Source organism: Pseudomonas sp. CFBP 13711 (genome assembly GCF_014842265.1).
In the GTDB taxonomy this organism is placed as follows: domain Bacteria; phylum Pseudomonadota; class Gammaproteobacteria; order Pseudomonadales; family Pseudomonadaceae; genus Aquipseudomonas.
This window is the reverse complement of record NZ_JACYVI010000004.1, coordinates 1-57671: the sequence shown is the minus strand read 5'-3', so window position 1 is coordinate 57671 and position 57671 is coordinate 1. Positions and strand designations below refer to the sequence as shown.

At 58.9% G+C, this 57671-nt stretch carries 50 protein-coding genes and 2 pseudogenes (1 of these 52 running past the window's edge); 29 read left to right on the top strand and 23 right to left on the bottom strand.

All coding sequences use genetic code 11. From position 1 onward, the window contains the following. Positions 1-427, top strand: partial view of a LysR substrate-binding domain-containing protein gene (locus IFT47_RS09385; RefSeq protein WP_192172898.1) — the end only. 461 nt of this gene lie to the left of the window's left edge; 427 of the gene's 888 nt are visible here — the last part of the coding sequence; its start codon lies off the left edge, out of view; the stop codon is at positions 425-427. A 774-nt stretch (positions 428-1201) separates the two neighbouring features. Here the strand turns inward: IFT47_RS09385 and gloA are convergent. Then, a complete protein-coding gene (gloA, locus tag IFT47_RS09380) occupies positions 1202-1597 on the bottom strand; it encodes a lactoylglutathione lyase (protein ID WP_192172899.1) in 396 nt (131 codons plus the stop codon). 202 nt (positions 1598-1799) lie between these two features. Here gloA and IFT47_RS09375 point away from each other — a divergent pair, with 202 nt between their 5' ends. Further along, positions 1800-2660, top strand: a complete 861-nt coding sequence (locus IFT47_RS09375; RefSeq protein ID WP_192172900.1) for a LysR family transcriptional regulator — start codon at positions 1800-1802, stop codon at positions 2658-2660. A gap of 96 nt (positions 2661-2756) precedes the next feature. Here IFT47_RS09375 and IFT47_RS09370 read toward each other — a convergent pair whose 3' ends face one another. Both IFT47_RS09370 and IFT47_RS09365 read right to left on the bottom strand, forming a co-directional pair. Then, positions 2757-3248 (bottom strand): phosphate-starvation-inducible PsiE family protein, encoded by a 492-nt coding sequence (locus IFT47_RS09370; protein WP_197983862.1) that lies wholly within the window; start codon positions 3246-3248, stop codon positions 2757-2759. Positions 3249-3457: 209 nt separating this feature from the next. After that, positions 3458-3613: a hypothetical protein gene (locus IFT47_RS09365; RefSeq protein WP_192172902.1), complete on the bottom strand. Its 156-nt coding sequence runs from the start codon at positions 3611-3613 to the stop codon at positions 3458-3460. A gap of 283 nt (positions 3614-3896) precedes the next feature. On the opposite strand from IFT47_RS09365, the gene IFT47_RS09360 reads away from it, so the two are divergent. Next, positions 3897-4880, top strand: coding sequence for an LLM class oxidoreductase (locus IFT47_RS09360; protein ID WP_192172903.1), 984 nt, complete (start codon positions 3897-3899; stop codon positions 4878-4880). Between the two features lie 625 nt (positions 4881-5505). Here IFT47_RS09360 and IFT47_RS09355 read toward each other — a convergent pair. From IFT47_RS09355 to IFT47_RS09335, 5 genes are all read right to left on the bottom strand, one after another. Beyond that, entirely contained in the window at positions 5506-8253 is a 2748-nt protein-coding gene (locus IFT47_RS09355; RefSeq protein ID WP_407073234.1) for an ATP-dependent Clp protease ATP-binding subunit, read from the bottom strand. A 278-nt stretch (positions 8254-8531) separates the two neighbouring features. Then, positions 8532-9071 (bottom strand): DsbA family protein, encoded by a 540-nt coding sequence (locus tag IFT47_RS09350; RefSeq protein WP_065991699.1) that lies wholly within the window; start codon positions 9069-9071, stop codon positions 8532-8534. A gap of 8 nt (positions 9072-9079) precedes the next feature. Beyond that, positions 9080-9625, bottom strand: a complete 546-nt coding sequence (locus tag IFT47_RS09345) for a redoxin domain-containing protein (protein WP_192172905.1) — start codon at positions 9623-9625, stop codon at positions 9080-9082. 365 nt (positions 9626-9990) lie between these two features. Further along, the gene (locus IFT47_RS09340; RefSeq protein WP_062383845.1) at positions 9991-10293 is read right to left on the bottom strand and encodes a putative quinol monooxygenase; all 303 of its coding nucleotides are present in this window, start codon (positions 10291-10293) and stop codon (positions 9991-9993) included. A gap of 264 nt (positions 10294-10557) precedes the next feature. Beyond that, positions 10558-12768, bottom strand: coding sequence for an EAL domain-containing protein (locus tag IFT47_RS09335; RefSeq protein ID WP_192172906.1), 2211 nt, complete (start codon positions 12766-12768; stop codon positions 10558-10560). 821 nt (positions 12769-13589) lie between these two features. Between IFT47_RS09335 and IFT47_RS09330 the strand changes: the two genes are divergently transcribed. After that, positions 13590-14690, top strand: coding sequence for a low temperature requirement protein A (locus tag IFT47_RS09330; protein ID WP_065991695.1), 1101 nt, complete (start codon positions 13590-13592; stop codon positions 14688-14690). 453 nt (positions 14691-15143) lie between these two features. On the opposite strand, the gene IFT47_RS09325 is transcribed toward IFT47_RS09330, so the two are convergent. The 4 genes and pseudogenes from IFT47_RS09325 to IFT47_RS09310 form a co-directional block, all read right to left on the bottom strand. Beyond that, complete coding sequence (locus tag IFT47_RS09325) at positions 15144-16283, bottom strand: glutathione-independent formaldehyde dehydrogenase (RefSeq protein WP_192172907.1); 1140 nt, start codon at positions 16281-16283, stop codon at positions 15144-15146. A 224-nt stretch (positions 16284-16507) separates the two neighbouring features. Continuing rightward, positions 16508-17346: pseudogene (locus IFT47_RS27950) on the bottom strand (alcohol dehydrogenase catalytic domain-containing protein); the annotation flags it as partial. 647 nt (positions 17347-17993) lie between these two features. Then, positions 17994-18764 (bottom strand): alpha/beta hydrolase family protein, encoded by a 771-nt coding sequence (locus IFT47_RS09315; protein WP_192172908.1) that lies wholly within the window; start codon positions 18762-18764, stop codon positions 17994-17996. Next, positions 18748-19857, bottom strand: coding sequence for a DUF3182 family protein (locus IFT47_RS09310; protein ID WP_192172909.1), 1110 nt, complete (start codon positions 19855-19857; stop codon positions 18748-18750). Before IFT47_RS09310 ends, IFT47_RS09315 begins: the two co-directional genes overlap by 17 nt. 331 nt (positions 19858-20188) lie before the next feature. On the opposite strand from IFT47_RS09310, the gene IFT47_RS09305 reads away from it, so the two are divergent. Both IFT47_RS09305 and IFT47_RS09300 read left to right on the top strand, forming a co-directional pair. Further along, positions 20189-21109 carry a hypothetical protein gene (locus tag IFT47_RS09305; protein ID WP_192172910.1) on the top strand — a complete coding sequence of 307 codons (921 nt, stop codon included), beginning with the start codon at positions 20189-20191 and terminating at the stop codon, positions 21107-21109. Positions 21110-21283: 174 nt separating this feature from the next. Next, positions 21284-21886, top strand: a complete 603-nt coding sequence (locus IFT47_RS09300) for a hypothetical protein (RefSeq protein WP_192172911.1) — start codon at positions 21284-21286, stop codon at positions 21884-21886. A 636-nt stretch (positions 21887-22522) separates the two neighbouring features. Here the strand turns inward: IFT47_RS09300 and IFT47_RS09295 are convergent. Continuing rightward, entirely contained in the window at positions 22523-23413 is an 891-nt protein-coding gene (locus tag IFT47_RS09295) for a TIR domain-containing protein (protein ID WP_192172912.1), read from the bottom strand. A 359-nt stretch (positions 23414-23772) separates the two neighbouring features. Between IFT47_RS09295 and IFT47_RS09290 the strand changes: the two genes are divergently transcribed. Next, positions 23773-24285 carry a GNAT family N-acetyltransferase gene (locus tag IFT47_RS09290; protein ID WP_192172913.1) on the top strand — a complete coding sequence of 171 codons (513 nt, stop codon included), beginning with the start codon at positions 23773-23775 and terminating at the stop codon, positions 24283-24285. 50 nt (positions 24286-24335) lie between these two features. On the opposite strand, the gene IFT47_RS09285 is transcribed toward IFT47_RS09290, so the two are convergent. Then, positions 24336-24803, bottom strand: a complete 468-nt coding sequence (locus tag IFT47_RS09285; RefSeq protein WP_122622240.1) for a TlpA family protein disulfide reductase — start codon at positions 24801-24803, stop codon at positions 24336-24338. A gap of 135 nt (positions 24804-24938) precedes the next feature. On the opposite strand from IFT47_RS09285, the gene arsC reads away from it, so the two are divergent. From arsC to IFT47_RS09205, 16 genes are all read left to right on the top strand, one after another. After that, positions 24939-25292, top strand: a complete 354-nt coding sequence (arsC, locus tag IFT47_RS09280) for an arsenate reductase (glutaredoxin) (protein ID WP_192172914.1) — start codon at positions 24939-24941, stop codon at positions 25290-25292. After that, positions 25289-25894 carry an NAD(P)H:quinone oxidoreductase gene (wrbA, locus tag IFT47_RS09275; RefSeq protein ID WP_192172915.1) on the top strand — a complete coding sequence of 202 codons (606 nt, stop codon included), beginning with the start codon at positions 25289-25291 and terminating at the stop codon, positions 25892-25894. The genes arsC and wrbA overlap by 4 nt, the downstream gene beginning before the upstream one ends. Positions 25895-26040: 146 nt before the next feature. Further along, positions 26041-26712, top strand: coding sequence for a DNA-3-methyladenine glycosylase I (locus tag IFT47_RS09270; RefSeq protein ID WP_192172916.1), 672 nt, complete (start codon positions 26041-26043; stop codon positions 26710-26712). Positions 26713-26802: 90 nt separating this feature from the next. Further along, a complete protein-coding gene (locus IFT47_RS09265) occupies positions 26803-27486 on the top strand; it encodes an FCD domain-containing protein (protein ID WP_192172917.1) in 684 nt (227 codons plus the stop codon). Between the two features lie 569 nt (positions 27487-28055). Continuing rightward, complete coding sequence (locus IFT47_RS09260) at positions 28056-29006, top strand: 4-hydroxyproline epimerase (RefSeq protein ID WP_192172918.1); 951 nt, start codon at positions 28056-28058, stop codon at positions 29004-29006. Next, entirely contained in the window at positions 29003-30139 is a 1137-nt protein-coding gene (locus tag IFT47_RS09255) for an NAD(P)/FAD-dependent oxidoreductase (RefSeq protein WP_342345374.1), read from the top strand. The genes IFT47_RS09260 and IFT47_RS09255 overlap by 4 nt, the downstream gene beginning before the upstream one ends. Next, positions 30132-30368, top strand: coding sequence for a (2Fe-2S)-binding protein (locus tag IFT47_RS09250; protein ID WP_065992824.1), 237 nt, complete (start codon positions 30132-30134; stop codon positions 30366-30368). The genes IFT47_RS09255 and IFT47_RS09250 overlap by 8 nt, the downstream gene beginning before the upstream one ends. Further along, positions 30365-31645: an NAD(P)/FAD-dependent oxidoreductase gene (locus tag IFT47_RS09245; RefSeq protein ID WP_192172919.1), complete on the top strand. Its 1281-nt coding sequence runs from the start codon at positions 30365-30367 to the stop codon at positions 31643-31645. Before IFT47_RS09250 ends, IFT47_RS09245 begins: the two co-directional genes overlap by 4 nt. A 281-nt stretch (positions 31646-31926) precedes the next feature. Continuing rightward, a complete protein-coding gene (locus IFT47_RS09240; RefSeq protein ID WP_192172920.1) occupies positions 31927-32679 on the top strand; it encodes an AraC family transcriptional regulator in 753 nt (250 codons plus the stop codon). A 492-nt stretch (positions 32680-33171) separates the two neighbouring features. Next, positions 33172-33984 carry an ABC transporter substrate-binding protein gene (locus IFT47_RS09235; protein WP_192172921.1) on the top strand — a complete coding sequence of 271 codons (813 nt, stop codon included), beginning with the start codon at positions 33172-33174 and terminating at the stop codon, positions 33982-33984. 229 nt (positions 33985-34213) lie between these two features. After that, positions 34214-35986, top strand: a complete 1773-nt coding sequence (gene lhpI / locus IFT47_RS09230; protein ID WP_192172922.1) for a cis-3-hydroxy-L-proline dehydratase — start codon at positions 34214-34216, stop codon at positions 35984-35986. Next, positions 35979-36644: an amino acid ABC transporter permease gene (locus IFT47_RS09225; protein WP_192172923.1), complete on the top strand. Its 666-nt coding sequence runs from the start codon at positions 35979-35981 to the stop codon at positions 36642-36644. Before lhpI ends, IFT47_RS09225 begins: the two co-directional genes overlap by 8 nt. 10 nt (positions 36645-36654) lie before the next feature. Continuing rightward, on the top strand, positions 36655-37305 hold the full coding sequence (locus IFT47_RS09220; protein ID WP_108120509.1) for an amino acid ABC transporter permease: 651 nt from the start codon (positions 36655-36657) through the stop codon (positions 37303-37305). Then, positions 37298-38020, top strand: coding sequence for an amino acid ABC transporter ATP-binding protein (locus IFT47_RS09215; protein WP_065992809.1), 723 nt, complete (start codon positions 37298-37300; stop codon positions 38018-38020). The genes IFT47_RS09220 and IFT47_RS09215 overlap by 8 nt, the downstream gene beginning before the upstream one ends. 224 nt (positions 38021-38244) lie before the next feature. Next, the gene (locus IFT47_RS09210; RefSeq protein WP_192172924.1) at positions 38245-39282 is read left to right on the top strand and encodes a trans-3-hydroxy-L-proline dehydratase; all 1038 of its coding nucleotides are present in this window, start codon (positions 38245-38247) and stop codon (positions 39280-39282) included. Between the two features lie 252 nt (positions 39283-39534). Next, positions 39535-40452, top strand: a complete 918-nt coding sequence (locus IFT47_RS09205) for a dihydrodipicolinate synthase family protein (protein WP_192172925.1) — start codon at positions 39535-39537, stop codon at positions 40450-40452. 214 nt (positions 40453-40666) lie between these two features. On the opposite strand, the gene ttcA is transcribed toward IFT47_RS09205, so the two are convergent. Beyond that, positions 40667-41491 (bottom strand): tRNA 2-thiocytidine(32) synthetase TtcA, encoded by an 825-nt coding sequence (gene ttcA, locus IFT47_RS09200; protein WP_192172926.1) that lies wholly within the window; start codon positions 41489-41491, stop codon positions 40667-40669. 316 nt (positions 41492-41807) lie between these two features. Here ttcA and IFT47_RS09195 point away from each other — a divergent pair, with 316 nt between their 5' ends. Together IFT47_RS09195 and IFT47_RS09190 are read left to right on the top strand one after the other, a co-directional pair. Continuing rightward, complete coding sequence (locus tag IFT47_RS09195; protein ID WP_192172927.1) at positions 41808-42410, top strand: Yip1 family protein; 603 nt, start codon at positions 41808-41810, stop codon at positions 42408-42410. A gap of 83 nt (positions 42411-42493) precedes the next feature. Further along, positions 42494-42988, top strand: coding sequence for a SprT family zinc-dependent metalloprotease (locus tag IFT47_RS09190; RefSeq protein WP_192172928.1), 495 nt, complete (start codon positions 42494-42496; stop codon positions 42986-42988). 328 nt (positions 42989-43316) lie between these two features. Here IFT47_RS09190 and IFT47_RS09185 read toward each other — a convergent pair whose 3' ends face one another. The 5 genes from IFT47_RS09185 to IFT47_RS09165 all read right to left on the bottom strand — a co-directional run bounded on the left by IFT47_RS09185 (position 43317) and on the right by IFT47_RS09165 (position 48842). Beyond that, positions 43317-44498 (bottom strand): CaiB/BaiF CoA transferase family protein, encoded by a 1182-nt coding sequence (locus IFT47_RS09185; protein WP_192172929.1) that lies wholly within the window; start codon positions 44496-44498, stop codon positions 43317-43319. Between the two features lie 121 nt (positions 44499-44619). Next, entirely contained in the window at positions 44620-45957 is a 1338-nt protein-coding gene (locus IFT47_RS09180; RefSeq protein WP_192172930.1) for a dicarboxylate/amino acid:cation symporter, read from the bottom strand. 299 nt (positions 45958-46256) lie between these two features. Further along, positions 46257-47600, bottom strand: a complete 1344-nt coding sequence (locus tag IFT47_RS09175) for an ATP-binding protein (protein ID WP_192172931.1) — start codon at positions 47598-47600, stop codon at positions 46257-46259. After that, the gene (locus IFT47_RS09170) at positions 47597-48274 is read right to left on the bottom strand and encodes a response regulator transcription factor (RefSeq protein ID WP_133777011.1); all 678 of its coding nucleotides are present in this window, start codon (positions 48272-48274) and stop codon (positions 47597-47599) included. Before IFT47_RS09170 ends, IFT47_RS09175 begins: the two co-directional genes overlap by 4 nt. 139 nt (positions 48275-48413) lie before the next feature. Next, positions 48414-48842 carry a hypothetical protein gene (locus IFT47_RS09165; protein ID WP_192172932.1) on the bottom strand — a complete coding sequence of 143 codons (429 nt, stop codon included), beginning with the start codon at positions 48840-48842 and terminating at the stop codon, positions 48414-48416. Positions 48843-49567: 725 nt separating this feature from the next. Here IFT47_RS09165 and IFT47_RS09160 point away from each other — a divergent pair. Further along, complete coding sequence (locus tag IFT47_RS09160) at positions 49568-50293, top strand: 4'-phosphopantetheinyl transferase family protein (protein WP_197983905.1); 726 nt, start codon at positions 49568-49570, stop codon at positions 50291-50293. Here the strand turns inward: IFT47_RS09160 and fhuF are convergent. From fhuF to IFT47_RS09145, 3 genes are read right to left on the bottom strand one after another with little or no spacing between them, the layout of a single operon-like run. Next, positions 50244-51017 (bottom strand): siderophore-iron reductase FhuF, encoded by a 774-nt coding sequence (gene fhuF / locus IFT47_RS09155; protein WP_192172933.1) that lies wholly within the window; start codon positions 51015-51017, stop codon positions 50244-50246. The genes IFT47_RS09160 and fhuF overlap by 50 nt on opposite strands. Next, a complete protein-coding gene (locus tag IFT47_RS09150; RefSeq protein WP_192172934.1) occupies positions 50975-52615 on the bottom strand; it encodes an ATP-binding protein in 1641 nt (546 codons plus the stop codon). Before IFT47_RS09150 ends, fhuF begins: the two co-directional genes overlap by 43 nt. A gap of 3 nt (positions 52616-52618) precedes the next feature. Beyond that, positions 52619-53356: a response regulator gene (locus IFT47_RS09145; protein ID WP_192172935.1), complete on the bottom strand. Its 738-nt coding sequence runs from the start codon at positions 53354-53356 to the stop codon at positions 52619-52621. A gap of 630 nt (positions 53357-53986) precedes the next feature. Here IFT47_RS09145 and IFT47_RS09140 point away from each other — a divergent pair. The 3 genes and pseudogenes from IFT47_RS09140 to IFT47_RS09130 form a co-directional block, all read left to right on the top strand. Continuing rightward, complete coding sequence (locus IFT47_RS09140) at positions 53987-56902, top strand: ribonucleoside-diphosphate reductase subunit alpha (RefSeq protein ID WP_192172936.1); 2916 nt, start codon at positions 53987-53989, stop codon at positions 56900-56902. A 113-nt stretch (positions 56903-57015) separates the two neighbouring features. After that, positions 57016-57186 (top strand): YhfG family protein, encoded by a 171-nt coding sequence (locus IFT47_RS09135; RefSeq protein ID WP_192172937.1) that lies wholly within the window; start codon positions 57016-57018, stop codon positions 57184-57186. Continuing rightward, positions 57186-57590, top strand: a pseudogene (locus IFT47_RS09130) (Fic/DOC family protein); the annotation flags it as partial. The gene IFT47_RS09135 and the pseudogene IFT47_RS09130, both read left to right, overlap by 1 nt. Positions 57591-57671: the final 81 nt, after the last annotated feature.

The following is a 57671-nucleotide window of genomic DNA, read 5'->3' as shown; positions in this document are numbered from 1 at the left end:
CGCGCAAAGAGTTGCTGCCTCTCGACGTCTGATATGCGCCGCCCCCCAGTATTGGGAAAAACAGGGCATGCCTATCTCTCCAAAAGAACTGGCCATGCTGGACGGGCTGATCGTTGGTAAGGATTCCAGCTGGGCCATGTCCCGGGGAGGCATCAAAAAAACCTGCAAAATACGCAAACGGTTTTCATCCAGTCTTGGGGAAGTGGTTCGCCAGATGGTGATAGATGGACATGGAATAGCGCTGCTCATGGACTGGCATGTACGAGATGATCTTGATTCAGGCGCTCTGGTGGAGGCATTGTCCGACTGGGCCATTGAGCCGCCGGTGGGAATTTATGCGGTCTACCCTTCAAGAGAAAACATTGCTCCGACTGTCCTGAGCTTTGTTGCTCATCTCAAAGAGTGGGTCGCGGCCCACCCCGTTTGAAGAAAGCGACAGTGCCGCCACGATAAATCCTGCCGGATGGAGTAAGAAGACCAGATGGACCCTCGCCCTCACTGTTCTGATTACGCTCGTCGGTATATGCCTAGCACTCATCGCTAGCAAAAAAACACCCAACCTCAATGGCACCTCTTTCGCACAGGGCCATTGTCGCTCATTACACTGCAACGCCATTGTTTGACATGCGCAAACGTGGTTCCTCCCGTTGGACACACTGCTCTCGCCACGTCCTTGATCGGCGTATGGATCATCGAGATAGCGATGAATACACCCAGCCGAAATCGCGCAACCAAAGCTATCAAGAACATGCAATTGTCAGTGGCGCGCAGAGAAAACAACTTCGTTGTCATCGGCCCGTACAAAAACGGGAGGGACGCAGTGCGCGTCGTAAGAGACCTGAATGACAGTTATAGCATTAGAGGTTGGATTATGAAGGGTAATTGATTTCTGACACTGACAAATTTGGGGATCAGAGATACGCGCGTGCATCAGAACATACAGGAGTTTCCGAACGACCCAGTGCATCCTGATTATTTGAGCCCATACGCCGCCATTTTAATGCGGCGTTTTCGGCGAAGTTGATATTTTTATCGGCAGTCAGGGTGCTGTTTTAAAGCGGTAGGATTCGTTACCGGCTTGAAGATGTGGCAGTGGAGGATCAGTTTATTCAATGATGCACCTAAAACTTCAAGCCTCATGCAAATGAGGTGTTGAGTGGATATATGGTAATGATCCTTATCGCGCGATCGCGGCGCTCGCTCAGTCGAATTGCGTACCTTTTTGAATCAGCTCAACCTTATATCCATTGGGGTCCTCAATGAACGCGATGACCGTACGCCCATGTTTCATAACACCTGCTGGTCGCGGAACGCGATATCCCATGATCGCAGCACGGCTGCATAATGCGTCTGCATCTTCAACCTCGATAGCGACATGCCCGTAAGCATCACCAAGCTCATAGCTGTTTTGTCCCCAATTATGCGTCAGCTCCAGGGCGACCGCATCGGTCTCCGGACCATAACCAAGGAAAGCCAGTGTGAACTCGCCCTCTGGGTAGTCTTTGCGTCTTAAGAGGCTCATGCCAAGCAGCCTCGTGTAGAAGTGAATGGATTTGTCCAGGTTCACTACACGCAACATGGTATGCAGTATGCGCATCTACTTCTCCGCGGCAGCGTCGGCCATTGCATAGCCAACATCTCTAAAAATACTTTCATCGTAAGCCCGATTTCAGCTCTGGTGCTCAGCCAATAGCCAGTCTGTTTAAGGCTGGATGCATTTGACGGGACAATGTTAAGCTGCAAAGCCAATCACTAAAAGTGATCAGAAGTGAGCCAGGCCATCACAAAAGGAGATTCTCTTGAAACTTTCGCAGCTGGGCTTTTTTTGCGCTGTCGTCGACCACGGCACGATAGCCGCAGCAGCCGCATCGCTGCATTGTGTACCGTCGAACATCACGGCCAGACTGCGAGAGCTCGAAATTCAACTCGGCGTCGTTTTGTTCAATCGCGAAAATAACCGATTGCTGGTCACTCCCGAGGGCAGGTTGGTATACCGAAAAGCCAAACAGCTCATTGACCTGGCAGCTGAAACGCGCTCGTTGTTCTCAAACGATTCCATGCAGGGAGTGCTTCGCGTCGGAGCGCTAGATGTAGCGCTGGCCAATCATCTACCGGAGCGCCTCGTACGTTATCGCCTTGAGGCGCCGGGGGTAGAACTTCACATTCGCCCGGAGCACTCGCTATTCCTTGAGCGACTTTTGATGGATGGCGAGCTTGATTTGATTCTTACTGACGGCCCGATCCAGCATCCTTTGCTGGATAGCCGACTAGCGTTTCGTGAGCGCTTGATCAGAGTAGTGCCCAAAGCTCTTTCCTCGCCCACTCCCCAAGATTTGTCGGGGCTCGAACTATATGTATTCGGTCGCACGTGTCACTACAGACAACAGGTCGATAACTGGTTGGAAAGCAGCGGTATCCAGCCTCGGGCTATTCTGGAAATCGAATCGTATCCGAGTATCTTCGCCTGTATCGCGCAAGGGATAGGTTTCGCCTGCATACCAGAGAGTTACGTGGATCGTTTTGCCAGTCAGGCGCACACGTTTCAGGCTGACCAGGTGCCCAGTCTGGATTCAAGCGATATCTATTTCGTCTGGAGAAAGAACCAGCAATCACCCCTGATCAGAAACTTCATCGAGGTCATCGACAGTCTGGGTGTTTAATTGCAACCACGTCTAAACGATTCGAACTCGTCAAACCCCGACGGCGTCTCTTGGTGGGACGTGGTGGTAATCCCCAACGAAATAGGGCTGGGCCTTTTATTCCTCAGGCAATCTGCCGCGTTTTGTGAACAACCAATAGATGATCCCCAAGACCAGCGTTGCAAACCCCAATGCAGCGATAGTGGCGGCGGGCGTTGAAGCGGAATCAAGAATCACGAATTTGCGACTCAGGGCCAGGAGCGAGATAAGAATCACTGTTCGCAGCTGCACGATGCTCCCGTGCCTGAACGCCGGACGAATGATGGAGTGCTTGAACTCCAAGGCGATCAATACAGTGAAGATCGAACCGAACAGTAACTGGAAATCGCCGTGATCCAAGGGATCAATCGCGCCGCCTACCACCAGCGGCAGCACTCGTCTATAGAGCTGGAACAAAGCAATGACGATGACGCACGAGATCATCACGCCAAGCGCCAGCACGATGATCTGCTCGAATCGCTCATAGGCGTTCATCAGTGACCACTGGACACGAAGGCTTTTCAACGTCGATCTCGGAGGCAGTGGGGCTGAGGGGGCCGGATTCTTCATTAGGTTTTTGCTCCAGCACGTGTGGTTTCAGCTGTCGGCATGGCTCGCCTGTAGCCGCTGATCCAGCGCGCCAGATAGTTGAGTGAAGCAGAGTTTCGGGGGTACGGCCGAATCATTCCCAGTGCTCTCGATGCGCTACCCGCATCGGAGTCTGCCCGACCGCCTCGGCAACAGTGAACCCAGGCTGTTGACGTGAGCTGGTCTGGGTTCTAGTTGCTGATAATGGAGATCTTGTCGTTGCGCTCGATGATTGCGAGCGTGATCTGTTCAACCCGCTCAATCCCCTGCGCCAGTATCGCCGCCAGCGATCGCGGCTGATTCATCGACGCGTAGCAATCATCGTCACAACCCGCATGGCGATTCATTGCAAACCCGCCTACGCTTGTTGGATGACCCCACGCCTTTACTCAGTTGAGGCAAAGGCTGGGGCAATCAGATTCCCTTCTGACTGTCCGCTTGCCGCGATCTGGACCTGCCCGCGTGTATCACCAGCCACTGGCTCCTTAATACGTCCCGCCCGACCAACATTTACCGCACAACGGGTAAACGTTTTACGCACTCCCCCACCTGTCGTTCTCAAGCGACCGATGCCGCAGCACCTCTGGAAATGAGGCCGCTGTTCACGTTCTCCCATTGAGGAAAATCAGTATGTATCGGCCGAGCACCATTACTTATCAGCAGCATCGAGGGTTCAGCCGGACCTTCACTCAGGGTCATTTGAGCCTTGGATTGTTTTTCCCTTTGGAGGCTTTCGATGGGGACATGCCCAGCATGCTCAACCAGGTCGCTTTGGCCAAACGAGCGGAGGCGTTGGGTTTCTGCGCGCTCTGGTTTCGTGATGTGCCTCTTCGGGATCCCGGTTTCGGCGATGTTGGCCAACTGTTCGACCCTTGGGTTTATCTGGGCTACATGGCCGCGCATACGTCTGAGATTGCGCTTGGCACTGCGTCCATTGCCATACCGTTGCGCCATCCGCTGCATACCGCCAAGGCATCTGCCAGCGTCGATCAACTGAGCGCAGGTCGCTTGATTCTGGGGGTGGCTTCCGGCGATCGTCCGGTGGAGTTTTTAGCTTTCGGCGTCGATCCCGAAAGGCGTGGAGAGCTCTTTCGGGAGCACTACGAGGTTATTAGGAAAGCCCACAGCACCAGCTTCGAACCCATCCGCTGGAGCGGTGGTGAGATGCAGGGCGCTGACTTGATTCCCAAACCCACAACCCAATCCATTCCAATGCTGGTGACTGGAAACAGTCGCCAGTCGCTGGACTGGATCGCGCGCGAAAGCCTCGGATGGATCAACTATCCACGCATACCGAACATGCAGCGGCTGATCGTTGAAGACTGGCGACGTGAGGTCATGAAGCAATGTGGCGCCGTCTATAAGCCCTTCGCTCAGTCGCTTTATATCGACCTCGACGAGACTCCATCCACGCCGCCCACCCGCATTCATTTAGGGTTCAAACTGGGACGCTACCATCTGCGGTTTTTGCTGGAGTCGCTTGAGGAGATCGGGGTGGACCACGTTATCCTGAATCTCAAATACGGAAAGCGCCCTGCTGAGGATGTCATTGAGGAGCTGGGTACTCACATTGTTCCGGAATTCGCAGTACAGCCGCGTCCTGAAGTGGACTGATACACGCAACCATCGCCACGCCCGGTCGATGTGATCTACGGCTGGGTGACCATGAGTTGCTTTCACCCGAAAGCGAAGCCTGCCAGGCTGGCGCTGTTCCAGCGCCATGGATAGCACCACGGTAGCCGTCATGTTGGCGTTGACTTCGGTACTGATGACTCTGAGTTTGAGCGCTTGGCAATGGCACAAACGCAAATTCGCCGCCCTGTGCCATCAATGGAGGGATGCAGTGCGTCGCTGTGGCTGCTTTTAGCGAAGCGCGACGCCATATACACAACGCCTTGACCGCCATCAGCGACAGCACGCCGGAGGTGATGAGCGTCCAGTTTCTGGCCATCACTTGCAGATCCAGCGTCATGTCGACGCCGAGAAAGAACAGCGCCAGCAGCAGGCCACGAAACGATTCTATGGCGGCCTCCAACTGGGGGCGGACACGTCAGGACCGGTAATGCAGAGAGGAAGATAAGTGGTCAGTCCCGAAAAAAGCTTCAGCATCAGGCACCTCCTGAGCCTGCATCAAGAACGCATCTTCGTCTGCCGGGCTCGTCCAGGCATCCGAGGATCCAGTGCTTCATTGCACGACGTCATCAACAGTCCTGCTACCCAATGACGGGAGCACGTTGAGCTAAGTCCCTGTCCCCGCGATAGACACGCGATCATCAGGCTGGTCGGGCGGACTCATGTTTGCCGAGGCGTTTGGCGCATCCAGCTTATTGAAGAGCACTTCGTTACGCGCTTTGTCGTAACCCAGCTCAACGCTGTCGCCGGCCTGTAGCTTGCCAGCGAGCATTTCCTTCGCAAGCCACGTTTCGACGGTCTGGCGAATCCGACGTTTCAACTCGCGCGCGCCAAACTCGGGCTGATAACCAACATCCGCCAGATGATCAATGAGGGTGTCAGCCACTTTCACCGTGATGTTCTGGGCAGCCGCAGTTCGAATGACCCGATCAAGCTGAATGCCTACAATCGATCTGATGTTGTCACGGGTAAGGGCATGGAACACGATGATGTCATCAATACGGTTCAGGAATTCGGGACGAAAATGCCCTTTCAAGACTCCCATTAATTCATCACGTAACGCTTTATCCGTAAGGCGTTCATCTTCCGGGCGCTCAAGATTCTCCATGATAACGGGTGAGCCCAGATTGCTGGTGGCGATGATGATCGTATTGCTGAAGTCGACAATACGTCCCTTGCCGTCCGTGAGACGACCATCGTCGAACACCTGCAGCAATACGTTGCTCACATCGGGATGCGCCTTCTCGATCTCGTCGAGCAGAATCACACTGTAGGGCTTGCGGCGGACACGCTCTGTCAACTGACCACCTTCTTCGTATCCCACATAACCGGGTGGCGCACCGATCAACCGGGCAACCGCATGACGCTCCATGTACTCCGACATATCGATGCGAATGATCGATTGATCGTCGCCAAACACCGTCTCTGCCAACGCTTTGGCCAATTCGGTTTTGCCCACGCCGGTTGGACCAAGAAAGAGAAACGTGGCAATAGGTCTGTTGGCCTGTCCAAGGCCGGCGCGGGACAAACGAACCGCATCGCTGACCGCAAGCACGGCGTCTTCCTGCCCGACCAGCCGATCACGCAAAGTGTCTTCCATGTTCAGCAGCTTCTGACGCTCTTCCTGGGTGAGTTCGGTTACCGGAATACCGGTCAGACGGGAGAGTACTTCGGCAATCGACTCAAGGGTTTCGGAACCCGTCTTGCGCTCCCAGGCTTCTGTCTCCTCTCCCAACTGGGCTTGTTTTTGACCGATGCGCTCTTGGAAGCCTTTGGATTCATCAAAGCGTTTTCGCGACGATGAATAGTCCTGTTCGCGTTTGAGCTGGGTGATTTCTGCTTCCAGCTCCTGAATGCCAGCGGGCCTTGACGAGGCGCTGATGCGCACGCGGGCCGCAGCCTGGTCGATCAGGTCAATGGCCTTGTCCGGCAGAAAGCGCGAGGTAATGTAACGATCCGACAGCTCCGCCGCTGCCACGAATGCTTCGTCGGCGAACGTCACCTGATGGTGCGCCTCAAGCTTATCGCGCAGCCCACGCAGGATAATGATGGTCTGTTCTACAGTGGGCTCGGATATCAGGACGGGCTGAAAACGTCTTTCGAGCGCCGCATCCTTTTCGATGTGCTTTTGGTACTCATTGAGCGTCGTCGCACCGATCAGACTGAGCTCCCCGCGTGCCAGTGCGGGTTTCAATACGTTGGCAATGTCCAAGCCGCCCTCTTCACCTCCCTGCCCCGCGCCAACGATCGTATGCAGCTCATCGATGAACAGAATCAGCTCCGAGCTCTTTGCAGCCACTTCATCGAGCAGTTGCTTGGCGCGCTCCTCAAATTCACCACGGTATTTGGAGCCCGCGACCATTGAGTTCAGATTGACTTCAACTAGCCGTCTGCCACGCAGAATTTCCGGGACATCGCCCTTTACTATGCGCTGTGCAAGCCCCTCAACGATGGCTGTCTTGCCAACCCCGGGTTCGCCGATCAGGACCGGATTGTTCTTCCTCCGGCGGGCCAGCACCTCAATGGTGTTTTCGATTTCCAGCGCGCGGCCCAATACGGGATCCAGCTTGCCCTCACGAGCCAATGACGTCAGGTCGCGACCGAACTTGTCGAGTGTCGGTGTTCCCGTGGGGGTCTCGACTCTCCCGTCCTCAGCCCCCTTACCCACCACTTTGACCACCTTCTGCCGCAAAGCTTCAGGGGTCACGCCGTATTTTTTGAGCAGCGTTCCGGCAATGCTTTCGGGCACCGAGGAAAGCCCGATCAACAGATGCTCGGGGCCAACATACGAGTGCCCTAAATCACGAGATGCCTGGAACGCAAAATTGAACACTTTCTTCAGTCGAGGCGAGATGCTCATCTGATCCACCGGAGCCTGCGCCTCCGCTGCGCCCCTTTGAGCGTGTTGATCGATGTAGCCTTTGATGTCGTCCGCAGAAAGCTTCAATTCTTTGAGCAACGCTGTGCCTACGTCGGTATCGGCAAGCACATACAACAGATGCTCAGTATCGAGCTCGCTGCGGTTGAACTCATGGGCTTTATCTCCAGCGCGTTGCAGGATTTCCAGCGTCTGGGAGCTGAATGCATCAGTTGCATCGACAGATTCGCGAGGCACATGCGCAGAGAGCCTTAAGTCATCCCCCCCCTGTTCCGCCGCTCCGCCAATGCTGTCGAAAAAGCGGGACACGCCACCGCCCAGCAAAGAGTCGAAGGGGTTCAACATGCTTTGATGGCGTAAAAGTTGACGGTAATCGTGGTCGCAAACTGACATGGTTCTGGCCTGACCATTTTGCGACACGGTCACTCGCGCGACAGCGGGTCTGGCGTTACATATTTCACAGAGAGTAGCCATGATGAGTTGTCTCCAAAAATGGATAACACGGACTCATACAGATGGATCTACGTGCCCTCAACGATGCTCAGGAAACAGGGGCATGAGACCAGCAATACGCTGAGCTTGGTCGCCAAGACGATGAGGTGGGAGGGAATGGCAGCCTTGGGAAACGATGCCACCCGTTCAACATAGTCGCGATCTCATGAAAGCGCGCCACGGCTACTTGATTACCGACGAACGACGACCAGACATTTCGTGTAAATAAACAGCCTGTCGTTAGCTATCAACCCAGGCGCTAGCTAGCGATTGAGTCCACGCATCGAGGAAAGCTCAATCGCCTGACTCATCTCGGTGACCTCGGGAGGCCCGTCATAGCGAAGCCCGTCGATGTAGAACGCGGGCGTGCCGTTTACCCCGCTACGTACGCCGCCATTGAAATCGGATTGTATTTTGGGCAGATAGATATCGGTTTGCATGGCAACAACGAGTTCATCGCTGGAAAGGCCGTGTCTCAGTGCGATGGCGCCATACAGCGGCACGCCCAATCGATCCTGATTTTCATACAACTCGTCGTGGGCCTCCCAGAAGAATCCTCGACTCCCGGCATATTCAGCGGTGACAGCTGCACCCAGCGCATGCGGGTGAGCAGTGGTTAGTGGAAAGTTGCGGAAAACAAGCAACAGATCCTCGCCAAAATGCTGCTGCAGCTTCTTGACGACCCAGTACGCCAAACCGCAATAGGGGCATTCGTAGTCGCCATATTCCACCAGTGTGACCTTGGCATGCGCCCTTCCCTGGCGATGGTCGTTTGCAGTTACCGGGACTTTGAGAGTGGCCATGTGATCACCTACTGGTTTTTGGAGGGCGTGCTGTGTGGGGAATCCGCCAGAGCATCCAGCGCATCCAGAATGCCGTCCGCTCCAGGATTGATTGCCATCGGTGAAACGTAACTCCAGGCGACCACCCCCTCCTTGTCAATCACGAACAACGCCCGCTTACAAACTCCAAGGTGGGATTCGTACGCGCCATACTGTCGCGCCACCGCTCCTTTGGGCTCGAAATCGGCAAGCAGGCTGAAGTGAAAACCACGGTCTTTGACGAAGGCCTGATGACACCAAGCGCTGTCCACGGAAATACCCAGCAGCGTCGCGCCGTACTCTCTGAATGTGGGGAGCACCTGGTTGTACAAGGTCAGTTGGTCGCCACACACCGAGCTCCAGTCAGCGGGATAGAACGCCAATATTACGGGACTTCCCTTTAGCTCGTGCAGGGACAGCCGCTGATCGGGGGTCGCGTACAGGGAGAAATCGGGGGCGACAGTGCCGGCTGGAAGTGGTTCTTGAACCGGGCCGTCGGTCGTTTCTTTTGCATCATCCAATGCTGAAGTGTTCATTGCTTGAGCCCTGATAGATGGGGGTGGGTTCTGCTCAGCCGGATACAACTCGCCCGGCGGGATAACTCCATCCACCGTCAAGGGATTCAGAGTGGCGAAGAGGCCTCGATACAAGCCTGAGTGTCTTCGGCTGCGAGGGTTATGGTCCGCATCAACGAGCACGAGGCGATCCGCCGTGCTTTCTCGGAATGGGGTTGAGGCCAGGTTGGCAGCACAACGGCTGATTTGATCTGACGCACCAATGACTATAGTCGCTGTTGGCACCTCCCCCGCGAAAAGAGACCCGCGGTAACGTCCAGACTCAGCCGCGTCCCTGACGCGGCAAACGGCGGCAGGGACGGGTTGGAATGCCTCGTCGGGCTTGCCTAGCCGGGCAGCTTTGCCGCAAGGACGTCAACCTTCTCGATTGACGGCGGTTCGGCAAACAGCTCGGCAGCCTTTGCCATAAGCGCGGCGGCGACCTTGCCCGAAAGATGAGCCTGTCGGCCTGCTTCATCCGGGAAGGCGTCAAAGATGCCAAAGGTGGAAGGTCCCAAGCGGATGGCGAACCAGGCCGTGGTGGCTGGCTCCTCCGCCACGATTGCAAGACCACTCACTAAAAAGCTCTCAACCTCTTTCTCTTTCCCGGGTTTTGCTTCGAGACGAACGAACAACGCTACGTTGACCATGACGTGTGTCCTCTTGTTATGACCAGGTCATCATGCGCCATGCTTTCCAGTAAGCCCAACGGGATATTTGCCGACTTGGCAGCAAGCTCCAGCGTCGTGGGGATGGGAGATAGCGTCGAGTCATTCCGCCGGCAGAGCAAACGGCCAGAAGCAGACGCCGGACTGCCTCGCACCCGTCATTAGCTGCACCCAGCCCATTTACTCGACAGCGGCGCCCTTTCCCTCAGCATCCGATGTTCGAGACGCTGACAACCGAACGGCCGGTCAGCGATGAAACTCTGGATGGCTCAGGAACTCTTCGAGGGCGGCAAACGGCATCGGTCTGGCGAAGTGATAACCCTGAAAAATATCGCAGCGACTGCCTTTCAGGAATTCCATTTGGGACGCCGTTTCAACGCCTTCGGCGACTACAATGAGGCTGAGGTGGTGGGCCATGGAAATAATGCCCTGGGTGATCGCCGCATCGTGATGATCGGTAGCGATTTCCCGGATGAACGAACGGTCGATCTTGATTTTGTCGATCGGCAAACGCTTGAGGTAGCTGAGGCTGGAAAAACCGGTGCCGAAGTCATCGAGTGCAATCCGCACCCCCAATGCCTTGAGCCGGTGCAACGTCTCGATCGCCTGTTCAGCGTTGTGCAACAGCAGCGACTCGGTGATCTCCAGCTCCAGTTGTTCACCTCGCAGACCATGTTTGTCCAGCGTGGCCTGGACATACTGCACGAAATGGCCACGCTGAAAATGCATCGGTGAGATATTGACGGCCATCGAGATGCCCGTGATGCCCTGCTCGTCCAGCAGGCGCAACTGAGCGCAGGCCGTATCGAGCACCCAAAGGCTAAGCGCGATGATCTGACCGCTGTCCTCGGCCACCGGTACAAATACCGCTGGGGGGATAAATCCCTTTTCCGGATGCTCCCAGCGCAGCAACGCTTCGATCCCGACCACACGCCCGGTGCGTGCGTCGATCTGCGGTTGATAATGCAGCTGTAACGACTGAGTCTCGATAGCCTTTTGCAGGTCATTGCGCAGCGTGGCGTGCTCGCAAACTCGCTGATTCAGGTCGCTGGTGTACCACTGAAAGTTGTTACGCCCTTGTTGTTTGGCTTTGTACATAGCCATGTCAGCCTGCTGGATCAACTGCATCGGCTGCTCAAGGTGACCATCGCTCAGAGTGATGCCGACACTTGCGCTTACGTGCAGGTCGATGCCCTGGATGCAGTAGGGTCTGGCAATGCTGGCCATCAATCGCTCGGCCACCGGCACGACGTCTTCATCACGCAGCAGGTCCGGCAACAGAACGATGAATTCGTCACCGCCCATGCGCACGATCGTATCCCCGGGCCTAACCTGCTCGGCCATGCGTCGCGCTACCTCGACCAGCACCTGATCGCCAAAGTAGTGGCCGATCGAATCATTGATGGATTTGAAACCATCCAAATCTATGCACATCACCGCCAACAGCCGCTTACGCCGACGACTGAGGTGACAATCCAGAATAAGCTGGTCTTCAAGCGACACACGGTTAAGCAAGCCGGTCAGTTGGTCATGGCTGGCGTTGAAACTCAACTGGCGCTCGAAATGCTTCTGATCGCTGATGTCACGGGCAATGCCAAACACACCAACGATCTCGCCGTTGACCATGATGGGCAGGTTCGAAATGTCCATGGTCAACAGTTTTTCATTCTCGTCTCGAAGCCGTGCCTCGAAGCGTTGAGGGGCTCCGGCGCGCGCTGCGGAAAAATGCCGACTGACCCGCATCAGGTCTTCCTCAGGCACCAGACGGGAAAAGTGATGGCCAATGAACTGGGTTGCAGTCTGCGGCTTAAGCTTCAGGCCTGCGGGATTCACACTCTGGATGTTGCCGAGCAGATCGAGCGCGAACACCGGGTTGGGGTTATAGGTGAACAGTGAACGAAAGCGTTGCTCGCTCTCCTCCAGACGCTGACCGTCACGCTCATGGCGGATTGCGATGACTGCCAGTTGGGCCGCGCACGCAAGTTGTTGAATCTGTACTTCGTCTGGCGTATGGGTGCGATTCTGATACAGGGCAAATGTGCCCAGAACGCTGCCTTCATGGGAGAGCAAAGGAACCGACCAGCACGAATGCAAGTTATGCCCAAGCGCCAGGCTGCGGAAACGCTCCCAATTCGGATCTTGAGCGATGTCTTCAGTGACCACCATTTCGCGCCGGAAAGCTGCCGTGCCGCAGGTGCCTTCCGTTGGACCGATCGCCATTCCATGAATCGCCTCACTGTATTTGGCCGGCAGGCCGGGCGCTGCGCCGCTGAGCAAGTGCTTACCCTCGGCGTCAGTGAGGAGAATGGAACAGAACGTATCGGGGCTTAGGGCGTTTTGCATCTGGCAAATAGCGGAAAGTATTTCGTCCAGATGCTGGTCGCTTGCGATCATGCCGAGAATGTCACGTTGCGACTCGGGGAACGTATTGCTGTGAAAATCGGGACGAGTATTCATGGTGGTTCCTGAAGACTCTCGAGGTCGTCCGCTCTACAAAGAGCCAGAAATAATGGGCGGCCGATCAGTGTCCACTAGTGCGTCGGTCGCGCACTGTAGGCAGCGGCGCCCCGCTGAAGAAAGGCTCAGAGGTGACATAAAAAGCAGTGTCAGATTGACGCCGTTTGGCGGTGAACGGACCACGACCATTCGGCCGATGTGATCGCCCTCTACCCGAACGATCATCATGAAGCGCACTATCGAATGAACAAGGCAGAGGTGCGCGAATTTCCTCACCTTGGCCCAGGGTTTTTACCTGATCGTCACACGTTCGAGACGTGGCTCTGGTCAATTTCTGGGTGCCGTAACGGGCAGCGATTGTCCTTCAGAATGCAGAAGTACCCTCGACTTAGGTAGCTAAACAGCTGCAAAAACCATCGACTGAAAAAAGTCGCCTAAAACTGCAGCGAGAAAAGTGCGCGAACTGCTGGTGGTATCGGATGCCGAAAATTCGTTCTACGGCTACGGTAGGTGCCAAACACGACTATAGTCACTGGTGAGTCAAGGGGCATCCAACCGTTCTGCTACACACTTGGCCCTCAATCCAATACCGCGAAGACACGGAGGATTACCTCATGCTTCTTCCCGCGAAACTTGAACGTCTGGCTGCCTAAAACACTCAGGCTCAGGCTGAGATTAGGGCCCGTTTCTTTTGTGAATCCACTGATAGTGGATTGAGTGATCCCGCCGGGCACGTTGTATCCCGCTAAGCATGCCCTAATCACCCATCTATCAAGGTTCAGGCAATGGACTCTTCTAGATGCACGCGGAGCCAGCAGCGAATGAAATCTTTAAAGTATTATGAACAAAATCGACACGCCACCTGGTTAGAGTTGTTTTTTGACCTGATTTTTGTCGTGACTATTGGCAAGGTGACTCATACGCTCGGGCATCTACATCAAGGCCACTTTGAACCTGAGCAGATATGGAGTTTCTTACTGCTTTTCGTTCCATTATGGTGGATCTGGTCAAGCCACACTATTTACTCCAACAGGTTTGACACGGACAGTAATCTTCACCGTCTGTCAACATTATTTATAATGCTGTTGCTCATTGTGCTGTCCGCACGGATTGGGGAAGAACTGGAAGTATACTACCCGCTTGTTATCGTCTGCTATGTGGGTATACGTGCCATCATCAGCATCATGTACATCTCGACCATCAATACGGTCGACGGCCGTAGCGAATACGCCTCCAGGCTTGGCTTCGCCCTTTTGGTAAGCTCAGCGATCAGTCTTTCATCCCTTATTTTTGACCCTCCGATTCGATACATTGTAGCTTACATTGGAATTTTTCTTGATATTCTGCTTCCTGTTTTCCCCTGGAGCAAACTAAAACCCCTGCCAGCGCATACAGACCATTTGGTTGAACGACTAGGCTTGCTTACCCTTATCTTATTGGGCGAGTCAGTGATCAGCCTTGCTGGAGGGTTATCTGACATTCAATGGAATCCTTATAATGTAATGGCGGCAATTACCGGATTTGTCATGACATGTAGTATATGGTGGATCTATTTTGATAGCTTTTACCTGCTGAGCAGAAATGAAAGCAGCATGAGTGGGCATTCCTTGATCTACTCGCACCTTTTCCTGTTTTTAGGGCTGGCCCTACTCGCTAACTTGATCAGACATGCGATCTTGAACGACATTGCGATACACGATTTTCAAATTATGTCAGTCATCGGCATGGTCTTATTTTTCGTAGGCAAGCAATATGGCTACTTCATAGCCGTACCTAAGATCAGGAAATACATACTTCAAAACACGTTGATCGTATTTTCTTTAGGTGGCTCATTTATATGGCTGCCTCGTGTCGAATACATATTGATCGGTCTAACGTTAACCATGATCAGTTATGTTTTGCTGAATTTCAGGTATCGTTGAGTGATTCTTGTTGACCAGAGATTTGGGAGAGTTCCGCGACACCCCGCAGAGGGGATTGAACTTCCAAGCGGCTAAACTGATGTCTTTGGCGCGTTGTTCAATCCCTACTCCTGAACCCAGTTCACCCGCTGGCGATCGATTCCGTTGCCAGAAAGCGTTCTACCACACAGACCGAGCCTATTCGAACGAATCTAATCGGTTGCATCAGGGGACCACTGCCTGCCGAAAAGCTAGCGGCGATGAGCCCCGCCACCGTACCACCGAGATGCGCCATGAGGACAATCTGCACCGGCTCATCGAATAAATTTATCCAATGAGCGGTACCCGCAAAGGATCGTGAGTGGCAGCTGTATAGATTTCTGGGCCCGCAAGCAATAGGCGGCAATGCGGTGCGCATCATCTGACATCTCCACAATGCCGCTAAATTGTCGGCTCAAGCCATGAGGATGGCCATCACGCTGCCGGCTTCAGAATGACCTTAGTCCAACCCTCATCCCGCGCATCAAAATGCTTGTACGCATCAGGCCCTTCAGCCAGTTTCAGGCTGTGGGAAATGATTTGCGAAGGTTTGGCGCGGTCATGGTGAATAAGCTCCGCGAGCCGACGATTATAGGCCTTCACATTGGCTTGCCCGGTGCGAATCTGCTGACCCTTGAACCAGAACGCACCGAAGTCGAACGCCATCTTCCCTTCTTTGGCGAGTTCATTCTGTGCACCTGGATCCTGAGGCACGAACACCCCGACGACGCCAATACCACCAGTGGCCTTGGTCGAAGCCACCAAGTTGTTCATGGTCAGATGATTGGCTTCATGACCGTGTTTGTCACAGCATTGATACCCAACACATTCACAGCCCCGATCAGTACCTTTGCCGTGAGTCAGGTTGAGAATCTGGTCGACCGCTTCCCTTTCCAGCGAGTTGATCGGCGTGGCACCAATCTGCGCCGCCAGCTTCAATCGATCCGGATGATTATCGACTACGAACACCTGCGAAGCGCCTTTGATCATCGCGGCATGTGCAGCCATGAGTCCCACCGGCCCCGCGCCGTAAATAGCAATGCTTTCGCCCGGCATCAGGCCGGCCAGCTCCGTTGCATGCCAACCGGTAGGAAAAATGTCCGACAGCATCACGTAGTCGTTTTCTTTTTCCTGCGCATCTTCTGGCAGAACCAGACAGTTGAAGTCGGCATAGGGCACCCGGAGCAGCTCAGCCTGGCCGCCCTGATAAGAGCCCATGTCGGCAAAACCATAAGCAGCACCGGCAGTGCCGGGATTGGCCGTGAGGCAAAAACCGGTCAGTCCTTTTTCGCAGTTCTCGCAGAATCCGCAGCCGATGTTAAAAGGCAGGCAGACACGATCACCCACCTTGACGCGATCTACGCCGACACCGACCTCAATGACTTCTCCGAGATTCTCGTGACCAAAGACTCGACCGGTTTCCATGGAGGTGCGGCCCTCGTACATATGCAAGTCGGAGCCGCAGATATTGGTGGTGGTAACGCGCACTACTGCGTCGGTAGGCTTTTCGATCTTGGCGTCGGGGACGTTTTGCACGCTGACGTCGCGTGGCCCGTTGTACACGATGGCTTTCATTATATTCTCCCGTTCAAACTGAATTGGATTCGTCTGCTACGAGATATCTGGCTGGTCGGTACCTGCGTTCGATCAAAGATTCGGGTGACTACCGGACCGGCGGCGATCCGGACCACCGGCGATCACAAGCACTGCATCTACAGCTCCACGTTAAGTCAGAGCCTTCCATTTATACGATATATATAATGTGCAGTGCACCCACCCTGCGAAACGTTTTGCGATAGCCGCACGCGATCGTAGACGGAGTCAAACGAACGGGTAGCGTGGGACTCCATGCCTACCGCATCAATGCATTTCTCCAGCCCTTTACCGCCCGTAAGCTCGGCTAAGCGGTCTAGCACACTTTCTTCATCAAAATTTATTGCGATGGCGCCACCGGCCATGGCCATTGCAAGGCGCTCGGGCACATTGTCGATGCACACCACCTGCTTAGCTCCGAGGATCACCGCGCTGCGCACCGTGAACTGGCCTACAGGGCCTGCACCCCAGATAGCCACGGTGTCGGTTGGTTGAATATCGCATTGCACGGCGGCCTGCCAGCCGGTGGGGAAAATATCTCCGAGGAAAAGTACTTGTTCATCGGTAAGGCCGTCCGGGATTAGAACCGGCGTGAAGTCCGCATAAGGCACGCGCACGTATTCGGCTTGGCCACCAGGATAGCCGCCGGTCAGATGGGTATATCCGAACAACCAGCAGTGGTGTGGCCGAAGGCCTTAGCGGCGAGGTCCTTATTTCGGTTGCTGCGCTCGCATACAGAAAAATTACCCCGGCGGCATTGATCGCATTCACCGCAGCAAATCGTAAAGGGCACGACCACGCGATCGCCAATCTTTAGCTTCTTGTTGGCAGACCCCACCTCGACCACTTCGCCCATGAACTCGTGGCCCATGATATCTCCATGCTTCATGCCGGGCATGAAACCGCCATAAAGATGCAGGTCCGAGCCGCAAATGGCGCATGACGTGACTTTGATAATTGCGTCACGTGGGTCCTCTATCGCAGGGTCAGGTAAATGGTCATCACATCGGATGTCTTTCTTTCCATGCCAGCGTAACGCTTTCATAGTAGCCCTCCTATGGGGCCGTGCAGCAATTAAGAGATAACCTCATTGCACGAGCCGTCCCCGCATAAAAATAGTCGTAACAGTTGCAAGTTCCAGTTGTATACGTGGTGATCTCCCAAAAACGTGACAAACGGCTGCGTGATTACTTTAGTTATTTCTCATCGTAATTAATAAGCGGAGTGCTTAGCTTCTTAATGGAATATGTGCAGCACATGCTGGCACATTATGCCGAGCCAATAACGGCTACGACACAATCTACTTTGCCCAAGTGGTTATCCCGGGCACGCATCCGCACCTAAACATAAGTACCCGTTATGCGTAACGCATCAACGGCTTAGTCCCTCGTTAGCCTTGGCCAGGGCGGCCGCTGAGATATTTGGGGCGGGCTTGGGCTTTTTGCGGCCAGCACACAGCAGGCCACCGGGCCATCATCGGCGGCATTAGGCATCACCTGGGACACCACCGCAACAATCTTCCAGCCCTTTGCCCAGGGTTCACGTCCTTGACCAAAAACACTTCCATGGGTGAAAGGGCCGTGATTGACTTCTTGCATACCTTTGGCGAGAGCCAATGCCACCCACGTTCTACACATCACGTTTAGAGTGTGCTGCCCGGCAAACGTATCGGCCGTCCATGGCCAATACCGCCTAAGAATACCGAGGCGAGTGATGGGGGTAATTAATCAGTCGGTCACCCACTACCATTTCTCCAACCCACGCGGTGAGGATCGAGCTATAGGCTTTTTGAGCGGCATCGGTGCTCAGCGCGTGGTCGGCGCCGTCGATGATGCGATGAGTTAACGAATGCGCGTTAACGAAGGCTGAGCGAAAGTTCATCAGGGTGGCGTGCGGCACGTAGTCATCTTGGTCGGATTCAACCAGCAACACATCTCCCGCAAACTCTGAACATGCGGCCAGCGCGCGGTTATCCGTGGGCGTCAGACTGGTGCGACGGTAGCGTGCCAAGCCCTCGCGATCGAGGGCATGCTTGGGCACGTTCCACTCGGCGTCCCAATACAGAGCAGGCACTCGCAACGCCAACCAGCGGATAGCACGCAGTCGCGTTAGCAGCGTGGCCAGATAACCTCCATAGCTGCTGCCAATCACGGCAATGGCGGCAGTGTCCACCAAAGGATGGCTGGCAAGGCGATCATAGGCCGCAAGCAGGTCGTTGAGGTTCTGCTCTCGCGTGACGCTCTGGCGCTGATTGAAGGTTTTTTCGTGGCCTCGCAAGTCGAATGTCAGGCACACGCAACCCAAACCGGTGATATTTCTAGCCCTCGCCAGGTCGCGTTCCTGACTGCCGCCCCAGCCATGTACAAAAAGGATGCCCGGCACGTGCGCGCTGGGGGTCAGAACGGTACCGGAAATGCTGACATCATCGACCTGAATGTCGATCGGTTCACTTTGAATACCCATTGTCATGGATCCGTGCGTATTTGCTGATCTGTCCAACTTCACGATCATCGCTCTGATAAAACAGCACCGCGTCGTCGGGAATCGGCAGGTTATCGAAAACTTCGTGGGTACTGGCGTACACCTGATGCAACGATGGGTCTTCCGCAAATGCCTGCAATGCCAGGACCTCGGCGCTGCTGGCGCCACCCACCCGCCAGGACTGCTCAAGCACACCCGTGCGCCATTGGCCCTGAACATCACGTCCGTGCACCACGTCATAATTGCGTCGGGATGCGATAAAACCAATGAATGCCTGGAAGGCGGCGGCCTCGTAGCGTTGTGCCAGATCAATCGCAGTACGGACCACTGGGTCGATGTCGATGGCGAGGAGATGCCTATAACCGCCGCGCACCACTGTCAGCTGCGAACCGCCATAGACCTCTTCGCCAGCGTGGTCGTGGGTCAGTTGTTGAGTCCCGAAGTAGCTGGCCGTAAGCCCTGCAATCGTTACCTGACCCACGCTATAAGTCGTGACCGAGCTCAGATTCTGTTCCAGCACGAGGCCCCACACGGCGAGCTCTCTGCTGTCGAGATTGTCCAATGCTTCTGCTAGTTGCGTTGGCGAACTCACCACGCGCTGGCCGCGGCCTGCCGTGGCGCGTACGGGTTTTATCCGAAGCGGACCGTCTTCCAGCAGCCGTCTGCCGGCGCGTAAGGCATCGTCAACGCTGAAGACAGTAAAACCCCTGAGCAGCGCATCGCGTGCCAGCCGAGCGAAATCGGCTGCCCAGCCTGGCGGGGCCGTTGCGCCATCAAGCAGCTGGTGGGAGATGGCTTTAGTGGCCATGTAGGGCTGACTCACCAGACCGCCAAAAAAGTCGTCGGGTGTGTAAATACCCAGCTCGCGCTGGCGGTCATCGCCGATAAGGGTGCGGGCAGGAAGGTAATAAAGCGCGAGGGGGTCAATCATGGCCGCTTCGTCGATTTCCAAGAAGCGAATCCCCATCAGCTGGGCAATCCGTTCCCCAAGCTTTCGATGAACTTGGCGCTCATGCTCAGGGGGAGCCTGTTCATCCTCAAGCAGGACTACGGCCGCTTTGCTGCATCGTGTCATCAGGATTCTCCGGTCGCTGGTCAGGCAAGCTGCCTGAGCAATGGCGGTTTGAGGTCACGTTGCACGTTGGAATGACCACCAAAGCAGTGGTTCAGTGCTGCTGATCAACGGCCGATACGTGAAGGTCACCAACGGTTACTTGGGCAGGTGCGCCTTCCTCGAACAAAAAGCTGATCCCTATGGCGGGCGACCAGCCGATTGTCTACCGACGATACGCCCACCGAAGGGCTGCTTTCGACCCTAAGCGGTCACTCAGGCGGTCAGCCCTCGGCCGATTTTGGGGCTACGGAGCCTGGTGGCTGGTGCCGAGGGCTATTAAAGCTGCGCAGAAATGGCGATGATGCCTGCTTCCGGTAAAACAGAGAACTTTGGTATGACGGACCGCTTTCTCCTTTATATAGATGTTTTGGGGTTTACCGATATGGTGCGCAAGGAACCAAGGAAGGTAGCGCGTATTTATTCGATTCTAGATAGTCTCAATGTACACACACATAACAGCTTCAAGACCATAGTCTTCTCAGACACAGTTCTGGTCTACAATATTAAGCCAGCCTCCAACGACGCCGACAGAGAGTATCTCGTCTGGTATCTCACCGAGTTCGCCGAGGACTTACATCACCGACTTACCGGTCAAAATATCTACTTCCGTGCGGCCCTTGTGGTCGGCGATTTCTCCCACTACGATCTGAAACACGTTGAGTGTTTTTATGGTACTGCCTTGATATCAGCATATCTCGCTGAAAAGGATATCCCATCACTTGGCTTGTTCATGGACCAGGAGTGCGCAAGGCACAATCGGTTTTTCCGGTTGGCGCCTTTCAACGCAGATTTCTCTTTTGTCTATCTCAACCGTTCATTAGAGAAACTGAATGAACATGCTGGCGGCCGCTTCCCTGTCGAAAATTACCAGATGCATATGGGGGATATTGCGCCCCATGTCACATGGGAGGTTCGTTTTCTCCAAGATATATACATCCAGATGCGCAATCATCCAGCGCCGCATGTCCGCACTAAGTTCTTATCTGCATGGGACTTCTACAAACAGCGCTATCCTGAAATGCTGGGATTGCTAGAGGAGAACGATTTCTCCGCGCGCTCATTAGGTAGTGCGCCTGACTGGGATGTTTTGGATAAACACATGAATCGGGATATCAGTTACTTCAAACGAATCGGTAGCGGCACGGAGCTGTCCAAAGCTATCACTAGTCCTAGCAAGTACAAAACTAAGTTTTTGAAAAGCTTTAAAGGATAATAACTTGGTGAGCTGAAGTTCTACCGATAAAAAACAGAATTGTGTATTGTCCTTAGCAATGTTCGCCACCGACTGTAAGCAACTACAAATGGATTTTCAAAGATTCAGCAGCGATCCTAGGATCGATTCTTCGGTAGATTGATGCTAAATTTCTAATATGATCTTGGGTGATGAATGGAAGGTGAGGAATTTAGTATCTGGAAGCCATACGAGGCGTTCTATATTCAGTCGATGCTCTTCAATACCACGTCTGCCTTCCAGTCGTGCAGTATCGCAGAAAAGATCATCGAAAAAATCTTGATTGAGGAGATTGACCCGCAAGAGAAGACGAACTTATTGCTGGACTGCTTGCAGAACCTCATCAATCAATCTGGAGCGATATCGCGATACTTTTCCCCTTCGCGTGATGGTGTCAAGGGAGCGGAAGGAAAGACCATTCACAGAGATCGCGGGCAGTATCTGTCAAAGATCTTTGGTGTGAAAGGCGATAGCCCCCTAATGAATAGGGCGTTAAGAAATTCGATTGAGCACTTTGACGAGCGGCTTGATCTTTATCTTCAAGAGGGGATAGTTGGATTCATCTTCCCTAGCCTCATTCTTGCTGAGCCTGAAGACTCAGGCGTGCCCCATCATATATTCAGGGCTTACTACTTGAAGGAAGGAATTTTTCAAGTGCTAGGTGAACGATACGAGATCCAGCCAATAGTTGATGAGTTAGCTAGAATTCATGATCTCTTAGTAAGATTCGATGGCAGTGGCGGAGTATTTCGCTCATAAAAGCCGGCTGTTCCGCACCTTTTTATTTTTCTGATGCAATAATAAATCATCCACCTGACGACTTCTGTAGCCCCTGACAAATGTCCACTTTTGGCCGTTAGCTGCCCTAACAGTAATCGTCCGGCCAAGTCACCTACCGAACCCCAGTATTAAGGGCGATGGTGTCCGCGTTTTTTTTAAGCGGACACCATCGCCCTTATCGCTAGGATTTTCATGCGCCAACGAAGCTATAACCCAAGGGCCGCAACCAATGCGCTAGAGCATGATGCCGATATCGCCAAGGTGACTGGGGCCACGCACAGACGTAGCAGGGTTATGAGCAGCGATCTGTCCCACCCCCCAGCCGGTCGAACAAATGCCGCATCGGGGCTAGGCGTTGTTTCACCGAAGGCGGAGCTAGCGCTTGCGTCTGCAGCTTGATCCAAGTCGCCACATGCAGCGGCGTCACAGCGCGCAGATCTAAACCCCCGCGCTTATGCACCAGCTTCGGAATTCGTTGGTTGCCCGCACATAGGCCCGCCGCGTATTGGGATTGCGGATGTTGGCCGTGAAAAACTCGACAAACCGGGTTTCTGCTGACTTACCTACTACTGCAATCAACGCGGGTAAATCAGCCTGGAACAGCAACGACCTTGTTCACTGCCAAAATCTGTTGGCATCAAAGTCCAGTTTCGCGGCCTTGAGCTCACCCACTAGTTTGGCTTTCCATCCATCCGCAGGATCCATGTCGGAATAAATGACCCCATACAGGTCTGAAGGTATTTCCACATGACCTTTGCGCAACAGGCACACACGGCCTCGGCCGAGCTTTGCAGCAAAGTAGCCCAGCTCAAAGATGACGTTCTGCCGCGCTCGTGCGTCCGGGGTCTCAGCCTTCACTGACGCACCTAGATCGTCTGGCGTTAACAACACCACCGCAAAACCAATATCGTCAGCGGTTCCCTCAAACTTCTCGATAATGGTGCGGCCCTGATCAGGTTGCTCCTTAAGAATAATGGCTTCCAATCCTAGCTTTTCGAGGAACCGCGCAAGGCCCTGGAGTGCAGCCTCATCATGGCCATGCACGACGAAAACGCGATTAGAGGGTAGTACCGCCGCTTTCTCGGCTGAGGAGCCGATTTCAATCGACTGCCCACGCTCAGCAAGATCTTCTTTCAATGCTCGCTGAGCTTGTTTGAGTAGCGCTACCGCCTCGGAAATGTTGCGACGCACGGGGGTTACATAATCCACTGGCGGAGCGTGCCCTCCTCCTATCGCCCAGACCATCGGGAAATGGCCCAGCACCGTAGCGCCCGAATACAGCTTGTAAGCCGACGTATCCTCACCAAAATAGCGAACCAAAGTGCTCTGGATACTGACCTCCAACGCCTTCAATTCAGGGCAGCTGCCGTTTCCCAAGGTTTGAATATCAAAAGCCTCTAGCTCGCTGATGCATTCATCCAGCCGAGTGATGCCCCGCTCTATGCCCTGCGGAGGGAGTTGTAATTTTGGGGCGTTTGTATTGGCTGGGGGCTTGGCTCGAGCCATTTCGGCAGATCCTTTTATATTTGATAAAGGACATTATCAGATATAGGAAAAGGCCACAGCTGGCATATCGCGGTCCTCGGCCTAGCTGAAGCAAAGCATTCGCCACACGGGCGCTTTCGAGCGATCAGAAACGTTGGGGAATATTTTTCATCGGTTACCACCGGCCGCTTTGGGTCGATGGCGGACGCTGGTGACAACCCACTATTGGCCGCCAGCGCACACCAACGCTCTAGCCTGGTTGGACTCAGTGCGGTTTCGTCTTCATCATGAAATCACAAGGTTCGCAGGACGCAGCCTCTTTGGAATGGGCGTTAGTGAGCCAGAGAAGCGGTCAGGAAAGTAGGAAACGAGGAGCTGTTATGGAAACATCAGACGTCAAGCTCGCCCGGGTAACGCGCACCGATCTCGACGAGCTCCTACACGCAAATCAAGAAAGCCGGGACTACCACGGCCGCTGGGTACAGCCGTTCACAACCGCCACAGGTTTCGAGGAGTGGTACTCCGCTCAAATCACAGGCGCGAGTGTTGGCCTACTGGCTCGCGATACAGAATCGGGTCAGATCGTTGGAGTGACCAACCTAAGCCAGATTTTCTATAAAGGATTTCAGAACGCGTATCTCAGCTATTGGGGCATGGTCTCGTTTGCCGGGACGGGAAGGATGTCACAGGCGGTGGAACTGACGACGAGGTATGCCTTTGAGGAGCTGGGTCTTCACCGTCTCGAGGCCAATATTCAACCTGAAAATGTGCGTTCAATCGCGCTGGTCAAGCGTCTCGGATTTCGGAAAGAGGGGTTCTCCCCGAAATACCTGCAGATCGCCGGGGTCTGGTGCGATCACGAGCGCTGGGCACTTCTGGCCGATGAGCGTTAATCAGCGAGCAGCGCCGTTTAACATCTAAGCTGACTGCCCAATGATCTGCTTCAGCCCTTCCCTTTCAACTCCGCCAACTTCTGCATCACGCCCGCAGCCGTCTGTTCGCCCATCAACTGCTCACGCACTTTGCCCTTGTCGTCAATGATGTAGGTCACCGGCAGGGCTTCGCTTTTCGGCAGGTCATATTGTTCGGCCGGGTCTTGGGCCAGCACGGTGAAGGTGATGCCCAGCGCTTTGCTGGCGCTCTTCAGGTCTTCGCCCTGGAGGTTGTCGAAATTGACGCCGAACACGCTGACGTTCTGCCCTTTCACCTGCTCGGACAGCGTGTTGAGTTCGGGGATTTCGGTCCGGCAAGGGCCGCACCATTCGGCCCAGTAATTGACCACCAGCCAGTGCTTGTCGACGCGGCTGCTGGCGACTTTCTCGCCATTCTGGTCGGTGCCGAGGTCCACGCCGCACCCGCTGAGCAACAGACTTCCAATCAGTGCTGCCGCCGCTGCCAATCGCCTTGCCATGATGCTGTTTCCTTCTAGGTGCTCTTTCTTTCCAGATGCACGCTGCGCCGATTGCGCATCGCTCGCCGCGTGTTACCGGTCGTTACCGTGACGCAGGTAGAATAGCCGCCACCTCAGGCAAGATGCGACCCGCAAATGACCGATCTCACGCTTTATCACAACCCGCGTTGCACCAAATCCCGCGGCACGCTGGCATTGCTTGAAGCCCGCGGCCTGACGCCGACCATCATTCATTACCTCGAGACCCCGCCCGACGCCGCGCAACTGCGCGACCTGCTGGGCAAGCTCGGCATCGGTGCTCGCGGGCTGCTGCGCACCGGTGAAGACGAGTACAAAACCCTGAACCTGGCTGACACCAGCCTGAGCGACGAGCAACTGATCGCCGCCATGGCGGCCCATCCCAAGTTGATCGAACGCCCCATTCTCGTCGTCGGCGACAAGGCCGTGATTGGCCGTCCGCCGGAAAACATTCTGGAGATCCTGCCGTGAGCGCGCCCTACATTCTGGTTCTGTTTTACAGCCGTAACGGCGCAACCGCGGAGATGGCGCGGCAGATCGCCCGTGGTGTCGAGATGACCGGCGTGGAAGCGCGTCTGCGCACGGTGCCGGCGGTGTCCACTGACTGCGAAGCCGTGGCGCCGAGCATTCCGGACGCAGGCGCGTTGTACGCCACTCTGGATGACCTGAAAAACTGTGCGGGCCTGGCCTTGGGCAGCCCGACCCGCTTCGGGAATATGGCCGCGCCGCTGAAGTACTTTCTCGACGGCACCAGCAACCTGTGGCTGACCGGCGCACTGGTGGGCAAACCCGCCAGCGTGTTCACCTCCACCGCCAGCCTGCACGGCGGTCAGGAAACCACGTTGCTGTCGATGCTGTTGCCCCTGCTGCACCACGGCATGCTGATCAGCGGCCTGCCCTACAGCGAAGCGGCGTTGATCGAAACCCGTGGCGGCGGCACGCCTTATGGCGCCAGTCATCACGCCGGTGCCGATGGCAAACGCGCGCTGGATGAGCACGAAACCGCGCTGTGCCGCTCGCTCGGTCAGCGGCTGGCGAAAACCGCGCTGTTGCTTAACCCGCCGCAGGGCTAGACAGCTCAAGGCGTTGCTCACGCTCGATTGCTGGAACCCCTTGCTCAAACCGGGTCAAACACAGAGCCCCTGCCGGGGTTCTGCGTCGGCGCTCGGAAATGCGCTACGTCAGCGATCGCGCACATGAATTTTGTTTTGGAGAGGGCATGCAAGACTACAAATGGCTCCATGAATACTGTCTCAACCGCTTTGGTTCCGTCGCCGCCCTCGAGGCGCATCTGCCGACCCCCGCTACGACTAAAAAACTCAAAGCCCTCAGCGACGACCGTTACCTGTCGACCATGGCGCTGCGGGTCTTTCGTGCGGGCTTGAAGCACAGCCTGGTGGACGCTAAATGGCCGGCCTTCGAGCAAGCGTTCTTTGGCTTCGATCCGGAAAAAGTCACGCTGATGGGCGGCGATCACCTGGAACGCCTGATGCAGGACGCGCGGATCATCCGTCACCTGGGCAAGCTCAAGAGCGTGCCGCGCAACGCCCAGTTGATCCTCGACATTGCCCACGAACACGGCAGCTTCGGCAATTTCATCGCGGAATGGCCGGTCACCGATATCGTCGGGCTGTGGCGTTACCTGTTCAAGCACGGCAATCAGATGGGCGGGCTGTCGTCGCCGCGCTTCCTGCGCATGGTTGGCAAGGACACCTTCATTCCGAGCAATGACGTGGTCGCGGCGCTCAACGCGCAGAAGATCGTCGACCGTGTGCCCAGCAGCCAGCGTGATCAGGCGGCGGTGCAAGCGGCGTTCAATCAGTGGCATGCCGAGAGCGGACGGCCGATGTGTCAGCTGTCGATGATGCTGTCTTACACCGCCAACCATTGATCGTTTTGGCGGCTAAGTGAGAAGACACGGCGCGTAACAAATCGGACGTCGTATACAATATTCGCCGTCCCCTACTGCTGAGTCATTCGCGTGCCCTTCCTTCTTCCTGACGCCCCCAACCTCGGTGTCGCGCCCTCCGCGTCCGAGGTGATTGCCAAATACCTGCGCGAGTCGATCATCTCAGGCCAGTTCGCCGAGGACGAGCCGATTCGTCAGGACGACATTGCCCGCGTGTTCAACGTCAGCAAGATCCCGGTGCGTGAAGCGCTCAAACGTCTGGAAGCCGAAGGGCTGGTGCAGTTCCAGCGCAACAAGGGTGCCGTGGTCACGCGGATTTCCGAGCCGGAGCTGGCGCAGATTTTTGAAGTACGGGTGCTGCTGGAAGTGCAAGCCATCCGCCTCGCCGTGCCGCGAATGACCGCTGCACAGCTGGATCGGGCCCGGGCCATCTGTGACGAATTCATGCGCGACGACGACATCGGACGCTGGGCCGAGCTGAACTGGGCGTTCCACACCTGCCTGTATGAAGCGGCGCAACGGCCGTTTTTGCTGAACATGATTCGCTCGATCCACGACAAGGTTGAACGCTACCTGCGGGTGCAGATGAGCTTTGAAGAAGGCAAAGCGCGCGCCGACCTGGAACACCGCGAGATCCTCAAGGCCTGTGCCGATCGTGACGTGGACAAAGCGGCCGAACTGATCGAACACCACATCATCGGCGTCTGCCGAACCCTCTACGCCCACCTCCCCCACGCGGTGCTCAGCGAGATCTGATCGACCGGCAACTGTGCCGATTTCGTCATTGGCGAGGGTGAAATCGGTCAAGACCTTGGCCGTCGTTCCCGGCACTCTTGCCTCAATAGTGAAGTTGCTCCGCGCCGCGATCTGTAGGACTGGCTTTAGCCGGGAAGAGGCCAGTGTGAACACCATAAATCTCCGATGTGGCGACCGACGCCTTCCCGGCTGAAGCCGGTCCCACAAGGATCGTGATCGCCAGTTACGTCGGGGTGTACGCAATGCTTTTAGTGGGACCGGCTTTAGCCGGGAAGCGGCCAGTGTGAACACCATAAATCTCGAGTGCGACGACCGACGCCTTCCCGGCTGAAGCCGGTCCCACTAGGGATCGTTGTAGCCAGTTCCATTGGGTGTACGCAGTCTTGTGGGACCGGCTTTAGCCGGGAAGAGACCAGCGTCAACACCATAAATCTTGCAGCGTGACGACCAACGCTTTCCCTGCTGAAGCCGGTCCCACTAGAGATCGTTGTAGCCAGTTCCATCGGGTGCACGCGGTCCCAGCAGGGATCGTCGAAGCCAGTTCCAGACTCAGTCCGACAGGGGAATACATGAAACGCATCCAGATTCTCGATTCTCACACCGGCGGCGAGCCGACGCGTTTGGTGCTCGACGGGTTCCCCGATCTTGGGCGGGGCAGCATGGCCGAGCGGCGTCAGTTGCTGGCTGAGCGGTTCGATGACTGGCGGGCGGCGACGGTGCTTGAACCCCGCGGCAGCGATGTGCTGGTCGGCGCGCTGCTGTGTGAGCCGGTGGATCCCGAATCCTGCGCCGGGGTGATCTTTTTCAACAACAGCGGCTACCTGGGCATGTGCGGCCACGGCACCATCGGGCTGGTGGTGTCGCTGGCGCATCTGGGCAAGATCGGCCCCGGCGTGCACCGCATTGAAACCCCGGTCGGCACGGTTCAGGCCACGCTCCACGACGACCGCTCGGTCAGCGTCGACAATGTGCCCTCGTACCGCTACCGCAAGGACTTCGTCGTCGAGGTGCCCGAACTGGGCAGCGTGACCGGTGACATCGCCTGGGGCGGCAACTGGTTTTTCCTGATCGCCGACCACGGCCTGAGCGTCGCCGCCGACAACCTCGACGCCCTTACCGATTACACCTGGAAGGTCCGTCAGGCGCTGGAAAGCCAGGGCATTCGCGGTGAAGACGGCGGCGTCATCGACCACATCGAGCTGTTCGCCGACGACGACCACGCCGACAGCCGCAACTTTGTGCTCTGTCCCGGCAAAGCCTACGACCGCTCGCCCTGCGGCACTGGCACCAGCGCCAAACTGGCGTGCCTGGCGGCGGACGGCACACTTCAACCCGGCACCCTTTGGCAGCAGGCCAGCGTGATTGGCAGCCAGTTCGAAGGCCATTTCGTCTGGGAGCACGGTGAACGGCAGACGGGCGACCGCATCGTGCCGACCATTCGTGGCCGCGCTTACATCAGCGCCGAAGCCACTTTGTTGCTGGACGACGAAGACCCGTTCGCCTGGGGCATTCGCTCGTGACCGATGCGCCCACGCTGCAAGGCCATGCCGCGGATGTGATCGTCATTGGCGGCGGCATTGTCGGCGCGGCGTGCGCGGATGAGCTGGCGTCCCAGGGTTTGCACGTGCTGGTGCTGGATTGTCAGCGCCCCGCCGCGACCGCTGCGGGGATGGGTCACTTGGTTGTTCTCGATCACAGTGCTGCCGAGTTGGCGCTGGGGGAATATTCCGTCAGGGCCTGGCGCGAGCTGGCTTCGCAGATGCCAGACGACTGCGCGATGCGCACCAACGGCACCCTTTGGCTGGCCTGCAACGAAGAAGAAATGGCCGAAGCCGAACGCAAACAGGCCGCGCTGAGCGAATACGGTCTGGCCTGCGAGTTGCTGTCCGGCGCCGAACTGGCAGAAGCCGAGCCGTCGTTGCGATCCGGCCTGCTCGGCGCCTTGAAGGTCAGCGGCGACGGCATTCTGTACGCGCCTAATGCCGCGCGCTGGCTGTTGCAGCGCCAGTCTTCCCGAGTGGTTCAGCGTCAGGCCGAAGTCGTGGAAGTCCAGGGCAACCGTGTCCGGCTGGCGAATGGTGAATGGCTGCAAGCCCCCGCCGTTGTGCTTGCCAGCGGCATCTACGCCCGCGAGCTGTGCCCTGACCTGCCGCTGCAGGCGAAGAAAGGCCACCTGTTGATCACCGACCGTTACCCCGCGCAGATCACCCACACGCTGGTCGAGCTGGGCTACGTCACCAGCGCCCACAAGGGCAACGGCCCCTCGGTGGCGTTCAATGTGCAGCAGCGCCCGACCGGCCAATTGTTCATCGGCTCATCGCGGCAGTTCGACAACCATAATCCAGAGGTCGACGCGGCCATGCTCGGGCAGATGCTGCGCCGGGCGATGGATTTCCTCCCAGGCCTCGGCGACATGAACGGCCTTCGCAGTTGGACCGGCTTTCGCTCCGCCAGCCCCGACGGTCAGCCGCTGATCGGCCAGCACCCGCATCAGCCCGGCCTGTGGCTGGCGGTCGGGCACGAAGGCCTCGGCGTCACCACGGCAACCGGTACCGCCCGCCTGCTCGCCGCGCAAATGCTGCGCACACCGCCGCCCCTCGCCGTTGAACCGTATTTGCCCCATCGTTTTATCGGAGCCCGCGCCCATGCCTGAGTTGAGCATCGACGGTCAGCCCTTTCGCTTCGCCCAAGGCACCACGGTGGCCGCTGCACTAATGTCCAGCGGCGATCGCTGCAGCCGCACGTCGGTCAGCGGCCAGCGTCGCGCGCCCTTGTGCGGCATGGGGATTTGCCAGGAATGCCGGGTGAGCATCGACGGCCTGCGCCGATTGGCCTGCCAGACGATCTGCCGCGACGGCATGCGCGTCGAGACTCAGCCATGACCGTGGCCGTGAACGCGACAACGACCGAGCATGTCGATCTGCTGATCATCGGCGCAGGTCCGGCCGGCATGGCGGCGGCCCTGGCTGCGGCGCCTCGCGGGCTGAGCATCGCCCTGCTCGACGACAACCCGCTGCCGGGCGGGCAGATCTGGCGCGACGGCCCGAACGCTGAGGTGCCGAAACAGGCTCACGATATGCGCGGGCAGTTGCAGGGTTTCAGCAACGTTCGCCTGCACAGCGGCTGCAAAGTGGTTGCGCTGGCGGGGCCGAAGCGCTTGCTGCTGGAAGACGCCGAGCGCGGCTGGGCGTTGAGTTACGACCGGCTGATTCTGTGCACCGGCGCGCGGGAGCTGTTGCTGCCCTTCCCGGGCTGGACGCTGCCGGGGGTCACCGGCGCCGGCGGCTTGCAGGCGCTGATCAAAGGCGGCCTGCAGGTGACAGACGAACGCATCGTGATTGCCGGGACTGGCCCGCTGTTGCTGGCATCGGCGGCGACCGCGCAAAAGCGTGGCGCCCAGGTCGTGCGCGTTGCCGAGCAGGCGCCTTTGAGCGCTGTCGCCGGATTTGCCGCCGGGTTGTGGCGCTGGCCGAACAAGGCGATTCAAGCGATTACGCTGGCCAGTGCCGCCTACCGAACCTCGGCCCATGTGCTGGCGGCGCTGGGCACGGATCGGCTGGAAGGCGTTCGCGTTCAGCTGGGCGACACCATTGAAGAGCTGGCCTGCGAGCGTCTGGCCTGCGGTTTCAGTCTGGTGCCCAATACCGAGATCGCCCAGGCACTGGGCTGCACCGTGCGGGATCAGGCCATTGTGGTCGACGACTGGCAGGTGAGCAGTCTGGCTGATCACTTCGCAGCGGGTGAATGCACCGGTTTCGGCGGCAGCGAATTGGCACTGGTCAAAGGCCGTATTGCCGGGCTGGTGGCGGTCGGTGAACGGGAAAAAGCGCGAGGCTTGTGGGCTGAGCGGCAGCGCTGGCAGGGCTTTGCGGACCGGTTGAACACCGCGTTCCGCCTCAATCCTGCGCTGAAACACCTGGCGATGCCGGAAACGCTGGTCTGCCGTTGCGAAGACGTGCGATACGCGGACCTGGCGGATCATGGCAGTTGGACCGGGGCCAAACTCGCCACCCGTTGCGGGATGGGCGCGTGTCAGGGGCGGATCTGTGGGACGGCGGCGCAGACGTTGTTCGGCTGGGAACCTCCGTTGTTGCGCCCGCCGTTCAGCCCGGCGCGGATCTCGACGCTGGCGTGTCTGGACGAGGTTGCCCCTGTTTAAAGCGCCTGATTTATTAAATTGCGTGAGTGAACGGGGTGGCGCTCCACATTGCTCACAAAGACGGTGTTTCGAACGCGGAATATCCAGCGGATGTCTCGGCCCCTTCGCGAGCAAGCTCGCTCCCACAGTTTTTTCGTCTGCAGGGATCTCGGCACTCAGAGCGCTGTTCCAAGAGGACTGATTTATTGTTACGGCGGCTCCAGTCGCCCCTCGACTAGCCGCCGCATCCAACATCCCGCATCATCGATCCCATCTCCCGCCCGGCCGTCCTGCCCGTGAACATGATCGACCTCATCCCCGCCGCGCCCTTGCACGATCTCGAACAACTGCTCGCCAGCCTGGCGTTGGTCGCGCCGCTGTTCGATGCGATTCCGGGTGTCGTGTTCTTCGTCAAGGACGCCCAGGCGCGCTATGCGCTGGTCAACCAGACGCTCGTGCAGCGTTGTGGTTTCAAGGAGAAAAGCCAGATCGTCGGGCTGACCGCTGAAGAAGTGTTCCCTGCCCGCTTCGGCCCGCTGTACACCGCCCAGGACCGCCGCGTGCTGGCCGATGGCAGGCAACTGAGCGATCAACTGGAGCTGCACCTTTATTACGGCAATCAGCCGATTTGGTGTCTGACCCACAAGATCGCTTTGCGGGACCGTCAGGGCGCGATCATCGGGCTGGCGGGTATCTCCCGGGATCTGCAAATTCTGCAGACGACCCACCCGGCGTATCAGAAGCTGGTCGAGGTCGACGCGTACATTCGCGAGCACTTCGCGCGGCCCATCACCCTTGAGCAACTGACGGCCATTGCCGGGCTGTCCATTGCCCAGCTGGAGCGGCACTGCAAACGCATCTTCCAGCTGACGCCCCGGCAGATGATCCACAAGGCGCGGCTGGGTGAAGCGTCGCGGTTGTTGCAGGAAGACCTGTCGATCACCGAGATCGCCCTGCGCTGTGGGTATACGGATCACAGTGCGTTTAGTCGCCAGTTCAAGGCGATGACCGGGGCTTCGCCGAGTGAGTATCGGGATTCGCAACGGCGCATATGAATCCACCGCCATCCTCCCTGGATGATCGCGGTGCTTCTGTAGGACTGGCTTTAGCCAGGAAGAGGCCTGTGGGAACACCATAAATCTCGGGTGTGACGACCGACGCCTTCCCGGCTAAAGCCGGTCCCACTAGTTGATCGCGGTGCTTCTGTAGGACTGGCTTTAGCCGGGAAGAGGCCGGGGTGTGCACCGTTGATTTTGCAGTGTTCCGAATGACGCGTTCCCGGCTAAAGCCGGTCCTACGGTGATTGCAGTGCGGCGCAATCTGCATCTTTGCCGCACGGCAACGTGCATCAATGAAGCACGCCGCGCATTCTTGCTCCTTTATGTAACACCGCCCCACGCGCTTAAAAACACTCATCTAAACCCCGGCCCGCTGATCCAAAGCCCTGCACGCCGTACTGGCAAAACAGGCACGCTGCGTGCATATCAAATATCGTATACGAAATTACTTATCCGGCTGTTTCCCCCTTTGCACGCACCGAGGCTTCTATGAAAAACCAAGCTGTCGCCGTCGCCCTCCTCGCCGTCATGAGCTCTTCTTTTATCAACACCGCGCTGGCCGACAAGCTCGATGACATCATCGACTCCGGCAAACTGCGCTGCGCCGTGACCCTGGACTTCCCGCCGATGGGGTCCCGTGATGACAAGAATAACCCGGTCGGGTTTGACGTCGATTACTGCAACGACCTTGCGAAGGTGCTGGGCGTGACTGCCGAGGTGGTGGAAACGCCGTTTCCGGACCGCATTCCTGCACTGGTTTCAGGGCGAGCTGACGTGATCGTGGCGTCGACTTCGGACACCTTGGAGCGGGCAAAAACGGTGGCGATGACCATCCCGTATTTCGCCTTCCAGATGGTGGTGCTGACCCGCGACGACGCCGGCATCAACAGCTACGACGACCTCAAGGGCAAGGATGTCGGCAACACCAGCGGCACGTTCGAGGCGATCGCGCTGGAGAAGGATCAGAAGAAATGGGGCAGCGGCAGTTTCCGCGCCTACCAGACCCAGAACGACACCATCCTCGCCGTCGCCCAGGGCCACATCAAAGCGTCCGTGGTCACCAACACCGTCGCCGCCGCCTCGATCAAATCCGGCAAATACAAAGGCCTGAAGATTGCCGGTAACGCGCCCTACACCATCGACTACGTTTCTCTTGCGGCCAAGCGTAACGAGTACGGGCTGATCCATTACCTGAACCTGTTTGTGAACCAGCAAGTGCGCTCGGGACGCTATGCCGAGCTGTATGAAAAGTGGGTGGGCGGCAAGCCGGTCGACCTGACCGTGCCGGGCGTCTATTACTGAGATTGCTTGATCGTTAATACGCCTCACGATGATCGTTCCCTCGCTCCGCGTGGGAATGCAGCCCAGACGCTGATCGTTCCCACGCTCTGCGTGGGAATGCAGCCCCAGACGCTCCGCGTCAAAAAGCCAAAACGCGGAGCGTCGCAAGCGGCGTTACCACGCGGAGCATGGGAACGATCACCGGAAACGATCGAATCCCGGAACCGGGTCATTCATTCAGGAGCCCACGATGTCTGAAGTCTCGTTGAACGGGCGCTGTCTCGTTTCCGGCAGCGCTCAGGGCGAATTGCTGTACGCCGACGTGGGCCTGAGTTTCTGGGGCGGGGTCGAGCCGTTTACCGGTGAAGTGATCGACCGCCATCACCCCCTCAGCGGCCGGTTCATCAACGGTCGCGTGCTGGCCATTCCCAGCGGGCGCGGTTCGTGTACCGGCAGCAGCGTGTTGCTGGAACTGATCCTCAACGGCCACGCCCCCGCCGCGCTGGTCTTCGAGCGCGTCGAAGACATCCTCACCCTCGGCGTGTTGATCGCCGAGCAGATGTTTGGCCATTCGATTCCGGTGATCAGCCTCGGCGAAGCGGGTTTTGCGGCACTGCGGGACGTCGCTTTCGTGCGGGTCGAAGATGACCGCGTGAGCGGCTTTTCCAGCCCTCCGCCTCCACTTTTTCGCGATCACCCACTTCAGGCGGACCGCCGCGCCATCAGCACCATCGCCCTGACCGAAACCGACCAGGGCTTTCTCGATGGCGCTTACGGCAAAGCCGCGCAGGTGGCGATGGGCATCATCCTGCGCATGGCCGAACTGCAAGGCGCGACCGAACTGCTGGACATCACCCAGGCGCACATCGACGGCTGCATCTACACCGGCCCGGCCAGCCTGCGTTTCGCCCGGCAACTGGTGGCCTGGGGCGGCAAAGTCCGCGTGCCCACCACCCTCAATTCCATCTCCGTGGACAAGCGCCGCTGGCGGGAACTGGGCGTCGATCCGGCCCTCGGCGAGCCGGCCAGTCAGCTGGGCGATGCCTATCTGGAGATGGGCGCGCGGGTGAGTTTTACCTGCGCGCCGTACCTGCTGGACAGCGCCCCGGAGCTCGGCGAGCAAATCGTCTGGGCCGAATCCAACGCCGTGGTCTACGCCAACAGCGTAATCGGCGCGCGTACCCTGAAGTACCCCGATTACCTCGACATCTGCATCGCCCTCACCGGCCGCGCGCCGAAGATCGGCTGCCACCTGACCCAACAACGGCTGGCCACCCTGCGCATCGACGTCCCCGCACTGGACGGCCTCGACGACAGTTTCTACCCGCTGCTCGGCTATCACGTCGGGCTGCAGTGCGGCGCCACGATCCCGGTAATCTGCGGCCTCGAACACAAGGCGCCCACGCTGGATGACCTCAAGGCCTTCGGCGCGGCGTTCGCCACCACGTCCGCTGCGCCGATGTTTCATATCGCCGGCGTGACCCCCGAAGCCACCACCGCCGAGCTGGCGCTGGACGGGCATGCGCCGGAGAAAACCCTGAGGGTCAGCCCGGCGGACCTGCTGCACAGCTGGCGCGAGCTGAACAGCGCGCAAACACCGGAAGTGGACGCCGTGACGCTGGGCAACCCGCATTTTTCCCTGAGCGAATGCGCGACGCTGGCGCACCTGTGTGGCAGCCGGCGCAAGCATGAAAACGTGGCGATCGTGATCACCTGCGGCCGCGCCACCCTGGAACGCGCGCAGCAGGCCGGCTATGTCGAGACGCTCGAAAACTTCGGCGTGCAGTTCGTCACCGACACCTGCTGGTGCATGCTCGGCGAGCCGGTGATTCCGCCGACCGCGCGCAACCTGATGACCAACTCCGGCAAATACGCGCACTACGCACCGGGCCTTGTGGGGCGTCGCGTACATTTCGCCAGCCTGGCCGAGTGCGTCGACAGCGCGATCACCGGTGTCGCCAGTGGGCGCCTGCCGGTCTGGTTGATGGCGGCGCACCAGGCGGAGGTCAGCGCAGATGTTTGATTACAACTTCCACTGGCGCGCGGCGTTCAAGGCCCTGCCCGACATGCTCAGCGGCGCGTGGGTCACCTTCGAAACCGCGGCGCTGTCGATGATCCTCGGCGTGACCATCGCGCTGTTTCTGGTGTTTATGCGCCAGGGCAAGAACCCTCTGTTCCGCGGTTTCGCCGCGACCTGGATTTCCATTGCTCGCAACACGCCGTCGCTGTTTCAGGTGTACATCCTGTATTTCGGACTGGGCTCGTTCGGCCTGCACATCAGTTCGTGGGCCGCGTTGCTCGCCGGCATCACGATCAACAACGCGGGCTATCTGGCGGAGAACTTCCGCGGTGGTCTGAAGGCCGTGCCCGACACGCAATTGCGCGCCGCCCGTTCGCTGGGCATGAGCGCGCCACAGGCGTACCGGTTGATCGTCATTCCGCAGTTGCTGCGCATCGTTTTCTATCCGCTGACCAACCAGATGGTGTGGGCCGTGCTGATGACCTCGATGGGGGTGATCGTCGGCCTGAACAACGACCTCACCGGCGTGACCCAGGACTACAACGTCAAGACCTTCCGCACCTTCGAATTCTTCGCCATTGCGGCGGTGCTCTATTACCTGATCGCCAAGCTGATCGTGGCCGTTGCCCGGCTGCTGTCCTGGCGGCTGTTCCGGTACTGAGGAGATGGGCATGTTCGAGAGCACGTTCACCTGGAACGACCTGCAATTCATGCTTCAGGGCGCCTGGGTCACGATTTTGCTGACCGTGGTGTCGATGTTCATCGGCACGCTGGCGGGGGTGGTCTGCGGCATGGCCCGCGCCCTCCTGCCGCGCAGCACGATTCCGCTGGCATGGGTGCTGGACGTGTTCCGCAGCGTGCCGTTGCTGATTCAGTTCGTGCTGTTCAACGCGCTGAAAAGCATCGTCGGCCTGAACTGGAGCGCCTTCGCCGTGGCCTGCGTGGTGCTGGGGCTGTATGTCACCGCTTATTGCACAGAGATCGTGCGCAGCGGCGTGCTGTCGGTGCCGCTTACGTTGCGCCGCGCCAGCCGCTCCCTGGGCCTGACGTACTGGCAGGACCTGCGCCAGATCGTCATGCCGATGGCCACCCGCGTGGCGTTTCCCGGCTGGATCAACCTGCTGCTCGGGGTGATGAAAGACACCGCGCTGGTGATGTGGATCGGCATCGTCGAACTGCTGCGCGCCTCGCAAACCATCGTCACGCGCATTCAGGAGCCGCTGCTGGTGCTGTGCATCGCCGGCCTGATTTATTACGTCATGAGTCTGGTGGTCGCCCGGTTGGGCGCCCGGCTGGAAACGAGGTGGCAGGAAAATGATTGAGATCGACAACGTGCACAAGTCATTCGGCGAGCTTGAGGTCATCAAGGGCGTGAGCCTGCAGGTGAACAAGGGCGAAGTGGTGTCGATCATCGGCGGTTCGGGCTCGGGCAAGTCGACGCTGCTGATGTGCATCAACGGGCTGGAATCGATCAAGAGCGGCAGCATTCGCGTCGATGGCACCGAGGTGCATGCCCGGGGCACGGACATCAACAAGCTGCGGCAGAAAATCGGCATCGTCTTTCAGCAGTGGAACGCGTTTCCCCATCTGACAGTGCTGGAAAACGTCATGCTCGCCCCGCGCACCGTGCTGGGCAAAAGCAAGGCCGAAGCCGAAGCGCTGGCGGTCAAGCAACTGACCCATGTGGGCCTGGGCGACAAGCTCAAGGTGTTTCCCGGCAAGTTGTCGGGTGGGCAGCAACAGCGCATGGCGATAGCCCGGGCGCTGGCGATGTCGCCGGATTACATGCTGTTCGACGAAGCGACGTCGGCCCTCGATCCGCAACTGGTGGGCGAGGTGCTGGACACCATGCGCATGCTGGCCGAGGACGGCATGACGATGATTCTGGTGACCCACGAAATCCGCTTCGCCCGGGACGTGTCCGACCGCGTGGCGTTTTTCCGCAACGGGCTGGTGCACGAGATCGGCACGCCGGACCAAGTGATCGGCAACCCGCAGCGGCCGGAGACGGCGGATTTTTTGCGATCAATCAATTAGGGGGTTGGCTTAAAGAGGGCGTGCATGGAAACCACCACCTGTAGGAGGAGCTTGCTCGCGAGGACTGCATTGCAGGCGCCAGAGAGGTTGCGACTGTACCGGCCCCTTCGTGAGCAAGCTCACTCCCACACGTCATCCAGCGTGAGTGAGATCGAAGGCTCGCCTCATTTTCTGATGAGCCCAAGCAAATCGATACGTATTTTTTTACAGGAGGGCCTTAGGTCATGCGCTCAACGAAAGTGATTCATGTGGTCAGTTGTCACGCCGAAGGTGAGGTGGGCGATGTGATTGTCGGCGGGGTTGCGCCGCCGCCGGGGGAGACGATATGGGAGCAGTCGCGCTGGATCGAGAAGGACAACGTGCTGCGCAATTTCATGCTCAACGAGCCGCGCGGCGGGGTGTTCCGTCACGTCAATCTGCTGGTGCCGCCCAAGCACCCGAAAGCGCAGATGGGCTGGATCATCATGGAACCGGCCGACGTGCCGCCGATGTCTGGCTCCAACTCCCTGTGCGTGGCGACGGTGCTGCTGGACAGCGGGATTCTGCCGATGACCGAGCCGGAAACACGTCTGATCCTGGAGGCGCCGGGCGGTTTGATCGAAGCGATTGCCCAGTGCCGCGACGGCAAAGTGATGAGCGTCGAGGTGCACAACCACCCGTCGTTCGCCGATCAGCTGGACGTGTGGATCGAGGTGCCAGGGCTGGGGTCTATTCAGGTGGATACCGCCTATGGCGGCGACAGTTTTGCCATCGTCGATTCGGTGAAGCTGGGCTTTTCGTTGACCGCTGATGAGGCGAAGGACCTGGTAGACACCGGCCTGAAAATCACTAAGGCCGCCAACGAGCAGCTGGGTTTCAGCCATCCGTTGAACAAGGACTGGAATCACATTTCGTTTTGCCAGATCGCAGCGCCGGTCAACTTTGACGGCGGCGTGGCCCATGCGGCCAACGCGGTGGTGATTCGCCCGGGCAAGATCGACCGCTCGCCGTGCGGCACCGGGTGTTCGGCACGGCTGGCGGTGTTGCATGCAAAGGGTCAGCTGAAGGTGGGCGACCGGTTTATCGGGCGTTCGATCATTGGCTCGGAGTTTCACTGCAGGATTCAGAGCGAGACCGACGTGGCCGGGCGCAAGGCGATCATCCCGAGCCTGTCCGGGCGGGCGTGGATCACCGGCACGCACCAGCACATGCTCGACCCGAGCGATCCGTGGCCAGAGGGGTACAAGTTGAGTGATACCTGGCCAGTGGGGTTGAAGCTGTAGATGCTGCGTCGGTTTGCGAATGATTGCACAGCCGATTTGGCTGGACGCATGCAAATCCTGTGGGAGCGAGCTTGCTCGCGAATGCGGTACGTCTGCGATGGATGTGGTGACAAATACACCGCATTCGCGAGCAAGCTCACTCCTACAGGGGACCGAGGCAGTCTGAGATGCCGTTGAAACACCCAATACCCGGGCGTTCTCCGCGGAAACAATAACGTATACGAAATACCTTTATCCAATCAGGAGTCAATCATGAGCCAGTCCGTGTCCTGGAGCGGGGTCTTCCCTGCCGTTACTACGCAATTCAACGACGATTTCTCCCTCAATCTGGAGGCCACCCATAAGGTCATTTCCAATTTGGTGCGCGATGGCGTGTCGGGGCTGGTGATCTGCGGGACCGTGGGGGAAAACACCTCGTTGAGCGTCGCCGAAAAGATCAGCCTGATGGAAGCCGCCAAAGACGCCTCGGCCGGGCGCGTGCCGGTGATTTCCGGCATTGCCGAGTTCACCAGCGCCAATGCCAGTGCCGTCGCCAAAGAGGTGCAGAAAGCCGGTGCCGACGGGATCATGCTGATGCCGGCGCTGGTGTACTCGGCCAAGCCCTTCGAGACCGCCACCCACTTCCGCACCGTGGCCGCCGCCACCGACCTGCCGATGATGGTTTACAACAACCCGCCGATCTACAAGAACGACGTGACCCCGGACATCCTCATCTCTCTGGCGGACTGCGACACCATCGTGTGTTTCAAGGATTCGTCGGGCAACACCAACCGCTTTATCGACGTGCGCAACGAAGTCGGCGATCGCTTCGTGCTGTTTGCCGGGCTTGATGATGTGTTGGTGGAAAGCGTTGCGGTGGGCGCGGTGGGCTGGGTGTCGGGGATGTCCAACGCCTTCCCGAAAGAGGGCGAGACGTTGTTCCGTCTGGCCAAGGCCGGGCGCTTTGCCGAGGCGATGGCGCTGTATGAGTGGTTCATGCCGCTGCTGCACCTGGATGCGCGTCCGGACCTGGTGCAATGCATCAAGCTGTGCGAAGCGATCATGGAACGCGGCAGCGCCCTCACCCGCCCACCGCGTCTGGCGCTGCCGGACAGTGATCGGGAATATGTGGAGAAGTTGATGAAGACCGCGTTGGCGAACAAGCCGGTGTTGCCGGATGTGGGGTTGTAATCGGTCGTTTTTTGGGTGAGCCGATCCGCGTGTTTTGGCGTATATCTGGGGTGTTCAAACCGGCCTCTTCCCGGCTGAAGCCGGTCCCACAGGGTCGTGCATTCGGCCGGGGACCGGGTTTCAGCCGGGAAGGCGATTCCACGGTTTCAACGCGGTTTAGTGGGACCGGCTTTAGCCGGGAATGCGATTTCACTGGCTCAATGCGGACTGAGCTCTACACATTCACCACATTCACAAACCGCGAGGCAGCGGTTTCGTCGATGCGCAGGTTGGTGAAATCGAACAGGTTGCGGTCCGCCAGTTGCGAGGGCTGGACGTTCTGCAGGCTGCGGAAAATCATGTCGGAGCGGCCGGGGGTTTTGCGGTCCCATTCCTGCAGCATCTCCTTGACCACCTGACGCTGCAGGTTTTCCTGGGAGCCGCACAGGTTGCACGGGATGATCGGGAATTGCTTGAAGTCCGAATAGGCCTGAATGTCCTTCTCGGCGCAATACGCCAGCGGACGAATCACCACGTTGCGGCCATCGTCGGCGCGCAGCTTGGGCGGCATGGCCTTGATGCTGCCCTGGAAAAACATGTTCAGGAAAAACGTCTCGACGATGTCGTCACGGTGGTGACCGAGGGCCATCTTGGTCGCGCCGATTTCATCCGCAAACGTATAGAGCGTGCCGCGACGCAGGCGCGAACACAGCGAGCACGTGGTCCGGCCCTCTGGCACCAGCTCCTTGACCACCGAATAGGTGTCTTTCTCGACGATGTGGTACTCGACGCCCAATTGCTCCAGGTACGCCGGCAGGACGTGCTCGGGGAAACCCGGCTGTTTCTGGTCCATGTTCACCGCGACGATGTCGAACTTGATCGGCGCGACTTTCTGCAAATGCAGCAACACATCCAGCAGCGTGTAACTGTCTTTGCCGCCGGACAGGCAGACCATCACCTTGTCGCCCTCTTCAATCATGTTGTAGTCGGCCACCGCTTCGCCCGCGAGCCGACGCAGACGCTTCTGCAGTTTGTTCTGATTGACTGAAAGGGTGCCCATGGCGCTGGTATCCGCTCGCTGTGGTGGGAAGAGACGTGGGGAAAGGGTCGGCATTTTACGCAAAAAGACCGGCTCGGGTAATGGCTGTCGCGGGTGGAACCACCGTCGATTTCTAGGGCCCTTGATCGCCAACCGCTATTAACAGCGCCCTTGAACGCCTCAATCGCTCTAACGCCTCCGGTTTACGGGTGCTCAGCTTTCTATACTGACCTGAGAGGTCCCAGCCATTTCCCTTGATCGATTGTGACCTTGTTTTGACGGCATCTGCAGTCGGGCTTCGTGGGAAGCGGCGGCACACATCACGGGAGTAACGGATATGATCCATCACGTCTTGGGGCTGTTCACCCACCCCGATCAGGAATGGCAACAGATACGCGGCGAAGGTGAAGAAAGCATCGGCCATATGTACTTCACCCACACGCTGATCCTGGCGGCGATCCCGGCGGTATCGGCGTACATCGGCACGACGCAGGTGGGGTGGCAGATCGGCGACCGGCCGCCGGTCATGCTGACCAGCGACAGCGCAGTGTGGATGGCGCTGATGTCGTACATCGCCATGCTCGCCGGCGTCGGCATCATGGGCGGCTTCATCCATTGGATGGCGCGCACCTATGATGCGACACCCAGCCTGGCGCGCTGCGTGGCCTTCGCGACCTACACGGCGACGCCGTTGTTCCTCGGCGGGCTGGCCGCGCTGTACCCGCACATGTGGCTGGGGATGATGGTCGGGCTGGCGGCGGTCTGCTACACGGTGTACCTGCTGTACGTCGGTTTGCCGGTGTTCATGGGCGTGCACCCGGACGAAGGCTTCATGTTCTCAAGCTCGGTGCTCGCGGTCGGGCTGGTGGTGTTGGTGGCGATCATGGCGTTTACCGTGGTGCTGTGGGGCGTAGGGATCGGTCCGGAATTCACCAGTTAGTACCCGGTGACCATTCGGCGCTTTGGGTTTTGGCGGCACAGAAGCTTTGCGGCATACTCGCCTCCTCTGGAGACCGATGAAGCATGCTCGAACCACTCAACACCCGCGTCGAATCCTGCTACCAGCAAGCCGAAGACTTCTTCAAACGCCCTTTCAAGCGTCCGGTCGTGAGCGTCAAACTGCGCGGTCAGAAGGCCGGCGTGGCACATCTGCACGAGAACATGCTGCGCTTCAATCCGCAGCTGTACCTGGAAAACCGCGAGGACTTCCTGCGCCAGACCGTCCCCCACGAGGTCGCGCACCTCGTTGCTCATCAACTGTTCGGTGACACCATTCAGCCCCACGGCGAGGAATGGCAGCTGATCATGCGCGGCGTCTACGAACTCCCGCCCAACCGCTGTCACACCTACGAAATCCAGCGCCGCAGCGTGACCCGCTACATCTACCGATGCCCGTGCCCGGAGAGCGATTTCCCGTTCACCGCCCAGCGCCACAAGCTGGTGCGCAAAGGCCGGCGCTACCTGTGCAAACGCTGCCGGGAGATTCTGGTGTTCAGCGGCGAGACGCGGGTGGAGTGACTCCCCGCTTTCTCAAGTGGCTGCAAGTAAGTCTTCGCGAGCAAGCTCGCTCCCACAGGGTTGCAGTGAACTCGGGACCTTGTTAAAGCCACTGAGGTTGCGCACGAGTGACCGGGGTGGACTCGGGACCTTGGTAACGCCGCTGGACTTGTGGGAGTGAGCTTGCTCACGAAGGGGCCAGGGCAGTCAGCAATTTCTCAAGGAGCTACAAGCAAGTCGTCGCGAGCAAGCTTGCTCCCACAGGATTGGAGTGGACTCGGGACGTTGTTAAAGCCACTGAGGTTGCGCACGAGAGGCCGGGGCATTCGATTGACCCGGCCTTCAGATTTCACCCAAACACCCCCGCCTCACCCATCGACTCAATCTCCTGCGCGCTGAACCCCGCTTCAGCCAGCACCTGCGCGGAATGCGCGCCGACGGCCACGCCGATGTGCCGGGGCGCGGGCAGTCCTTCTGAAAACTTCACCGGGCAGGCCATCTGCAGTTGAGCGCTGCCGTCACCGCGGGGCACCTGCGCCAGCATCTCGCGCGCCTGGATGTGCGGGTGCTGCGTGGCTTCGGAGAAACTCAGCACCGGCTCGACACAGGCATCGATGCCGGCGAACAGTTCTTGCAGCTCATCGGAACTGCGGCGCTCGAACTCGATTTCCAGCTCACGCTTGAGCACGGCCTGTTCGTCGGGCAAAAACGAGAGCCCAAGCCTCGCCAGTTCCGGTCGTCCCAGCGCGGCACACATCCCGTGGAGAAAACCGGGCTCCAGGCCCCCCACCGAAAACCACCTGCCGTCGCGGCTGCGGTAGTAATCGTAGAAGCTGCCGCCGTTGAGCATCTGCGTCTCCCGATCGGGCTCAACGCCGGCCGCCAGATACCCCGCGCCGGCCAGGGCATTCAGGCTGAACGCGCAATCGGTCATGCTGACGTCGACGTACTGGCCCTGCCCGGTTTGATGGCGCGCGACCACCGCCGCGAGCAAACCGATGACCCCATGCAACGAACCACCGGCGACATCCGCGACCTGCACGCCCAAGGGCAACGGCCCGCCGTCCTGGCGCCCGGTGTGGCTGGCCAGCCCTGCCACGGCCATGTAATTGATGTCGTGGCCGGCGCGATTACGGTAGGGCCCGGTCTGGCCGTAACCGGTGATGGCGACGTAGATCAGCCGCGGATTGATCGCCTTCAACGCCTCATAGCCAATCCCCAGCCGCTCCATCACGCCCGGCCGAAACTGCTCCAGCACGATGTCGTAATCCGCCACCAGTCGCTTGATCACCTCGATGGCCTGAGGCTGTTTGAGGTCCAGCGCCAGGCTGCGTTTGTTGCGGTTGAGGTAGGCGTGGCTGGCTGAAACGCCGTGGTCATGGGGCGGCAATTCCCGCAGCAGATCCGGGCGGGTCGGTGATTCGATGCGCAACACCTCAGCGCCCATGTCCGCCAGCAGCAGCGAAGCGAATGGTCCGGGCAGCAATGTCGAGAAATCGAGGACTTTGAGCGATGACAGCGGACCGTGCATGGGGCGTTCTCTGATGGCCGGCAAGGGGCTCAGAGTAGGTGCGATTCGCCCATAAAAAAAGCCTGTCCGAAGACAGGCTTTTTCAACAACCCTTACCGCTGACGCGTGTTACGAACGCAGCTTACGAACGTACAACAGGGGTAGGCGCAGTTTCGGCCACACCCAGGTCGTCGGTAGGAGCGGTGTTGTCGATGGCACGACCGCCGGAGGCCAGCTCGGACTGCATCTGCGGAACGTCTAGCTCACCGACCCACTTGGCGACAACCAGGGTTGCCACAGCGTTACCGCACAGGTTGGTCAGGGCGCGGGCTTCGGACATGAAGCGGTCGATGCCCAGGATCAGCGCCAGACCGGCGACCGGCAGCGTGCCGACGGCAGACAGGGTGGCGGCCAGTACGATGAAGCCGGAACCGGTCACGCCTGCCGCACCTTTGGACGACAGCAGCAGCACCAGCAACAGGGTGATCTGATGGGTGATGTCCATGTGGGTGTTGGTGGCCTGAGCGATGAACACCGCAGCCATGGTCAGGTAGATCGAGGTACCGTCGAGGTTGAACGAGTAACCGGTCGGGATCACCAGACCCACAACGGATTTCTTCGCGCCCAGACGCTCCATCTTGATCAGCATGCGTGGCAGTGCCGACTCGGACGACGAGGTACCCAGCACGATCAACAGTTCTTCGCGGATGTACTTGATCAGCTTGAGGATGCTGAAGCCGTGAGCGCGAGCGATGGCACCGAGCACCACCAGCACGAACAGCAGGCAGGTGATGTAGAAGCACAGCATCAGTTGGCCGAGCTGCACCAGCGAACTGACGCCATAGGCACCGATGGTGAACGCCATGGCACCCAGCGCGCCCAGCGGGGCGAGCTTCATGATCATGTTGATGATGTTGAACATGATGTGGGCGAAGCGATCGATGAAGTCCAGGATCGGCTTGCCGTAGGCGCCGAGGCGGTGCAGGGCGAAACCGAAAATCACTGAGAACATCAGCACTTGCAGGATGTCTCCGTTGGCGAACGCGCCGACGATGGTGTTCGGGATGACGTTGAGGATGAAGCCGACGATGCTCTGGTCTTTACCGGCGGTCACGTAGGCCGCGACCTTGGAAGCGTCGAGGGTGGACACGTCGATGTTCATGCCGGCGCCCGGCTGGACGACGTTGACCACGATCAGGCCGATGATCAGCGAGATGGTCGAAACGATTTCGAAGTAGAGCAGCGCGTAGCCGCCGGTCTTGCCCACGGATTTCATGCTCTGCATGCCAGCGATGCCGCTGACGACGGTGCAGAAGATGATCGGTGCAATGACCATTTTGATCAGTTTGATGAACCCGTCACCCAGCGGTTTGAGCGTTACGGCAGTTTCGGGGTACCAGTGACCGAGGGCGATACCGACGATGATCGCGACGATCACCTGGGCGTACAGGGATTTATAGATGGGCTGACGAGTCGTCATTTGCAGTTTCCTCAAGAGCATCGGTCTGCAACATTCCGGTTGCAGAGACGCCTAAAGTGCGAACCCTCCTGCTCGGAGGGATTTGTTTTTGTCGAGCTGCGCGCGGCAGACCTCTGCCCAGTGCATCGCAAGCACCGTGCCAGAGTTGTTAAATCGTGTGACAGGCCCGGATTCCGTGAACCGGCTGGTTAACGATAGACCCGTTGGCCGAAAGAGGGTGGCGGTTTTCCGCCGTTTGCCGGCAAATCGTCCGCCACACTGGCGGGTATCCGCCTTGATGGGAGTGCCATTGGCGGAAATTAAATGGCGAACTGGATGCGGAACGCCGCGCCGCCCAGTTCCGAATCGCCCAGGGTGAGCCGCGCGCCGTAGCTTTCGATGATGTCCTTGACCACCGCCAGACCGATGCCCTGCCCCGGGTTTTGCGTGTCCAGCCGCTCGCCGCGTTCGAGAATCCGTGCGCGCTGATCTTCCGGCACGCCGGGGCCGTCGTCTTCGATGCACAGCTCGTCGCCCATCATCGATGACCGCCAGCTCACGCGCACTTCGCCGAGACACAGGCGGTAGGCGTTTTCCAGCAGGTTGCCGAGCATCTCCAGCAAGGCGCCCTCTTCCATCTGCACCTGGCAATTGTCCGGCAGGTCGAGCACCACGTTGACGCGCTTGTCGCGGTAGACCTTTTCCAGCGTGTTGCACAGGCTCTGCACCACGGGTTTGAGGGCCACGTGATAGCGCACCAGCCCGCTTTTTCGCAGGCTGGCGCGTTGCAACTGATAGCTGATCTGCTGGCTCATGCGCTCGATCTGCGATTGCAGAATCCGCGCCTGCTCCAGGTCCTCCGGCCGTTTGGCGATCTGCTCGCTGACGCCTTGCAGCACCGCGAGCGGGGTTTTCAGGCTGTGGGCGAGATCGTCGAGGGAGTCGCGGTAACGAATGCGCTGCTCACGTTCGCTGCGCAGCAGGCGGTTGAGGGAGTCGGTCAGGCGCAGCAGTTCGCTGGGGTGTTCTTCGCTGAGACTTTCCCGCGAGCCCGCCTCGACCTGATCCAGTTCCTGACTCATGCCCCGCAGCGCACGCAGACCCCAGGTCAGCCCGCCCCACAGCAGAATCAACAGGACCAGCAGCGCGCCGCCGAAACCCAGGTAGAGTTTTTCGCGCAGGCCGGAGATGGTTTCCTGGTATTCCCGCACCGGTTGCAGGGCGACGATGCTGTAGGCGGCGTTGCGTCCGCCGAGCAGTTTGATTTCGACGTCGTAGACGAAGAACTCTTCGCCGTTGGGTTGGCGGATCTTGGCGAATTCGTTGCCGCGGCCGTCGTAGCGGGGCTGGTAGTCGATGGCCTCGTCTTCGGTGGCCCGGGAGCGCCACACCAGTTTGCCGGCGCGGTTATAGATGTAGCCGAGCAAGCGGCTGTCGGGCAGGGCGAACTGCTCGCCGGGCAGTAACGACGGCATCAGCAGGTGGTCGTCTTCGACACGGGCGGCGGAGATCAGCGTGGTGACGTCGGACGCCAGACGTTTTTCGATGGAGCTTTCCAGCGCCAGGATGAAAGCGCTTTGCAGCGCCGGCAGCATGAGGAGCATGAAGATGACGGCCAAGGTCGCGGCGCCCAGCATCAGACGCAGGCGCAGCGAACGGATCATGTACAGCGCTCGGTAAACAGGTAGCCCAGGCCGCGCACGGTGTCGATCGGTTTAAAACCGGCAGGCCCTTCGAGCTTGCGGCGCAGCCGACCAACCAGCACTTCGATCACGTTCGGATCGCGCTCGTCGTCATCGGGGTACAGCTGTTCCATCAGGCGTTCCTTGGGCACCACTTGCTGGTGGTGGCGCATGAGGTATTCGAGAATCCGGTATTCGTAGGCGGTCAGCGCCAGCGGTTGTTCGTCCAGGGACGCCTGCTTGCGGTTGAGGTCCAGGCTCAGCGGGCCGGCAACGATGGTGGAGTGGGTGAAACCGCTGGAACGGCGCAGCAGGGCGTTGAGGCGCGCTTCGAGTTCTTCGAACTGGAACGGCTTGACCACGTAGTCGTCGGCGCCGGCGGCCAGGCCTTCGACTTTGTCTTGCCAGTTGCCGCGCGCGGTCAGGATGAGGATCGGGAACGCCTTGTTCTGCACGCGCAGTTGACGGATCAGGTCGAGACCGCCGACACCCGGCAGGCCCAGGTCGATGACCGCCAGATCGTGGTTGAACTGGCCCGCCTGATACAACGCTTCCTCGGCGTTGCCCACCGCTTCGACGACGTGACCGCTTTCGGTCAAACGGGTCTGCAGGTGGTGACGCAGCAGGGCTTCATCTTCGACAACCAGCAATTTCATGACGCTCTCCCAGGCAAAGGCAACCCTCTTTTTTCAAGAGTTTCAACGACGCTGCCGAGCGCGTGCAGTGTGACGAGCCCGGCAGCGATTGTGCAATCCAGACACCGCGAAAAACAGGCTGGCGGCTTAAAAAATTGGCTTATAAAACGTGGTGGACGGGTAAATAGGTGTGCTGACTCTCGCTCAGACTCAGCGAAGGCGGTTGCTGCACGGTGCGGACCGGTAAGCGGGTGTCGAACAGTCTAGTTGTGCCTGGCAAGGACGCCTGTGGATGGTAAGCGGTCGGAAGATTGGCCGTTTGCAGGCTCACGCCGTTGACGCGGGCGGCGAGATTTCCGTAGCCGGTGGCGTAGGGGTGATCCACAGGTTGCTGGCTGAACGCCTGGCTCCAGCTGCCGACCTGGGTGCTGTTGGCAAGGCTGCGGCGCAGGCCGTTGATGCGGTCAGCGCGTTCGGTGTTTTTGCCGAAATCGGTGCGGGACACGTCCGCGTTGCCATCAGCCGCTTGCGCCGCCGCGCTGCTGCCAAGAAACGCCAGCGCCAGAAAGAGCTTGTTGAACGTCAGCATGAGCAGGTCCTCCGGCGCCAGGCGCCTTGTTGGGTACGGTTTGGAGAATACGCAGCCAGCGCTGAACCCCTCCTGAACATGTACTGGACCAGAGCATTCGTCAGCAAGCTGACTCCCACAGGTTTTGTGCATGACGCTGAAACCCCGGCCAACGCCGATCCACTGTAGGAGTGAGCTTGCTCGCGAATGCTTTATGCCTGTGCCATCACCTCGCCTGACCCACCGCATTCGTCAGCAAGCTGACTCCCACAGGTTCTGTGCTCGCCTTGGATTTTGCATTCACTGGAATGCAGTTTTTTGCGTGACGCTGAAACCCCGGCTAACGCCGATCCACTGTAGGAGTGAGCTTGCTCGCGAATGCTTCCTGCCTGTGCCATCACCTCGCCTGACCCACCGCATTCGTCAGCAAGCTGACTCCCACAGGTTCTATGCATGACGCTGAAGTCTCGGGGCAACACACATCTCCTGTGGGAGTGAGCTTGCTCGCGAATGCGGTCTGCCTGTGCCATCCACTCCGCCTGACCCACCTCATTCGTCAGCAAGCTGACTCCCACAGGTTTTGTGCTCGCCTTTGATTTTGCATTCACTGGAATGCAGTTCTGCGCATGACGCTGAAATCCCGGGCAACGCAGGCCATTGTGGGAGCGAGCTTGCTCGCGAAGACGGTTTGCCTGCCCGCAAACCGGTTTTGCGCCCAACACCGCGGTTCCGGCAGAATGCCGGGCATGACTCGATCCCCGACACTGCCCGACTGTTGCCCTGCCCTCACCGCTCACTGGCCCTTGCCGCACAGCTTGGCGGAGGTGGTGTTGGTGAGCGGTCGGTTCGATCCGCAAAAGCTCATCGACGGCGATTTTCAGCGCTGTCTCATCGAGCCGCCCGCTTCCATTCAGCGCTCGGTGGCCAAGCGAAAGACGGAATTCCTCGCCGGTCGTCTGTGCGCGCGGGAGGCGATGCGCCAGTTGGACGGCCGCACCCACGTCCCCCTGATTGGCGAAGACCGCGCGCCGATCTGGCCGCAGGACATCACCGGTTCGATCACACACAGCACCGGCTGGGCCGCCGCGATCGTCGCGCGCAAAACGGACTGGCGCGGATTGGGCCTGGACGTCGAACAGCTGATGAGCAACGAGCGCGCCGTGCGCCTGGCTGGAGAGATTCTGACGCCTGCGGAAATGCAGCGCCTGAACGCCGGGCCCGAACATCAAGCAGCCAAGGTCGTCACCCTGACCTTTTCCCTGAAAGAAAGCCTGTTCAAGGCGCTCTACCCCATCGTGCTCAAGCGCTTCTATTTCGAGGACGCCGAGTTGCTGGATTGGTCAGACGACGGTAACGCGCGGCTGCGGCTGAAAATTGATCTGTCGGCGGAATGGCATAACGGCAAGGAGCTGGACGCGCAGTTCAGCGTGCAGGACGGGCAGCTGTTGAGTCTGGTGGCGATTCGGGGCTGACGGCCGCGCCCAACGGACAATGCTCACACCGCCCCACCCATTCCACCCGATAACTCCAGCAGCACGTGCGCCGCTGCCGAACCGTCTGCCCATCCCTTTCTATATAGCTAACGGATTGGAACAGCGGATTGCGCCGCCCATCCGGCCTCAGCCTTTCACGCAACAAGCCATACCCCGCAACTACGGAAACGTCGCTCGCCGCGGACAACTGCCGCAAGCAGGTTTCCAGATAATCCCCGGCGTTGCCCCACAGCACCGCCGCCGGCACATCGCCGTAGGCGCTCAAGCGGTCGATCACCTCTTGAAGATTCCCCAACAGCGGCGCAAATCGCTCGAACGGGTTATCCGAAGACGGCACCTGCGTCACGGCCCCCTCGAACCTCACCCCATCCAGAAACCCCCGGTCATGCAGGGCGAAACTCAGCCGGTCCAGCTCCAGCGGCCATCCCATGCCATGGGCCAGACTCGCCACCATCACCGGCGGAATCAGCTGCATCGCGTAGTACTTCATCCACTGCGACACCAGCACCGGCAACTGCTCCCTCACCAACTCCGGCCCATACACCTTCAGCAGCAAGCGATCCAGAGCCTCATCCCGCAACAGCTCGGTCAACGGCACCACAGCCCGAGTTTCATCGACCACCACCGTGCGAGCAAACCCGGCCAGCGCCCCGTCGAACATCACGCCTCCCCCTGCTGGCGGGGCCAGGTCAGGCTGAAACACGCGCCGCCGAGGGTTTGACTGCGCCCGATCAGCGCGCGGCCGCCGTGCCAATGAATGATGCGGCGCACAATCGACAACCCCAAACCGTGCCCGCCCGACGCCCGGGTGCGGCTGTCGTCCAGGCGCATGAACGGCGTGAAGATCCGCTCCCAGGCACTTTCCGGCACGCCGGGGCCGTCGTCTTCGACGTCGATGCGACAGCGCTCCTCACCCAGTTCATAACCAATCCGCACCTCCGACTCGGCATGGCGCATGGCGTTGCTCAGCAGATTCTGCAGCGCGCGATGCAAATAACGCGGCTCGGCCTCCACCCAATGCTCGCCGTCCGATCCGACACGATGCAGCGCATCAACGCACTCCCCACGCCTGACACTGATATGCGGCCGCAGCGGCGCCAGTTCGGCAATCACCTGTTCGATCAGGGCGTCAAGGTCGATGCGCTGGAAATTCAGGGTCGGCGCGCCCTGCTCCAGGCGCGCGTAGGTGAGCATCTCGTCAACCAGCTTGTCGAGGTCCTGGATATCGCTGTCCATGCCGACCATGTATTTATGCCGCGCTTCGGGGGTCGTGGCGTCGTTGATCATTTCCAGCCCGAAACGCAACCGCGCCACCGGCGTGCGCAGCTCATGGGACACCGCGCGGACCAGTTCGCGCTGGATCATCAGCGAACGCTGCAGGTGTTCGGCCATGCCGTTAAACGCCAACGCCAGCCGCCCGACCGAATCCGCGCCTGCTGCAGGCACGCGGGTTTCCAGGCTGCCCTGGGCAATCTGCGTGGCCGCCGCTTCCAGCCCGCGCAGCCGATGCTCGAGCCGGCGCACCAGCAAATAAACCACCAGACCGATCAGGCACAAACCGAGAAAGGCGATAAGGATCAGCAGCTCCGGCGGATAGGGGTTCATCTGAAACAGCGGGCCGATCTCCAGCACCCACGGGGTCTCTCCGACGCCGGATAGCACGCGGATCGAATCGCCGCCTTTGCCCAGTGCCATCACCGTGTCGCCTTCGTCGATGCGTCGACGCTGGTCGTCGTCGACATCCAGCTTCTCCAGCCGGATCAGCTGCATGTCGAAGCCGAAACCTTTGCTCTGGCGCAACGCTTCCAGCCGCGCCGGCTGCTCATCGACCGGCAGACGCACCAGCTCGTCCAGCAACAGAAAGATCGTGGCGCGGGCCAGTTGCTCGCTGATCTGCCGCACCTCGCCGGTCAGCAGCAAGCCGCTGGACGGATCGCCCGACACCGCCGGCTCGACCTCCCGAAACACCTGCGCGGCATGGGGTCCGGTCTGTTCGACCACCACCTGCCCGCGACTCAACCGGCTACGGGCGCTGCCGTCCAGATGCGCGTGCTCGGCGGTTTCCAGGGTCAGCGGGATGCCCAGCAAGCGCTCCCACACCGCGAGGGCTCGGGTGCGTTCGATGCTGTCCATGCCGCGCAGGTTGTCGGCCATCAATGTGAAGGTGCCGTGGGCCAACTGCTCGCGGTACTGCTCGGCGCGCACGGCGTTCACCAGATGCAGGGTCAGCACGCCCAGCAACGCCACCAGCACCAGAACGCCGAGCATGCCGCCATAGATGCGCAGGAAGATGGAATTCATCGGTCAGCCGTCGCGCTTGAGGGAGGGCAGTTGCGCGGCGGCGTGGGGCACGAACAGGTAACCCTTGTTGCGCACGGTCTTGATCAGGCGCGGATGCTCGGGATCGTCGCCGATGCGCGGGCGGATTTTCGAGATGCGCACGTCGATGGAGCGGTCCTGGCCGTCATAACCGACGCCGCGCAGGGCCGTGAAAATTTCCTCGCGAGAGAGAATGCGCCCGGCGTTGGCGACCAACAGCCACAACAGGTCGAATTCGGCGCTGGTCAGCTCGACGCTCTGGTCGTTGAGCCAGGCCTCGCGCAGGGCGTTATCCACCACCAGCGCGCCGAATTCCAGCCGGTGCGGTTCCTCGGCGGGGCTTTCGGGTGCCTCGCTGCGCCGCAACAACGCATGGATGCGCGCGAGCAGCACCCGGGGATGCACCGGCTTACCCACGTAATCGTCGGCGCCCATGTCCAGGCCCTGGATCTGATCACTGTCGTCGGTGCGCGCGGTGAGCATCAGGATCGGGCCGTCGTAGTGGCTGCGCACTTTGCGGCAGATGCTCAGGCCGTCTTCGCCGGGGAGCATGAGGTCGAGGATCACCAGATCCGGCTGCTCGTCGATGATGCGCCGGGCCGCCCGCGCGCCGTCCCCTTCCAGGCTCACGCGCAGGCCGTTGTTTTCGAGGTAGTCGCGGGTGAGCTCGGCCAGCCGCTGGTCATCCTCGACGATCAGCACCTGCCAGGGTTGTGGCTGCACGGTGAGGCTCCTTGTTTTTTCTTGTTGATAGTGCTTGCGCATCGGGCTTTTGCGACAGCGTTAACGCCCGCTGAAATCCGCAAAAAATGATTTTGGCCGCCGACAAAGCGCTCATGCCAGACGCCATGCGGCCTACACGGGATTTCCCTGTTTCACACACAAATTACACACAGCTTTATCCACAGGTCATGCGTTGCAGTAAGTGTCCGAAACGCATATCTTGTAGCCCTTCGACGGCGGAGACCCTACATGTGGGGTTTTCGCCCAAATCTCAAACACAAGTCAGGGCGCGATTTCAAGGTTTTTTTCTCGCGCGTTACCTGTGTACGAAGGGCTGAATAACCCCCGAATCTACCGCTCTATCCCGCCAGCGCGAATGGCAGACCACCCAGCCTTGGGATCTGCGCGCAGCGGTACATGAGTTGCAACATCACATGCGCATTCTGCAACAGTTTTTCGGGTGACGGGCTCAAGTCCGGCACCCTTTTCGACTTCAACGCCAGGGAGGGTAAATCCACCTTCCCATTCGTCCTGAAGTCATGGCCTGACGTTTGTCAGTTCACTGCCGCAAGACGAAACGGTGGGCGTGCACTTGGCGCCCAAACAAACTTAGAGAACGTGGAGACACCCATGCAAACCGACACAACTCGCGAGAATCCGCAGGCCACCGCGCCGCAGACAGGTGCGACCCAGCAGGACCTGTCCGCCACCGCGCCGGGTCAGCTGCGTGTGATCAAGCGTAACGGCACCGTCGTTGCGTACACCGATGACAAGATCACCGTCGCCATCACCAAGGCCTTTCTCGCAGTTGAAGGCGGCACCGCTGCCGCTTCGTCGCGTATCCACGACACCGTTGCGCGCCTGACCGAACAGGTCTCCGCGACCTTCAAGCGCCGCATGCCGTCGGGCGGCACCATCCACATCGAAGAAATCCAGGATCAGGTCGAACTGGCGCTGATGCGCGCCGGCGAGCAGAAAGTTGCCCGCGACTACGTGATCTACCGCAACGAGCGCTCCAAGGAGCGTGCCGGTCGCACCGCTGGCGAAACCCCAGTGCAGGCGCACCCGTCGATTCGCATCACCGCCAAAGACGGCAGCCTCGCGCCGCTGGACATGGGCCGCCTGAACACCATCGTCACTGAAGCGTGTGAAGGCCTGGCCGAAGTCGATGCCGACCTGATCCAGAGCGAAACCCTGAAGAACCTGTACGACGGCGTTGCGCTGACCGACGTCAACACCGCGCTGGTGATGACCGCGCGTACTCTGGTCGAGCGTGAGCCGAACTACTCGTTCGTCACCGCGCGCCTGCTGATGGACACCCTGCGTGCCGAAGGCCTGGGTTTCCTCGGTGTCGCCGAAAGCGCCACTCACCACGAAATGGTCGACATGTATGCCAAGGCGCTGCCGGCTTACATCGAGAAAGGCATCCAGTTCGAACTGCTGAACCCTGTGCTGGCCGAATTTGACCTGGAAAAACTGGGCAAGGCGATCAACCACGAGCGCGATCAGCAGTTCACCTACCTGGGCCTGCAGACCCTGTACGACCGTTATTTCATCCATAAAGACGGCATCCGTTTCGAACTGCCGCAGATCTTCTTCATGCGTGTGGCCATGGGCCTGGCGATCGAAGAGAAAGCCCGCGAAGACCGCGCCATCGAGTTCTACAACCTGTTGTCGTCCTTCGACTACATGGCCTCGACCCCGACACTGTTCAACGCCGGCACCCTGCGTCCACAGCTGTCGAGCTGCTACCTGACCACCGTTCCGGATGACCTGTCGGGCATTTACCACGCCATCCACGACAACGCCATGCTATCCAAATTCGCTGGCGGTCTGGGCAACGACTGGACCCCGGTTCGCGCGCTGGGCTCTTACATCAAGGGCACCAACGGCAAATCCCAGGGCGTCGTGCCTTTCTTGAAAGTGGTCAACGACACCGCCGTAGCAGTCAACCAGGGCGGCAAGCGCAAAGGCGCTGTCTGTGCGTACCTGGAAACCTGGCACATGGACATCGAAGAGTTCATCGAGCTGCGCAAGAACACCGGTGATGATCGTCGTCGTACCCACGACATGAACACCGCCAACTGGATCCCTGACCTGTTCATGAAGCGTGTCTTCGACGACGGCAAGTGGACCCTGTTCTCGCCGTCCGAAGTGCCGGATCTGCACGACCTGACCGGCAAAGCCTTCGAAGAGCGCTACGAGTACTACGAAGCGCTGACCGAGTACCCGGGCAAGGTCAAGCTGTTCAAGACCATTCAGGCCAAAGACCTGTGGCGCAAAATGCTGTCCATGCTGTTCGAAACCGGCCACCCATGGCTGACGTTCAAGGACCCGTGCAACCTGCGCAGCCCGCAGCAGCACGTCGGCGTGGTTCACAGCTCGAACCTGTGCACCGAGATCACCCTAAACACCAACAAGGACGAGATCGCGGTCTGCAACCTGGGCTCGATCAACCTGCCGAACCACATCGTCGACGGCAAGCTGGACACCGACAAGCTCAAGCGCACCATCGACGTTGCCGTGCGCATGCTCGATAACGTGATCGACATCAACTACTACTCGGTGCCGCAAGCGAAGAACTCCAACTTCCGTCACCGTCCGGTCGGTCTGGGCATCATGGGCTTCCAGGACGCGCTGTACCTGCAGCACATTCCTTACGGCTCCGATGCCGCCGTGGAATTTGCCGACCGCTCGATGGAAGCCGTCAGCTACTACGCGATCCAGGCTTCCTGCGATCTGGCGGACGAGCGCGGTGCCTACGAGACGTTCCAGGGTTCGCTGTGGTCCAAGGGCATCCTGCCGCTGGATTCGCAACAGATCCTGATCGAGCAACGTGGCCAGAAGTACATCGACGTCGACCTGGAAGAAAGCCTGGACTGGGCGCCTGTGCGTGCTCGCGTTCAGAAAGGCATTCGTAACTCGAACATCATGGCCATCGCACCGACCGCGACCATCGCCAACATCACCGGCGTGTCGCAGTCGATCGAACCGACCTACCAGAACCTGTACGTGAAATCGAACCTCTCGGGCGAATTCACCGTGATCAACCCGTACCTGGTTCGCGACCTGAAAGCCCGCGACCTGTGGGACTCGGTCATGATCAACGACCTGAAGTACTACGACGGTTCGGTGCAGCAGATCGAGCGCATCCCGCAGGAGTTGAAAGACCTCTACGCGACCGCCTTCGAAGTGGACACCAAGTGGATCGTTGACGCGGCCAGCCGTCGTCAGAAGTGGATCGACCAGGCGCAGTCGCTGAACCTGTACATCGCCGGCGCCTCGGGCAAGAAGCTGGACGTGACCTACCGCATGGCCTGGTACCGTGGTCTGAAAACCACTTACTACCTCCGTGCCCTGGCCGCGACCAGCACCGAGAAGTCGACCATCAACACCGGCAAGCTGAACGCCGTTTCCAGCGGTGGCCACGGCCCGGACGACTCGGCGATCACCGCCCCGCGTCCAGCCGAAGCCGCACCGGCCGGCCCAGCGCCAGTGCCAAAAGCCTGCGCGATCGACGAGCCGGACTGCGAAGCCTGCCAGTAAGCAACGCGTCAAGCGTCACCTTCGGGTGACGCCCTGATTGAAGGCTCCGCGTCCCCTAGGGCGCGGGGCCTTCTTGCGTTACACTCCCCTCATCCCCAGCCAGGAGAATGCCCATGCCAGCCGCCTCGCTAGAGTCCAAAAAAGCCTACTGCGCCAGAACGCGCCGCTCCAACTACGCCGCCAGCCTGCGTCTGGAAGGTTTCGAGAGCTCGCCCGCCGACTCCGAACGCCGCCTGCCCTCTCGGGAAGAGCTGCTCACCAGCTACCGCAAAAAACAGGCCTGATGGTCGACAAATACGGCGTCGGACAAGACCCTTACTGTCCGCCCGGCAGCACCGTGCTGCGCAACCGCCTCGACCTCACCGATGCAAAAACCCTGGCTCAAGCCGAGCGCGACCTGTCCGAAGTCGCCGCCGAAGCCATCGACTTCTCCCCTCCTCCCTACGACCTGCCTTATCTGCAAGCCATCCATCGCCAATTGTTCGCTGATCTTTATGACTGGGCGGGCGAGCTGCGCACCGTCGACATCTCCAAAGACCAGACCCACTTCTGCGTGACCCACCGCATCGAGCCCGAGGCCAACAAGCTGTTCAAGGTACTGGCCGACGCGAACTGGTTTCAGGAGCTGGATCGGGGGAGTTTGATTGCGGCGAGTGCGGAGCTGTTTGGGGATCTGAACGTGATCCATCTGAAGTGGTCAACTTTTTCCGGACACCTCAATCGGTGATTGTCAGACCGCTTGCCGCTCGTACTGATTGGGCGTCATGTT

Excerpts from the sequence above, each read along its gene's own strand:
- IFT47_RS09195 (WP_192172927.1), top strand. The coding sequence starts at position 41,808 with ATGATCCATCACGTCTTGGGGCTGTTCACCCACCCCGATCAGGAATGG.
- IFT47_RS09210 (WP_192172924.1), top strand. The coding sequence starts at position 38,245 with ATGCGCTCAACGAAAGTGATTCATGTGGTCAGTTGTCACGCCGAAGGT.
- IFT47_RS09225 (WP_192172923.1), top strand. The coding sequence starts at position 35,979 with ATGTTTGATTACAACTTCCACTGGCGCGCGGCGTTCAAGGCCCTGCCC.
- IFT47_RS09370 (WP_197983862.1), bottom strand. The coding sequence starts at position 3,248 with ATGAAGAATCCGGCCCCCTCAGCCCCACTGCCTCCGAGATCGACGTTG.
- gloA (WP_192172899.1), bottom strand. The coding sequence starts at position 1,597 with ATGCGCATACTGCATACCATGTTGCGTGTAGTGAACCTGGACAAATCC.
- IFT47_RS09135 (WP_192172937.1), top strand. The coding sequence starts at position 57,016 with ATGCCAGCCGCCTCGCTAGAGTCCAAAAAAGCCTACTGCGCCAGAACG.
- arsC (WP_192172914.1), top strand. The coding sequence starts at position 24,939 with ATGACCGATCTCACGCTTTATCACAACCCGCGTTGCACCAAATCCCGC.
- IFT47_RS09250 (WP_065992824.1), top strand. The coding sequence starts at position 30,132 with ATGCCTGAGTTGAGCATCGACGGTCAGCCCTTTCGCTTCGCCCAAGGC.
- ttcA (WP_192172926.1), bottom strand. The coding sequence starts at position 41,491 with ATGGGCACCCTTTCAGTCAATCAGAACAAACTGCAGAAGCGTCTGCGT.
- IFT47_RS09305 (WP_192172910.1), top strand. The coding sequence starts at position 20,189 with ATGGCGATGATGCCTGCTTCCGGTAAAACAGAGAACTTTGGTATGACG.
- IFT47_RS09235 (WP_192172921.1), top strand. The coding sequence starts at position 33,172 with ATGAAAAACCAAGCTGTCGCCGTCGCCCTCCTCGCCGTCATGAGCTCT.
- IFT47_RS09300 (WP_192172911.1), top strand. The coding sequence starts at position 21,284 with ATGGAAGGTGAGGAATTTAGTATCTGGAAGCCATACGAGGCGTTCTAT.
- IFT47_RS09185 (WP_192172929.1), bottom strand. The coding sequence starts at position 44,498 with ATGCACGGTCCGCTGTCATCGCTCAAAGTCCTCGATTTCTCGACATTG.
- IFT47_RS09190 (WP_192172928.1), top strand. The coding sequence starts at position 42,494 with ATGCTCGAACCACTCAACACCCGCGTCGAATCCTGCTACCAGCAAGCC.
- IFT47_RS09330 (WP_065991695.1), top strand. The coding sequence starts at position 13,590 with ATGAAATCTTTAAAGTATTATGAACAAAATCGACACGCCACCTGGTTA.
- IFT47_RS09340 (WP_062383845.1), bottom strand. The coding sequence starts at position 10,293 with ATGGTCAACGTAGCGTTGTTCGTTCGTCTCGAAGCAAAACCCGGGAAA.
- IFT47_RS09310 (WP_192172909.1), bottom strand. The coding sequence starts at position 19,857 with ATGACACGATGCAGCAAAGCGGCCGTAGTCCTGCTTGAGGATGAACAG.
- IFT47_RS09360 (WP_192172903.1), top strand. The coding sequence starts at position 3,897 with ATGTATCGGCCGAGCACCATTACTTATCAGCAGCATCGAGGGTTCAGC.
- IFT47_RS09345 (WP_192172905.1), bottom strand. The coding sequence starts at position 9,625 with ATGAACACTTCAGCATTGGATGATGCAAAAGAAACGACCGACGGCCCG.
- IFT47_RS09315 (WP_192172908.1), bottom strand. The coding sequence starts at position 18,764 with ATGGGTATTCAAAGTGAACCGATCGACATTCAGGTCGATGATGTCAGC.
- IFT47_RS09170 (WP_133777011.1), bottom strand. The coding sequence starts at position 48,274 with ATGAAATTGCTGGTTGTCGAAGATGAAGCCCTGCTGCGTCACCACCTG.
- IFT47_RS09245 (WP_192172919.1), top strand. The coding sequence starts at position 30,365 with ATGACCGTGGCCGTGAACGCGACAACGACCGAGCATGTCGATCTGCTG.
- IFT47_RS09240 (WP_192172920.1), top strand. The coding sequence starts at position 31,927 with ATGATCGACCTCATCCCCGCCGCGCCCTTGCACGATCTCGAACAACTG.
- IFT47_RS09285 (WP_122622240.1), bottom strand. The coding sequence starts at position 24,803 with ATGGCAAGGCGATTGGCAGCGGCGGCAGCACTGATTGGAAGTCTGTTG.
- IFT47_RS09140 (WP_192172936.1), top strand. The coding sequence starts at position 53,987 with ATGCAAACCGACACAACTCGCGAGAATCCGCAGGCCACCGCGCCGCAG.
- IFT47_RS09335 (WP_192172906.1), bottom strand. The coding sequence starts at position 12,768 with ATGAATACTCGTCCCGATTTTCACAGCAATACGTTCCCCGAGTCGCAA.
- IFT47_RS09260 (WP_192172918.1), top strand. The coding sequence starts at position 28,056 with ATGAAACGCATCCAGATTCTCGATTCTCACACCGGCGGCGAGCCGACG.
- IFT47_RS09180 (WP_192172930.1), bottom strand. The coding sequence starts at position 45,957 with ATGACGACTCGTCAGCCCATCTATAAATCCCTGTACGCCCAGGTGATC.
- IFT47_RS09290 (WP_192172913.1), top strand. The coding sequence starts at position 23,773 with ATGGAAACATCAGACGTCAAGCTCGCCCGGGTAACGCGCACCGATCTC.
- IFT47_RS09215 (WP_065992809.1), top strand. The coding sequence starts at position 37,298 with ATGATTGAGATCGACAACGTGCACAAGTCATTCGGCGAGCTTGAGGTC.
- IFT47_RS09350 (WP_065991699.1), bottom strand. The coding sequence starts at position 9,071 with ATGGCCACTCTCAAAGTCCCGGTAACTGCAAACGACCATCGCCAGGGA.
- IFT47_RS09220 (WP_108120509.1), top strand. The coding sequence starts at position 36,655 with ATGTTCGAGAGCACGTTCACCTGGAACGACCTGCAATTCATGCTTCAG.
- IFT47_RS09270 (WP_192172916.1), top strand. The coding sequence starts at position 26,041 with ATGCAAGACTACAAATGGCTCCATGAATACTGTCTCAACCGCTTTGGT.
- IFT47_RS09160 (WP_197983905.1), top strand. The coding sequence starts at position 49,568 with ATGACTCGATCCCCGACACTGCCCGACTGTTGCCCTGCCCTCACCGCT.
- lhpI (WP_192172922.1), top strand. The coding sequence starts at position 34,214 with ATGTCTGAAGTCTCGTTGAACGGGCGCTGTCTCGTTTCCGGCAGCGCT.
- IFT47_RS09175 (WP_192172931.1), bottom strand. The coding sequence starts at position 47,600 with ATGATCCGTTCGCTGCGCCTGCGTCTGATGCTGGGCGCCGCGACCTTG.
- IFT47_RS09165 (WP_192172932.1), bottom strand. The coding sequence starts at position 48,842 with ATGCTGACGTTCAACAAGCTCTTTCTGGCGCTGGCGTTTCTTGGCAGC.
- IFT47_RS09295 (WP_192172912.1), bottom strand. The coding sequence starts at position 23,413 with ATGGCTCGAGCCAAGCCCCCAGCCAATACAAACGCCCCAAAATTACAA.
- IFT47_RS09205 (WP_192172925.1), top strand. The coding sequence starts at position 39,535 with ATGAGCCAGTCCGTGTCCTGGAGCGGGGTCTTCCCTGCCGTTACTACG.
- IFT47_RS09150 (WP_192172934.1), bottom strand. The coding sequence starts at position 52,615 with ATGAATTCCATCTTCCTGCGCATCTATGGCGGCATGCTCGGCGTTCTG.
- IFT47_RS09325 (WP_192172907.1), bottom strand. The coding sequence starts at position 16,283 with ATGAAAGCCATCGTGTACAACGGGCCACGCGACGTCAGCGTGCAAAAC.
- IFT47_RS09365 (WP_192172902.1), bottom strand. The coding sequence starts at position 3,613 with ATGAATCGCCATGCGGGTTGTGACGATGATTGCTACGCGTCGATGAAT.